The following is a 57011-nucleotide window of genomic DNA, read 5'->3' as shown; positions in this document are numbered from 1 at the left end:
TCCATTTCGTGAACGGCAAGATGGTGCGCAGCGGAGAGAAAACATGACTGTTATCGTGACCGATGGGGGCTTTGCCCCCGATGACTGGACCGACGGCTTCGTCTCGCTGGACGATGCCGCAAACGACGTGATCGCGTTGGACGTGACGTCGGACACCGACCCCGACGCGCTGTTCGAGCGGCTGGGCAATGCACAGATGGTGCGGGTGGATTTCCCCTCTTTCGCCGACGGGCGCGGTTTCACCATCGCGCGCGTCCTGCGCCTAAAGGGCTATACCGGCCGCCTGCGCGCCAAGGGGCACGTTCTGGCCGACCAATACGCAATGGCACGGCGCAGCGGCTTCGACGAGGTCGAGATCGACGCCGAGCTTGCCGCCCGCCAGCCCGAGGACCAATGGCTGGCCCGCGCCAACTGGCAGGGCCACGACTATCAGGCCCGCCTGCGCGGCTGACGCGACAAACGGGGCAATCTGCCCCCTTTTCCTGACATGGATCAAAGATTAAACGGAGATGCCGGTTTAGCAGACCGGCAGGTGAAACGATGACCGAGATGAAATCCGTGACCGAAGCAACCGCCGTGAAGGCCCCTACCCTGCCTGACGCTCAGACCGTCACCGAAGTGAAGCATTGGACCGACAGTCTGTTCTCGTTCAAGGTGACGCGCCCGCAATCGCTGCGGTTCCGCTCGGGCGAGTTCGTGATGATCGGCCTTCTGGGCGACAACGGCAAACCGCTGCTGCGCGCCTATTCCATCGCTTCGCCAGCCTGGGATGACGAGCTGGAATTCTACTCGATCAAGGTGCCGGACGGGCCGCTGACCTCGAAACTGCAGCACATCAAGCCGGGCGACCAGATCATCCTGCGCCCCAAGCCGGTGGGGACGCTGGTGCATGACGCGCTGCTGCCGGGCAAACGGATCTGGTTCTTTGCAACCGGCACCGGGTTTGCGCCCTTTGCATCGCTGCTGCGCGAGCCGCAGACCTACGAGGACTACGACGAGGTCATCATCACCCACACCTGCCGCGAGGTGGCCGATCTGGAATACGGCCGCCAACTGATCGAGAAGATCAAGCAGGACGAGTTGCTGGCCGAGCTGATCGGCGAAGGCTTTGCCGACAAGATCCGCTATTACCCGACGACCACCCGCGAACAGAGCCCCAAGATGGGCCGGATCACCGACCTGCTGAAGGACGGCACCGTGTTCAAGGATCTGGGCATCGAGGCTGGCATCAAACCCGAGACAGACCGCGCCATGGTCTGCGGCAGCCTGGCCTTCAACCATGACATCAAGGCCATTCTCGAAGAGTTCGGCCTGCGCGAAGGCGCCAATTCCGACCCGAAAGAGTTCGTGATCGAAAAGGCCTTTGTCGGCTGAAGTAGGAAATGGCCGGTGCCCCAGGCGCCGGCCGCCGCCCCGGGCGCGGTCGGGGCAAAGAATTTCGCGCGCCGCCTGCTTTATCCCGCTTGAAAGACGCGGGGTCTCAGTTTAAATTCCCGGCTCGAAATTCTGCAATTATCAAAGGAATGAACCCATAGCTCGCAGACCTCACAACGCGCCGCCGCAACGCGACACCGGCCCGCGCGTCAATGACAAGATCCGTGCCCCCGAAATCCGCCTGATCGGCGCCGATGGTGAAAATATCGGGGTGGTTCATCCCGCCAAAGCCATGCAACTCGCCGCCGACGCCGGCCTGGACCTGGTCGAGATTTCGCCAAACGCGAATCCGCCGGTCTGCAAGATCATGGACTTCGGCAAGTACAAGTACGAAACGCAGAAGCGCGAAGCCGAAGCCCGCAAGAAACAGAAAATCATCGAGGTGAAAGAGGTCAAGTTCCGGCCCAACACCGACACGCATGACTATGACGTGAAGATGCGGAACGTGGTCAAGTTTCTTGAGAAGGGCGACAAGGTCAAGGTGACCCTGCGCTTCCGCGGCCGCGAGATGGCGCACCAGAATCTGGGGCGCGAACTGCTTGAGCGCGTGGCCGAGGACGTCAAGGAAATCGGCAAGATCGAGAACATGCCGAAGATGGAAGGCCGCCAGATGATCATGATGATCGGGCCGCTGCCACAGAAGTAACCCAGCACCTGTTCAGGGCATCAAGGCTCCCTCGGATCGAGGGAGCCTTTTTCGTTGGCCGGCTCAGATCACCCGCGACATCGCGCGGCCCAGCTTTTCGACCAGTTCGTCCAGCTGCACTTCTTCGATGATGAATGGCGGCGCCAGCAGGATATGGTCGCCGTTCCGGCCATCGCGGGTGCCGGACATGGGATAGCAGATCAGCCCTTCGTCAAACGCTGCCTTCTTGATCTTCGCTGCCACGCCCAGGCCCGGATCGAACGGCGCGCGCGTGTCACGATCGGCCACCAGCTCGATCCCGCGGAACAGGCCGCGCCCACGCAGGTCGCCGACATTGGGGTGCTGGCCGAAAGCGGCCTGCAGCCTTTCGTGCAGCGCATCTCCCATCGCCCGCGCCCGCTCGGGCAGGCGGCGATCGGTCAGCTTCTGCACCACGGCCAGCGCCGCCGCGGTCGCGACCGGATGACCGACATAGGTATGCCCGTGCTGGAAGAACCCCGACCCGTCGCGGATCGCCTCGTAGATTGCCCCAGTACACAGGGTCGCACCGATGGGCTGGTACCCGGCCCCCAACCCTTTGGCGATGCACAGGATATCCGGCGCGACCCCATCGTGGTCGCACGCAAACAGGTGGCCGGTGCGGCCCATGCCGCACATGACCTCGTCCAAGATCAACAGAACGCCGTAGCGGTCACAGATTTCGCGGATCCGCTTGAAATAGCCCTCGACAGCCGGCACCGCCCCCAGCGTGGCCCCGACCACCGGCTCGGCGATGAAGGCCATCACGGTTTCCGGCCCCAGCCGCAGGATTTCGGCCTCAAGCTCATCCGCGACGCGCTGGCCATAGTCAAAGCTGGTCTCGCCGTCCCGCTTCTCGGCATATTCATAGCAGGGCGCGATATGGCTCATATCGATCAACATCGGCGCGAACTGCGCCCGGCGCCACGCATTGCCACCGGCCGACAGCGCCCCCAGCGTGTTGCCGTGATAGCTCTGGCGGCGCGCGATGACCCGCGAGCGCTCGGGCTGCCCGACTTCCAGGAAATACTGACGCGCCAGCTTGATCGCCGCTTCGGTCGCCTCGGACCCGCCCGAGACGAAATAGACCCGCTCCAGCTCGCCCGGCGCCTGTGCGATCAGCAGATCCGCCAGCGCCTCGGCCGGTTCCGACGTCATGAACCCGGTATGGGCAAAAGCGACCTTTTCAACCTGTTCCTGCACCGCGCGGATCACCTCAGGGTCGGAATGCCCCAGGCACGATACCGCCGCGTCGCCGCAATCCAGGTACCGTTTGCCCAGAGTATCGATCAGATAACACCCGTCGCCCTTGGCGGCTGTTGGCAACTGGGCCTTGGTGTGGCGGGGAAAAACATGGCTCATGTCAAAGTCCTTTCAAACGGGCCACAAGCGCCGCGACCGAGGCTGCGTTGTCCGGCCAGATATTTCCATCGGCGTCCGTCAGGCTGTTCTCGAACCCAACCCGCACATCAGCGCCACGACACGCAGCCGCAAGCAAACAGTCATGTTCGCGCCGGCCGAACGCACACACCATCCATGGCGCGTGGGTTTCGGGAAAGGCGTCCAAATCGGCGGGCAGGGATTCCTGGCCCGTCGCATAGCGCCCTAAAACAAGCAGGCGTTCTTCCTGCCCGGCCCGCACGACACCGCGCGCCTGCCAGTCCCGCAACAGCTCCGCATCGGCCGCATCATACAGGATATGCTGAACCCGCGTGCCCTGTTCGGCGCACAGCGCATAAACTCGCTCTGCCAGCTGGGGCGCGCGGGCCATCTCTCGCACCGCGATCGACGCCCATGTGGGCTGAACCAGACGCAGGCAGTCGTACTGCGCTGCAACATCAAAAATGCCTGCCGCCTCGGTGGTGATCTGGATGTCCAGCGCGGGAACGGTGCGGCGCAACTCGGCCAGTGTCTCGCGGTATTTCCCCGCATCCAGCGAGTGCGTCCCGTCACCTTCACGCACATGCAGGTGCAGACCATCGGCACCGGCCGCATGGCAGGCCCGTGCCGCCGCCACGATCTCGCCGATCGTCAATGGGATCGCCGGGTGGTCCAAATACTGACGGCGCGCCCCATTCGGAGCGACCAGCACATAGGGAAGCGTCTTTGGCCGTTGAGTTTCGCTCATGGTTTCATCCGTTCATTCTGCCCGAGATGTATACCTCAGCCCGCTGTTTTGTGATTGAAATTTTCATAACATATGTTTTTCTTCTCTCATGCAAAACTCGACCCCTCAACTGATCGACCAGCTGCGCCACGAGATCGACCGTATGCCGGCCCAGCTTCAGGCCGCCGCTAAGTATGTCATCGACCACCCAGCCGATTTCGCGTTGGATTCGATCCGCACCACGGCAGACAAGATCGGCGTCAGCACGAACGCGGTCATCCGTCTTGCACGGTACATGGGCTATGAGCGTTTCGAGGACTTTCGAAGACCGTTCCGCCACGACCTGACAACCGACCGGGAAGACCGGCTTAATCAAGGCTGGCTGTCGCGCATGGCCGAAGGCGGAGAGTTCGGCGCCGCCCAGGCGGGATTCGCCCGGAACGAGTTAAACGTGGTGGCGCGCTCTTTGCGCCTGCTGGATCCGGCCAAGGTGGAGCGCGCGGTGACACTCATGACTTCGGCGCGCAGGTGCTTCGTGACCGCCACGCGCGCCAGCTACGCGCTGGCCTATTATTTCCACTATGCGGGCCGAATGGCGCATCCCGGCCTGCACCTTATCCCGCGCCACATGGGATCAGCCATCGACGATCTTCTCGAGGCCGATCATGGTGACTGCCTGTTTGCCATGACGGTGCACCCCTATTCCGCCGATACGATCCAAGCCATGCGATTTGCCCGTAGCCGGGGGCTTCGGCTGATCCTGCTGGCCGACAGCGACGTGATCGCGCCGGGCATTGACGCGGACGTGACCCTGACGGTCAGCACACGGTCGAGACATCTGTTTTCAAGCTTTTCCGGGTCCATGGCCGCAATCGAAGTTCTGCTGGGTCACCTTTTCGCGCAGAGCGGTGACGCCGCCGCAGAACGGGTCCGCCGATACCAGCAAGCCCGCGAAGACGCAGGCGCATATTGGCAACCCGCCAAACTGCCGCGCCTGCGCTCCAAATAAAAAGCCCCTCGCCGGGGCTTTTCGCAGTCGTGATGTCAGATGCAGGCCTGCACGGCCCGTCGTGTCATCACCCCCACCAGGTGGGCGCGGTACTCCTTGCTGCCGTGCAGATCTCCGATCATGTTCATCGGGTTGACTCGCAGGTCCATCAGGGCATCGGGCCGGAACTCCTTGTTCAGCGCCTGCTCGGCCTCGGTCCAGCGGAACACACCATCCTCGCTGGCCCCGGTTACGGCCACCCTCACCCCATCGGCAAAGCGCGCGAGGAACACGCCAACCAATGCAAAGCGCGAGGCCGGCTGCAGGAATTTTTGATAGCTCGCAACCTGCGGCACCGGGAACCGAACCGAGGTGATGATCTCCCCCTCGTCCAGTGCAGTGGTGAACATGCCCTGAAAGAAGTCATCGGCAGCGATCTGACGGGAATTGGTCACGACCACGGCACCCGATCCCAACACCGCCGCCGGGTAACAGGCCGCGGGGTCGTTGTTGGCCAGCGAACCGCCGATCGTTCCCCGATTGCGCACGGCCGGGTCTCCGATATGTCCGGCAAGATCGGCCAGCGCCGGATACTTGTCGGCAACCTCTCGCGCCACGGTCGCATGGGTCGTCGCTGCACCGATGGCAATCGATCCGTCATCCTCGACACACACCCCCTTCAATTCGGGAATGCCGCCCAGGCTCACCAGTGTCGTGGGCGCAGCAAGGCGCTGTTTCATCGTCGGGATCAGGGTCTGCCCGCCCCCCAACGCCTGTGCATCCTCCCCTGCCAATGCCGCAACCGCGTCGGCAATGGTCGAGGGACTCTTGAACTCGAAATTGTACATTTCGCTCTTCCTTTCCGAAAGGCGAGGAACCGCCCTTCATCTGGCTGTAAATATCCCGGGGAGCGCGAGGGGCTGCCCCCTCGCACACCAACCTCTCCACTCAGCTGTTCATCGCCGCCCAAACACGCGACGGGCTGACCGGCATGTCGATGTGGTCCACCGCCTTGCCACCCGAGTTCAGCGCATCGATCACGGCATTGACCACCGCAGGCGGCGATCCAATCGCCCCGGCCTCGCCGCAGCCCTTCACACCCAACGGGTTGTGCGTGCACGGCGTCTGGCTCGAATGATCCACGGTATAGAACGGCACGTCGTCGGCCCGCGGCATGGCATAGTCCATGAAGGACGCGCTCAGCAGCTGACCGTTCTCGTCATAGACGCAGTTCTCGAGCAAGGCCTGACCGATCCCCTGTCCGATACCGCCATGCACCTGGCCATCAACGATCATCGGGTTGATGATGTTGCCGAAATCATCTGCTGCGGTGAACCGTTCGATGGTCACCTGCCCGGTCTCGGGGTCAACCTCGACCTCGCAGGCATAGGCGCCGGCCGGGAAGGTAAAGTTGGCCGGATCATAGAACGCGGTCTCCTCCAGCCCCGGCTCGACCTCCAGCGGAAAGTTGTGCGGAACATAGGCCGTCAGGGTCACATCGCCCCAGGCCACCGACTTATCGGTGCCGGCCACGGTGAACTGACCGTCTTTCAGCTCGATATCGGCCTCGGAGGCTTCCAGCAGATGCGCCGCGATCTTCTTGGCCTTTTCGATCACCTTCTCGGTCGCCTTGACCATGGCCGATCCACAAACCGCCAGCGAGCGCGAGCCATAGGTGCCCATACCGAACGGGATCTTCGAGGTATCGCCGTGCACGATCTCGACCATCGACTCGTCGATGCCGATCATGTCGGCCACGACCTGCGGAAAGGCCGTCTCGTGCCCCTGCCCGTGGCTGTGGGCCCCGACCATGACGCTGATCGAGCCGGTGGCGTTCACCCGCACGGTTGCCGCGTCATACAGGCCCGCACGCGCCCCCAGCATCCCCACGATGTTCGAGGGCGCGATGCCGCAGGCCTCGATATAGCAGTTCACGCCCAGGCCGCGCAGCTTGCCCCGCGCCTCGCTTTCGGCGCGTCGCGCCGGGAAGCCCGCGAAATCGGCGGCTTGCTCCAGCTTGTCCATGGTGCCGTTGTAGTCGCCGGTATCATAGGTCAGCGCCACCGGCGTGTCATAGGGGAACTGCGTGATGAAGTTCTGCCGGCGCAGCGCCACCGGATCAACGCCCAACTCGCGCGCAGCCTTGTCGATCACGCGCTCCAGCTGATAGGTCGCCTCGGGGCGGCCTGCGCCGCGATAGGCATCCACCGGCACGGTGTTGGTGAACATCGCCCGCACGTTCACCTGAATGACCGGCGTCTTGTAGTTGCCCGCCATCAGCGTCCCGTGCAGCCAGGTCGGCACCGAACTGGAAAACGTCGACAGATACGCCCCCAGATTGGCATAGGTATGGGTCCGCAGCCCGACGAAATTGTTGTCGGCATCCAGCGCCAGCTCGATCTTGCTGACATGGTCGCGGCCCTGCGCATCCGACATGAACGCCTCGGACCGGCTGGCCGTCCACTTGACCGGGCGGTTGCACGCCTTGGCCGCGAAGGTGCAGAACGCCTCTTCTGCGTAGTGGAAGATCTTGGTGCCGAAACCGCCACCCACGTCCGGCGCCACGACGCGGACCTTGTGCTCGGGCAGGCCCAGCACGAAGGCACACATCAGCAACCGGATCACATGCGGGTTCTGCGAGGTGGTATAGAGCGTGTATTCATCCGTGCCCCGGCTGTATTCCGCCACGGCCACGCGCGGCTCCATCGGGTTGGCGACCAGACGGTTGTTCACCAGTTCCAAGGTGGTGACATGCGCCGCATTGGCGAACACCTCGTTCACCTTGTCATCGTCGGCCTCGCCCAACTGCCAGTCATAACAGATATTGTTTTTCAGATCGTCATGGACCAGCGGCGCGCCCTCTTCAGCGGCGGCTTTCATGTCCAGAACGGCGGGCAATTCCTCGATATCCACGTCGATTGCTTCGGCCGCGTCACGGGCCTGTTCCAGGCTGTCGGCCACGACGGCCGCGATCGGGTCGCCCACATGGCGCACCTTGCCTTGCGCCAGGATCGGGTGCGGCGGTTCCTGCATGGGCGCGCCATGCTTGTCGGTCACCTCCCAGCCGCAGGGCATGCCGCCCACGCCTTCGAAATCTTTGCCGGTAAACACCCGAACCACGCCGGGCATGGCCTCGGCGGCGGACGTGTCGATGCTTTTGATCCGGCCATGTGCGATGTCAGATCGCAGAAAATACACATAGGCCTGACCGCGGATGTTGATGTCGTCGGTGTAATTGCCCGCTCCGGTCAAAAAGCGCACGTCCTCGCGGCGCTTGGAACTGGCTCCGATGCCACTGTCTTTGGGCATAGCTTGTTCTCCTCCCATAAACGGATGCTTGTGCGCATCCCTGTCATCCCACGGGCGCCTCCTCCTGCGCCCGCAGCGGCATCACTCGGCAGCGATGTGGCTGACGTCCTGGCCGGACGCGGCCATGATCGCCTTGACGATGTTGTGGTACCCGGTGCAGCGGCACAGGTTGCCTTCCAGGTATTTGCGGATTTCGGCCTCGGTCGGGCGTGGGTTTTCCTTCAGCAGGGCCGCGGCCGACATTACCATGCCGGGCGTGCAGAAACCGCATTGCAGGCCGTGATGATCCTGAAACGCCTGCTGGATCACGTTCAGCGATCCGTCCGGGTTGGCCTGCCCCTCGATGGTGCCGACCTCGGCCCCGTCCGCCTCGAGCGCCAGCATGTTGCAGGACTTCACCGCCGCGCCGTTCACATGAACCACGCAGGCGCCGCATTGGGCCGTGTCACAGCCCACATGGGTACCGGTCAGCGACAGGTGATCGCGCAGAAAGCTGGACAGCAGCGTCCGGCCCTCGACATCACCGCTCACGGTCTTTCCGTTCACGGTCATTGAGACCTGTGTCATAAGTTCCTCCCATTTTCGTATTTATCCTTGGCCCGAGTTAAACACGGGAAAAGTCGTTTGAGAACAAAAATCTTGGCCGTTTCGAACCCGTCCGTTGGGGGGCAATTGCCAACATGTATTGCAGGTCGCCAGCGGAGCGAAACTGCCGTTACGTCACTTTGCGTTTCGCGCGGGGTTGCGGACGGGTCGGGATTTCCTTGAGCAGACCGCCGACGCCCATCGCCGCGATATCGGCACCCGTCGTCGGGATCCCGCAGGCCACCCGCGAGAGCACCCAGTCGGCCCCGTTCAACGCGGGCGAGCGTGCGCATCCCGGCAAACCGATGACCGGCCGCTTGCCCAAAGCCCCGAGAAACAACAGGTTGCCCGGATCAACCGGCATGCCGAAGCGCTCCACCTGTCCGCCCGCGCGCCGAACAGCCTGCGGCGCGACGTCCTCGACATCGGATGTGGCCGAGCCGGTCAGGATCATCACGATATCGGTGTTCATCCGGGACAATGCCTGCGCCAGAGCGTCGATCGCGTGCGGAACGATCTGCACGTCGTCCAGGCTCAGACCCAGGGCCTCGACCCGGCCGCGCATCGCGGCGATACCCTTGTCGTTGGGCGGCCCGCCGGGGATGTCGGTCACCACCAGCCCGGCGCTGCCAAACTTCGGCGTGGCAAGGCGAATGGCTCCCTTGGCCAGCTTCGCCGCACGCTGAACGTCCGCCAGCGGCACCGCGTAGGAAATGACCTTGATCGTGGCGACCATGCCGCCCGCACCCATCTGCTGATGCTGAGGAACGGTGGCCACCGTGATCATCGGGTTGACCTGATTGAACGCAAGCAGAGCCTCAACGTCCAGAACGGCAACCCCAGCTTGATCCGCAATCAGGTTGACGCGGCCCGTAAACGGATCGGTCACGCGCAAGTTGGCACCCTTCGGATCCGGGGTCAGCGCCGCGGCCAATTGGCGCGCGGCCTCGTCCTCGTGACAGTCGCCGGGTTCCAGCCGCGCTACGACCACCTCGGACACGCCCGCCTCGGTCAACAAGGCAACATGCGCGTCGCCTAGCATCATTCCCTTGCGCAGCTTTTTCGTGCCAGCCATGACCGAATGCGCAAGGATCGCACCCTTCGCGTCCGCAACCGGTAAAGGGCCGAATTTCATGCCTTGCCCCGCAGCACGGCCGTCATCTGCGCGATGATCGCAACAGCAATCTCAGCCGGTCCTGCAGCACCGATATCCAGACCGATCGGCCCATGAATGCGCTGCAACTGCGTTGCCGAGAATCCCGCTTCGGTCATCCGCTGCACCCGTTTGGCATGGGTGCGCGACGACCCCAGCGCGCCGATATAGAACACGTCCGAGTTCAGCGCAGCCTGCAGAGCCGGATCATCCAGCTTGGGGTCGTGGGTCAGCAGAACCATCGCCGTGCGCGCATCCAGACCGATGCTGGCCACGGCCTCGTCCGGCCAGTCGGTCAGCAGCTTTTCACCGGGAAAACGGGATTTGGACGCAAACGCCTCGCGCGGGTCGATGATGATCGGGTCATAACCCGCGATCCGCACCATCGGCACCAGTGCCTGCGCGATATGGACCGCGCCCACCACGATCAGCCGCAAGGGCGGGTTGTGCACGGCCACGAAGGTCTGACCATCTTCTTCGAACCCCGAGCGATCCATGCGCAGCCGGTCCGCATAGGCGTTGCGCCGCAGCGCGCGGTGGCCGGTCTCGACATTGACCTCATAGGCCATGGGCTCGCGCCGCGCCCGCGCCGCCACCAGTTCGGCCAGCATCGGTTCTGGCAGGACCGAGCCCACCGGCTCGACCAGAACCCGGATCGTGCCTCCGCAGGCCAGCCCGACGGCAAAGGCATCCTCGTCGCTGACACCGAATTCCAACAGGCGCGCCTCGCCCTCCTGCATGGCCTCGAGCGCCTCGACGATCACCGCGCCTTCGACACATCCGCCCGAGACCGAGCCTTCGATCCGGCCGTCGCCGCCGATGACCAGCTGGGCACCCACCCGCCGGGGCGCGCTGCCCCAGGTTTCGACGACGGTGGCCAACGCGGCTCCACGCCCTTTGCGGAACCACGCCAGAGCCGTTTCCGGGCTGTTGTCAAATCTGTCCATCGGAGCCTCCCGCCTGATCCGCTTCAACATAAGCAGGTTTTGCGGGATGAAAAGCAACCCGGCACGTCACCGCGCGCCGGGCTTTCAAGGATATGCGCAGCGGGCCGTCACTCGGCCGGATGCGCTTGCTCTGAGGGTTGGCCCAACAGCCGTTCGGGCAGCGCAAAGGCAATGGCGATGAACGCCAGGCCCAGAACAATGCCCAGAATGTCGCCAGGCAGGCCTGTTACAGCATCATAGCCCGACCCCGGTACGATACCGAGTGTTACCTTTCCGCCCCAGATCGGGTCGAGCAGGCCGCTGGCCTTCCACATCGGATAGGTCATCATGTAGGCCGCAGCGCCCAGCAATCCGCCCGCCACGAAGAACAGCGCGTCCTTGCGCCCCGAGGCCGCGGCCACCAAGCCCGTTCCGGGGCAAAAGCCGGCCATCGCCCAGCCGGCCCCCAGCAGCAGCCCGCCCAGGAAGACGCCGGCATAGGCCGCCTTGATCGACATGTGGCCCACATCGACCAGCCCGATCATCTGACCGCCGAACATCAGAACCGAACCAAGTCCGATGGCCAGCATGATCGCCTTGGCCAACCGCAGATCCGTCAGGTTCAGCATCTTGTTGATGGTCGAAGGGTTCGACGCGCCGACCCGATCAAGGACCGCGCCAAATGCGACCCCGATGACAATTGCAAGTATGATCGACATCATGGCTCAGGCCTCCTTCTTGAACATCAGGATCGAAACGGTGATCGCGGCGGCAAAAGCTCCGGCGGCGAAAATGTACCCGCTGACGGCCGTCTGCATCATGCCCGACATCATGTGCCCGGACGTGCAGCCCCCGGCCAGCCGTGCCCCGTACAAAACGATGAAACCTCCCAGAAAGGCGACCAGATAGCGTTTCAACGGGTCGTCGCCGTAATTCGCCCGCCACAATGCGGGAACCTTGCGGTCCTGGCCCTCGATACCGCCCCGGGCCCTAGCCGACAGGAACCCGCCTAACATCATCGCAAGGACGAAGACAAAGGAATAGTTCAGCGGGTTCGCAACCGATTTCGCGTATTTGCCCCCGGATTTCGCCAGATAGGCGTTGGTCGAGGTATAGCCCTCATCGGTTGCGGTCACGAAATCCGGGTTGACGGCATCGGCGATGATGCCGTCCAGAATGACGAACTGCGTGGACACGCCGATCGGCTTGACCAGCAAGATCGCCAAAAAGAACACAAGGCCGAGCAGAACTCCACCCGCTTTCCAAGTCATTGGCATGGCATTTCCTCCTGAAGATTCTCACATTCCATTTCCCTTATATTTTAAGCATTCCGTTTCCTGCATGATTTGGATCAAATGGCCCGGGAGCCTCCGGTTGATTAACGCGAGCCGCCGCTCTACGCTCGCGGCGCCGGTCTGCGGTATCCCTGATTTTCGAGATTTGGAGACGAACATGTTGAAACACATTTCCGCATCTTTCTTGGCGGCGCTTGTCGCGGCAGCCCCCGCCTGGGCAGACACATTCGAAAAATACGGAGAGGTCGAGGGCTGGAAGGTCTTCATCGACAACGACAAGAAATCCTGCCTGATCGAGGCCGTGGACGACGTGGAAAACGTGGTTCAGATGGGCCTGACCGAAGATCGCGGCGTGGGATATGTCGGGGTTTTTACCAAGGCCGAAACCGACATAAAGCGTGGCGAGAAGGAAGGGGTAGCGATCCTTTTGGGCGACAACCTCTATGTCGGCGAGGCAACCGGCATGAAGGGCAACATCACCAAGGGCTATTCGGGCGGCTATGTCCTGTCGGACGATCCGCAATTCGCCGATGATCTGGCGCGCCAGAAGGTGATGATCGTCTTCCCCGAGAAGTCTTTTGGCTTCACCGTCGATCTGACCGGCACCTACAAGGCCATGGAAATGGCACGCGAATGCAATGAGAAACTGATGCAGTAACTACTATGACAAAGCCGCCATCAGGCGCGCTTTTTCTCCCTGGTCGTCGGGTCTTGAGATCACGGCGGCCAGATCCTCGAGCGATGCAATAGAGTGACCGGCGCGGAAGCTGTCCACATGCGGCAGCATGGCGGCGACGCCCTGCGCCTTGGGCGCGAACCCGTCCCAGCGCAGCAGCGGGTTAAGCCAGATCAGTCGACGGGCCGACAGGTGCAGGCGTTCGATCTCTTTTTCCAGCAGATCGGGGTCACCCCGTTCCAGCCCGTCTGTGATGAGCAGCACGACGGCCCCCTGCCCCATAACTCGGCGCGACCAGTCTCGGTTGAACTGGTGCAGGCATTCGCCGATGCGCGTGCCGCCCTCCCAATCCTGCGCCTCGGCCCCGGCGGCGGCCAGCGCCGCATCGACGTCGCGCTGATGCAGGTGCCGTGTGATGTTCGTCAGCCGCGTGCCGAAGGTGAACGCATGCACCTTGGCCCAGCCGGCCCCCTTGGCGTTCGAGACCGTGTGCAGGAAGTGCAGGATGATCCGGCTGTACTGGCTCATCGACCCCGAGATGTCACACAGCGCGATCAGGTTGGGCCAGCGCGGTTTCGGTTGGACCAGCGCGATCTCTCGCAGTTCGCCGCCCTGGCGCATGGCCGCGCGCAAGGTGCGCGCCCGGTCGATCCGCCGACCCAGATGGCTGGCTTGACCACGGCGCGAGGCGATCGGGTCCACAGGCAATTGCAACCGTGCCAGAATGCGCTTGGCCTGCGCGGTTTCCGCGGTGCTCATCTGTTCGAAATCCAGCGACCGCAGCCGTTCCTCGGACGAGGCGGTCTGAGTGGCGTCAATCTCGATTTCGCTTTCGCCTTCTTGCTCGACGTCCTTGGAATCGTCCCGTTCGACACCGTCCAGCAGGGCCTCGGCCGCGCGTTTTTCGCCGGCCTCGGCCATGCGTTCCTCCTGAACGCCACGAATGGCCGGCAGCATCATCGACATCATGTGCTCCAGGTATCGCGGGTCGCGCCAGTACAGGCGGAAGATCTGGGCGAATACCGTGCGATGCTCGGGTCGGTTCACGAAACAGGCGTGCAGGGTCCAGTAGAAATCCTGCTTGCGGGTGAAGCCCGCCGCCTGCACCGCGCGGATGGCGTCAACGACGCGGCCGGGGCCGATCGGCAGCCCGGCCTTGCGCAAAGCGCGCGCGAAATGGGTGATGTTCTGCGCCAGTTTCGGATCGGCCGGAATATCCAGTGGAAGCTGTTCGGCCATCGCTAGGCCCCCGGAGTGTTTTGGCGCAACGACGACATCAGACCGGTTCGAGCGTGGATTTGGCCTGATCCAGAATCCGCTTGGCCTCGGAGCCCTGCAATTTCTGGATGTCGTCCTGGTATTTCAGGATCGCGCCCAGCGTGTCGCCGATCACCTCGGGGCTGAGGTTGATCACGTCCAGCGCCAGCAGGCATTTCGCCCAGTCGATGGTCTCGGCCACACCAGGTTTCTTGAACAAGTCCTCGGTGCGCAGCTGCTGCACAAAGGCCACCACTTCGCGGCTCAGCGCCTCGGCGGCCTCGGGCGCGCGGGCGTGCAGGATCTCCAATTCGCGGTCGAAATCGGGGTAATCGACCCAGTGATACAGGCAGCGGCGCTTGAGCGCATCATGCACCTCGCGCGTGCGGTTCGAGGTGACGATGACGATGGGCGGTTCGGGCGCCTTGATCGTGCCGATCTCTGGGATGGTCACCTGGAAATCGCTCAGCGCCTCCAGCAGAAAGGCCTCGAACGGTTCGTCCGTGCGATCCAGCTCGTCGATCAGCAGCACCGGCGGGCCAGCCGGATCGGGCTCCATCGCCTCGAGCAGCGGTCGGCGGATCAGATAGTCGCCGCTGAAAAGTTCCTCCTGCAGACCCTTCCGGTCGGACCCTCCGACCGCCTCGGCGGTGCGGATGGCCACCATCTGCGCGGGAAAGTTCCATTCATAGACGGCCGATGACGCATCCAGCCCTTCATAGCATTGCAGCCGGATCAGGCGGCGGCCAAGTCCAGAGGCGAGGGCCTTGGCGATTTCGGTCTTGCCGACACCAGCCTCGCCCTCAAGAAACAGCGGCCGGCCCAGTTTCAGCGACAGGAACACCACGGTGGCCAGGGCGCGGCCACAGACATAGCCCTGTTCGCCCAGCATCTTCTGAACGGCGTCGATGGTATCTGGCTGGCTCATGTGTCTCTATCTCCCTTGGCACAACAGGTCATGGCTGCCGCTGCGCGTCAAGACCGTGATCTTTCCGGGACTTGCGGCAATCTGGTCGTCTGGCAAGGTTTGTTGTCACTTTCCCGTGCGGCCTACCTGTGCTAGCCCGGCGCCATGACCGATACTCTGACGCTCCGCCGCCCCGATGACTGGCACCTGCATCTGCGCGATGGCGCCATGCTGCAGGCCGTCCTGCCCGAAACCGCCCGCCATTTCGCGCGGGCCATCATCATGCCCAATCTTGTGCCCCCTGTGGTGACCGGCGCTCAGGCCGCGTCGTATCGCGACCGTATCCTGGCTGCCCTGCCCGAAGGCATGAGCTTTGAGCCGTTGATGACCCTGTACCTGACCGAGGATACCGACCCCGACGACATGGCCGCGGCCCATGCAAGCGGTCTGGTCAAGGCGGTCAAGCTGTACCCGGCAGGGGCCACGACCAACTCGGCCTCGGGCGTGCGGGATTTCGACAAGGTGCGCCCCGTGCTGGAACGGATGGCCGAGATCGGCCTGCCGCTCTGCGTGCATGGCGAGGTCACCGATGCCGAGATCGACATCTTCGACCGCGAGGCGGTGTTCATCGACCGCGTTCTGGACCCGATCCGCAAGGCCACGCCGGGCCTGCGCGTGGTGATGGAGCATATCACCACCCGCGACGGAGTGGAGTATGTGCGCGCGAACGAAACCGACCTTGGCGCAACGATCACCGCGCATCACCTGATCATCAACCGCAACCACATTCTTGTGGGCGGGATCAAGCCGCACTACTACTGCCTGCCCGTCGCCAAGCGCGAAGAGCACCGCAAAGCGCTGGTCGATGCCGCGACCTCGGGCGACGAACGGTTCTTTCTGGGGACTGACAGCGCCCCGCATACGGACGCCAACAAAGAGACGTCCTGCGGCTGCGCGGGATGTTTCACCGCCACGAACACCATGTCGCTGGTGGCCGAGGTCTTTGACCGCGCGGGTGCTCTGGACAAGCTGGAAGGGTTTACCTCGGTCAACGGGCCCAGGTTCTACCGGCTGCCCGTCAACGATCAGACCATCACCCTGCAGAAGGGCGAACCGGTCACCTACCCCAACAAGATCGAAACGCGCGATGGCCCGGTCACCGTGTTCGACCCCGGCTTCCCGCTGCACTGGCGCGTGGTCTAAACGACCAGTCGCTTTGCCAGATCCGCTGCGCGCCCTCCGGTGCGCAGCAGCGACCAGATCGCATCCGCTTCGCCCGCGCCGATCAGTTTGGCGGCTTTGCCGCGCACGCGATCCTCGCGGTCGGACAAGGCCATCGGCGCAGCCAGATCGTGGGTCGCCTCGCGCCGCACCCCGTCCCGCCGCAACAGCGCCAAGCGGGCCTCGGTCTCGGACAGCGTTTCATCCGCTTCGACCGTGATCCGGTCGCGCAGGGATTGCAGGCGCGGATCGGCGCAGACTTTTTCCGTGTAACTTTCAGGCAGGGCCGTATCGTATCCCAGCGCCTGCATCGCGATCACCGTCCGATAGGAGAATTTGGCGCCCAGCCCGGTCGTCGGCGCGGTCTGATTGCAGACGCTCATCCAACGGGGATGGGTGCAGATCTTGATCTCGGCCACCTCGGGTTCGGCGATGTCTAGATCGCGCGCCGCCTCGAGCGCGGCGTGCAGCCCGTGGCAGCAGGCGTGGAACTTGTGGCTGACACTTTCGATCAGCCACTCATCCCCAAGTCCCGACAGAGCTGCAGCGGTGTCATCGGCACCGTGATGGGTCGCGCCAAACCCGAACGGGCCGGTCAGGGCGTCGGGATTGGGAACGAACCCCCGCTGCACCAGCAGCGCGGCCTCGACCCCGACCGAAGCCGCCTGCCCCGCATTGTAAGGCTTGCCCATGGTGCCAAACTGCGCCTTGAGGCCCGCCGCCCGGGTCGCGGTCAGCCCCAGAATCCGGCGCATGGCCGCCGGATCGCATCCCAGCAGGCGGGCAGCTGCCACGGCCGCTCCGAACACCCCCGCCGTCGCGGTCTGGTGGAACCCGACCTGATAATGCCCGCGCCCCAGCCAAAGGCCGACACGGATGGACAGCTCCATCCCCACCAAGGCCGATTCCAGCAGATCGACGATGGGTTGGTCCTGCCATTCGGCCACGGCCAGTGCGGCGGGAAACACCGCCACCGAGGGGTGGCCGATGTGGGCGAAATGCGTGTCGTCATAGTCCAGCGCGTGCGAAACCGTGCCATTGACCAAAGCCGCCGCGCGCACCGGCGCGGCCCCGCCGCCGAACAGGGTGGCCTGTCCGGACCCGCCTTCGTCCAGCACCATCCCTCGCAGGATGCGCGAGACCGATTCGTTGACGCCTGCGCGCCCGACCGCCAACCAATCGAGCGCGGACAAAGACGTGACGATCCGAGCCTGCGCAGTCGTGGACACGGGACCCGCGGCGAATTCGGAAAGAGCGCTTGTGAAATCAGTCATGCGGCGCAGTCTAACGTACGCCCGCGCCGGGTAAACCCTCAGCCGTAGAGGCTGGCCGCGCGTTGTTCGAAGGCACGCACGATCCGGTGCATTGCCTCGTTGAAGACCACGCCGATGATGCCTTGCAACACGGCGTTCTTGAACTCGAAATCCACGTGAAAGGACACGTTGCAGCCGCCCTTGGGAGCGTCCTCGAAATGCCAGTCGGATTTCATGTATTTGAACGGGCCGTCCAGGTATTCGGTGTCGATTTTCCTTTGGTCGGGGTATAGCGTCACCCGGCTGCCGAACCGTTCGCGGAACACCTTGAACGAGATCACCAGATCGGCCTCCATCACCTGCGCCTCGCCCGCCGCATAGGTCCTCCGGATCCGCGCGGCTGCACACCAAGGCAGAAACTCGGGGTATTTCGCCACATCCGCGACCAGATCATACACCTGCTGCGCGCTGTATGGGAGGTGGCGAGTTTCCGAATGAGTGGGCATGGCAACCTGGGCATTTGAAACGTGACAATGGCGCGTCATGTCGTATGTTGCGCGCCAAAGATCAAGGGGGCAGCCATGAGCCAGCGCGCATATGTGATAGATGAGATGATCTCGGCCAAGGCCATCGCGGCACGGATCGAGGAATTGTGCCGCGAAATCACTCGCGAATTCGGCGATACCGACAAGCTGGTGGTCGTAGGCCTGCTACGCGGCAGCTTCGTGTTCATCGCCGACCTGGTACGCGAACTGGACCTGCCGATCGAGGTCGATTTTCTTGAGGCGTCCTCCTATGGCGATTCAATGGAAAGCAGCCGGGAAGTGCGCATTCTCAAAGACTTGCGCGGCGCAATTGAAGGACGCGACGTGCTGGTGGTCGAAGATATCGTCGACACGGGGCACACGCTGAACCACGTCACCAACCTGTTGCGCAGCCGCCAGCCAAAACGGCTCAAGTCGATTGCCCTGCTGGACAAACCCAGCCGCCGCGAGGTTGATTTCCGCGCCGATTGGATCGGCTTTGAGATCCCGGACGAATTCGTCGTGGGCTATGGCATCGACTATGCGCAACGCAACCGCAACCTGCCCTTCATCGGCAAGGTCCGCTTTACCCAAGACTGATCCCGCCGCGGATTCGAGGCCCCATGATCCTGCGCCACCTTCTGCGAATGTCCCGCTGGGCGCGCAATCCGCCCTCGGACCAGCGGGTCAAGCTGGTACTGGGTCTAATCGTGTTGTGTCTGCTAATTGCGGTTATCGAATACATGGGCTGGTGGCCCGAATGGGCAACCAGCCAGCCGCGCAAGCTCAGCCCGTGACCGGCGCGTCCAGCACCTGACGGATTGCCGCCAGAAAGATGCCCGCGCCGACAGGTATCAGCGCGTCAGGGAAGTCATAGTCGGGGTTGTGCAGTTGCGGATGGTCAACCCCGGCCCCCAGCCAGAACATGGCGGTTTTCGACCCTTTGGCGAACTGCCCGAAATCCTCCGAAAACCTTTGCGGCAAGGTGGTCAGACGCGGTTGCACCCCGGCCTGTACGCAGGCTTGAGCCAGGATCTGCACGGCCTCCGGGTGGTTGACGCAGGCCTCGAACACGTCGTCATAGGTGATCTCAACACCCAGCCCCTCGTCGGCGGCGGCTTTGCGGACCAGTGCCTCGGCGTGATCGACCAGTTGCGCCATGCGCGCGTCCGAAACGGTGCGCAGCGTCACCCATATCTCGGCCTCGCCGGGCGCCACGCCGAATGTCGGGGCCCCTAGTTGGGCGTGGGTGACGGTGGTCAGCGTGTAATCCTCGGTCAGCTCTCCGCCCGGCCCCAAGGCAGCCAAGGCCGGCATCAACTCGGCCATGGCCGAGGCCGGCGACAGGCCGTCCTGCGGAGCCGCGGCGTGCGAGGTCTTGCCCGTCAGCCGCACCCGCATCCCGCGTGAAGCGCAATTGGCCGGGCCAGAGCACAGTTCGACCGCGCCCAGGTCCAGCCCCGGCAGGTTATGCAGGGAAAACAGGAAATCGGGCTGTATTTCAGCGTATTGCGGGTCGTTCCGAAAATCGCGTGCGCCCTGACCGGTCTCTTCGGCAGGCTGGAAGATCAGCACGACCCGACCGCGCGACACCGGCGTTTGCGCCAGGTCCTGCGCGACGCCCAGAACCATGGCCATATGGCCGTCATGCCCGCACAGATGACCCTTGCCCGGAACCTGCGAGCACCAGGGTTTACCCGGCATCTCCAATATCGGCAGCGCGTCCAGTTCGCAGCGGATGCCCACGGTGGGCCCCGGCTGGCCCGAGTCGAACACGGCCGCGACCCCGTGCCCACCGATCCCGGTCAGAACCCGGCCGCCCACACCACGCAATTGCTCGGCGATGAAGGCGGCCGTTTCAGACTCTTCACCCGAGACCTCGGGCCGTTGGTGCAACGCGTGGCGCAGCGCAGTCAGTTGCGCCAGCGCTTGCGGCGTCACGCCTGCCCCAGCTTTTTCTGTCGCGCTGCTCGCAGGCGCGCGAAATCATCGCCCGCATGGTACGACGAGCGGGTCAGCGGCGTGGCCGAAACCATCAGGAACCCTTTGCCATAGGCGGCTTTTTCATAGGCCGCGAACTCTTCGGGCGTGACAAAGCGGTCCACGCGGTGGTGTTTCGGCGTGGGCTGCAGATACTGGCCGATGGTCAGGAAATCGATGTCGGCGGCGCGCATGTCGTCCATGACCTGGCGCACCTGCTGTTCGTTCTCGCCCAGACCAACCATGATCCCCGACTTGGTGAAGATCGACGGGTCCAATTCCTTGACTCTCTGCAGCAGCCGCAGTGAGTGGAAATAGCGCGCGCCTGGGCGTACCTCGGGGTACAGGCCCGGCACGGTTTCAAGGTTGTGGTTGAACACGTCCGGCTTGGCCGCGACCACGGTTTCCAGAACCGAGGGATCGCATTTCAGGAAATCCGGTGTCAGGATTTCGATCGTTGTTTTGGGGGAGCGGTGACGTACCGCGCGGATGGTCTGAGCGAAATGCTCGGCCCCACCATCGGCCAGATCGTCGCGGTCAACCGAGGTGATGACGACATGGTTCAGGCCCAGCTTTTCCACCGCATGTGCCACCCGGCCCGGTTCGAACGCGTCCAACGCATCGGGGCGACCGGTGGCGATGTTGCAGAAGGTGCAGCCACGGGTGCAGATCTCGCCCATGATCATCATGGTCGCATGGCCCTGGCTCCAGCATTCGCCCACGTTCGGGCATCCGGCCTCTTCGCAGACGGTGACCAGGTTGTTGTCGCGCATAATCCGGCGCGTGTCGGCATAGCCCTTGCCGCCGGGCGCTTTCACCCGAATCCAGCTGGGCTTTTTCGGCTGCGCATTGTCGGGCTTATGCGCCTTTTCCGGGTGACGTTGTTCAGGGATTTTCAGATCGCGCACGGGCCGGTTTCCTGACTTTGGGTCAATTTGGATGGTGCATAACATAAACCGGTCGGATGTATTACGCCAGCCATGCATAGCTGCCATGCGTCAACGTTTTGCAGATGCAGAATGAAAGCGCGATTTTCTAGGAGATCGACGCTGATTTCGACATGTTTTCAGCATACAAGAGGATTTTCGCAAACGCAGCACATCCCGTGTTGAAGCCGGTTTGGAATCGTTTTAACCCACGGGCCGAATTAATGTGAATCACAGGAGATGCCCATGAAAACCGGTGCCAAGCTACCCGACGTGACGTTCCACACCCGCGTGCGCGACGACTCGATCGAAGGGCCCAACCCGTTCCGCTGGGAAGACAAGACCACGGCCGATTACTTCGCAGGCAAGCGGGTCATCCTGTTCTCGCTGCCCGGTGCGTTCACCCCCACCTGCTCGACCTACCAACTGCCTGGGTTCGAGAACAACTACGAGGCGTTCAAGGCCAAGGGCATCGACGAGATCTACTGCATGTCAGTCAATGACAGCTTTGTCATGAACAAATGGGCACAGGATCAGGGGCTGAAGAACGTCAAGGTCATCCCCGACGGGTCGGGCGAGTTCACTCGCAAGATGGGTATGCTGGTCGACAAGGCCAATCTGGGCTTTGGCATGCGGTCGTGGCGCTATGCCGCCATCATCAACGATGGCGTGGTCGAGGCGTGGTTCGAAGAGCCCGGCCTGATGGACAACTGCCCCGAGGACCCCTATGGCGTTTCGTCGCCCGAAAACCTGATGAAGCACCTGGAAAAAGCCCAGCAGCCCGAAATGGCCTGAGGCGTCAACCACCCTCCATGCAAAGGGCTCGCCAAGTGCGGGCCCTTTTTAGTTCCGGGTTTCTGACACGATGCTTTCGCCTACCTGCCGGATCACCTGGGCCAGTTGATCGAACCACACCGCCCCATCCGACGAGTCGCGCCGCACAAGGCCGATCTGCCGAGCGGGCTCCGGGGCGCCGAACCGCAGCAGTTTCAGCCCCGGAACGGCTTTGGTCTCGGAACGCGCCGCTAACTCAGGGATCAGGGTCAGGCCAAACCCCTCGGCCACCAACCGCGACAGCGTGGCCAATGACGATGCGCCCATGTTGATATGGGCGCTGGTCCGGTCCTGACCGCACACCTCAAGCGCCTGATCCGTAAGGCAGTGCCCGTCTTCCAGCAGCATCAGCTGGGCTGCATTCAGGTCGATCGGGCGCAGATCGTCGGGGCTGACGGTCAGGCTGTTCAGGCGTGTCTCGCTGCCAGCCAGCAGAAAGCGATCCTCGAACAGAGGCACCTCGTCCATGCCGCGCGAACCCACCGGCAGGGCCAGCACGGCGGCGTCGATCTCTCCCGCTTTCAGCATCGACAGCAGCCGCTCGGTGCGCGCCTCTCGCACCTGCACGCGCAGGGACACATCCGCTGACCGCAGACCAGCAAGGACACCCGGCAACAGATACGGTGCGACGGTCGGGATCAAACCGACCGACAGACTGCGATGTCCGGTGGAGTTGTCACGCGCAAACCGATCCAACCGTTCGGCCGCGCCCAAAATGCGCCGTGCGTGCTCAAGCGCATCGCGCCCCAACGGCGTCAGCAGAACATCACGGGCGCGCCTTTCAAATAGCGGCCCGCCCATGATGTCTTCCAACGCCCGGATCTGCACCGATAGTGCCGGTTGAGAAACGTGACACACCTGAGCAGCCCGGCCAAAGTTGCGCTGCTCGGCCACAGCGCGGAAGTATTGCAACTGTCTGAGGGTGAAATTCATAACCCCTGACTATCACCTACGACGGCTATCGCAAGCAAAACCAATGAAGTTCGCGGCAGATCACCCGATCCGCCGGTCGCTCTCCGCCTGCATTTCGTAATGCCGCTTAAGCCGCTGGAGCGCGATCCGCAGCACGATCTTGCCCGAGCGCGCCGACCAGCCCATGCGTTTCTCGGCCAGTTCCAACCCTTCCAGATAGCAGCAGCAGCGCAAGGCCACATCGCTTAGCCCCGGCCCCAGATCCGACAACGCGCGGGCCACGCGGTCGCGTGCCTCGGAGGACCCCCGCGCAACCGGCGCATCGCCCTCGAACCCGACGCGCCCGCCGCCGGTCAGGAACCTGTCCCAGTTCTGCGTGACCTGTGGCCCCAACTGAGCCAACTCAAAATCTTCCCGCAGCCGTTCGCCGGCGCGCACCAGACTTTCATCCAGAAACGGCTTTCCATCCCGGTCCCGCCGACGCGCCAAAGCGACCAGAGGGCTTTCGGCGGCAGTGTAGCGGATCCGACGAGCGCGCGGGGCGTGGCTCGGCCGTGCCGCGTTGCGATGCTGAAACGCTGCCGGAGCCTCAGCCATGCCGAATTCCGCCCTTGCCCTAGCTCGGTTTTCCGCATCCGCGATCAACTGACCCAGCGCCGTTCGCCCTGTCGGGGTGATCCGATAGCGGCTGATCCGTCCGGGATTGTCGCACGAGATCCAGTCTTTCAACGCCAGGGCCTGCGCGATCTTGCAATCGACAACGGCGGTCCGGGTCGCGCCGGCCGCTCCGCTGTCGCGCACCACGACGGCTTTGTCCATGTCCTCGGCAACGGCCAGAACAGCGCCGGTTTCACACAGGCGGCGCAGCACACGCAGGGCCTCGCGGTCGAACTCTTCGTCTTCGGCCGCCAATTCGCACGGCGTGGGCTCTTCGTCTGCCTCTTGCCGCCGGCTCTGGTCGGCGAAATGGGTTTGCGCAAGCGATTGCAATGCTGCATCGACCAGCGGATCGTCGCGCCGCATTTCGATGCGTCGGATCTGCCTGAGTATGGTTGACGCGTGGCATCCGGCCGATCGTGCAAGATCCCGGATCGACCGCCCCGCTTCGGTATGGGCCAGATAGCGCTGCGCGCCCTCGGGGACCCAAGTTGGAACGGTGGAAGCCATGATGTTGTCCATTGTTGTACGCCCTCGTCGACAAACCAAACTGCCAGTATCCGCCGTTGGTTAAAGTGTTAACCAAATCTAACTAGGGTTGGTTTCGTTACTCGTTCGTTAACCACCAACGGCGCGAACCAGAATTGATTCAGAATCATAAACAGTGGTGAAACCATCGTTCGGAGAGAGCCCCAGCAAGGCAACACCCGCCTAGGTTGTGCAACAGTGAGGCATCCAACACAGAACAAAGGATTGCCTGATGCAGGACCTGACCTCGATGATCACATCCCTTCGCCGTCCCCGCCTGTTGGCTCGGGCGGCCAAACTGGGGGCACGGGATTACGACCGAAACAGGCATTTGCAGCGTGTGCTGGGTTTTGACGCTCTGCCCGGTTCGGGGGCGGCGCTGATACGGCTGATGGAGTTGGAACGGGAGATGGAGGACCGGCGGCGCATCAACGATCCGGCCTATTCTCTGGTCCGACACCTGGACATCTTGATCGCACTGGCGGGCGAGGCGCAGCTGTATCAGGTCAGCCGCGCCCCGGCCTGTCACTAATCAGGAGAAGGCGTCGGGCATCGACGCTTTCTTTTCTTCGACATAGGCGGTCAGCGCGGCCAGTTTCTCGGGGTCGAGATGCGGTTGCTGGTAATGGGCCAGCAGATGTTCGACCCGGACCGAGGCCAGAGTGCGCGTGTCGCGCGCGCCCTCTTCTTCCCAGGTTTCAAAGGGCTTGTAGTCCAGAAGCTCAGTCTTCCAGAACGCGTCCTTGAAGTTGGCCTGGGTATGGGCACAGCCCAGGTAGTGACCGCCCGGCCCCACCTCGCGGATTGCGTCCATGGCCTGCGCGTTCTCATCATATGCAACGCCCTTGGCCATTGCGTGCAGAACGCCAAGCTGGTCGGCATCCATCACGAATTTCTCGAAATCCGCCACCAGGCCGCCCTCCAGCCAGCCGCAGGCATGCAACATGAAGTTGACGCCCGACAGCAAGCCTGTATTCAGCGAGTTCGCGGTTTCGTATGCGGCCTGCGCGTCCGGCAGTTTCGAGCCGCAGAACGACCCGGCCGAGCGGTAAGGCAGGTTCAAACGACGCGCCAGTTGGCCCGCACCATAAGTGATGAGCGACGCTTCGGGAGTACCGAAGGTTGGCGCGCCCGAGTTCATGTCGATCGACGACACGAAAGCGCCAAAGATGGCAGGCGCGCCGGGACGGATGATCTGGCTGTAGGCCACACCGGCCAGCACCTCGGCCAGCACCTGGGTCAGCGTCCCCGCGACCGAGACCGGCGCCATCGCGCCGCCCACGATGAAGGGCGAGATGATGCAGGCTTGGTTGTTGCGCGCATAGACTTCCAGCGACCCCATCATCACGTCGTCGAAGGTCATCGGCGAGTTGATGTTGGTGAGCGAGGTCATCACGGTGTTTTCCTGCACGAACTCCTTGCCGAACAGAATCTCGCACATCTCAACCGAATCCTGCGCCCGGCTGGGATCGGTCACCGAACCCATGAAGGGTTTGTCGGACAGCGTCATATGCGCCATCAGCATGTCGAGATGCCGCTTGTTCACCGGAATGTCGGTGGGTTCGCAGACGGTGCCACCCGAGTGGTGCAGCCACTTGGACATGTAGGCCAGTTTCACGAACTTGTTGAAATCGTCCATCGTGGCATAGCGGCGCCCGCCTTTGGCATCGCGCACGAAGGGCGGTCCATAGACCGGAGCCAACACCAGGTTGCGCCCGCCGATCACCACCGATTTCTCGGGGTTGCGGGCGTGCTGCGTGAACTGGCTGGGCGCGGTCTTGATCAACTCGCGCGCAAGGCCCCGCGGGATGCGTACCCGTTCCCCGTCCACATCGGCCCCGGCGTCCCGCCAGCGTTCCAGTGCCGCCGGGTTGTCGACGAAATTGACGCCGACTTCTTCCAGCACGGTCTCCGCGTTGGTTTCGATGATCTCCAACGCCTCGTCGTTCAGAACCTCAAAGTTCGGAATGTTGCGCTCGATGTATTTCGCCGTTTCGATCCGAACCGCCGTGCGTTCGGCCCGGCGGGCGGCGCCGCCGCCACCGCGCGCTCTGCGTCGGGTGTTTGCCTCTGCCATCAGATGACCCCGTGTGACTGTTTAGGTTGGTATGTGTGTTACTGGAATCTAGCGCGCCATCAGATGTGATTTCCGGCGCATTGGGGGAAAAAGCGACATGGTGCGTCAGGTCAACCCCTCAAATCTGGCGCATTCGGGGATCACAGGGGTTTCCCAAAGTAGACCTTGTTGCCCTGCGCGGCGACCTCGTTCCAGCCCAGATGCCGGTACATCGCGCAGGTATTCTTCATCATGCGGTGGGTCGTCAGCTTCAAACGGTTGCACCCTGACCTGATGGCCTGGGCTTCCGCCTGGGCCAGCAACTTGCGGGCCACCCCCTGCCCCTGTGCAACCGGCGAAACCGCCAGGTTGAACACCATCATCGCCTGCCCCACGGGCCCGAAGACGATCACACCCAAAATCTCGCCCTGCACCACCGCTAAGATGACCGAATGCCGCGCAATGTCGTCCTCGAGTCCGGCCGCGACATCTGGCAGATCGGGAATCCGCGCCGCCTGGTCCGCATAGGCGGCCCGGATACATGCGCGAATGGAGTCCGTGTCCCCCACAACAGCAGGTCTAAGCGTGATTTCGGTCATTCGGTGCGCTCCGCGTCACTCTTTCCCGCCAAATGACGTCAAGGCGCTTGCACATGCAAGGCTTCCGACCTAAAGGCCGGGTATGACCGAGACATCCCATGACCGCCTTCTGATCATCGACTTCGGCAGCCAGGTGACGCAGCTGATCGCGCGCCGCCTGCGCGAGTTGAACGTCTATTGCGAAATCCACCCCTACCAGAACGTCACGATGGATTTCGTGCGGGACATGGCCCCGCGCGCCATCATCTTTTCGGGCGGACCGGACAGCGTAACCCGCGAAGGTTCGCCGCGTGTTCCGCAAGAGATCTTCGACTATGGCGTTCCGATCCTTGGCATCTGCTATGGCCAGCAGGTCATGATGCACCAGCTGGGCGGCAAGGTCGAAAGCGGCCACGGCACCGCCGAGTTCGGGCGGGCCTTCGTGACGCCGCGCGGCAAGCTCGACCTGCTCGAGAGCTGGTTCACCGATGGCAAAGAACAGGTCTGGATGAGCCACGGCGACCATGTCAGCCAAATCGCACCGGGGTTCGAGGTGTTCGGCACCTCGCCCAACGCGCCCTTTGCGATCACCGCCGATACCAACCGCCATTTCTATGCCGTTCAGTTCCACCCCGAGGTGCACCACACCCCCAAGGGCGCAAAACTGTACGAGAATTTCGTGAAACTGGCCGGTTTCAAGGGCGACTGGACCATGGGCGCCTATCGCGACGAGATGATCCGCAAGATCCGCGAACAGGTCGGCGACAAGAAGGTGATCTGCGGTCTGTCGGGCGGTGTCGACAGCTCGGTCGCGGCGATTCTGATCCACGAAGCGATCGGCGACCAGCTGACCTGCGTTTTCGTCGATCACGGCCTGCTGCGCAAGAACGAGGCGCAGGAAGTCGTCTCGATGTTCCGCGACAACTACAACATCCAACTGATCCACGCGGATGAAAGCGAGCTGTTCCTGGGCGAGCTCGAGGGCGTCTCGGACCCCGAGACGAAGCGCAAGATCATCGGCAAGCTGTTCATCGACGTGTTCCAGAAACACGCCGACACGATCGAGGGCGCCGAGTTTCTGGCCCAGGGCACGCTCTACCCCGATGTCATTGAATCGGTGTCGTTTTCCGGTGGCCCGTCAGTCACGATCAAATCGCATCACAACGTCGGCGGCCTGCCCGAAAAGATGGGCCTGAAGCTGGTCGAGCCGCTGCGCGAGCTGTTCAAGGACGAGGTGCGCGCGCTGGGCCGTGAACTGGGCCTGCCGCCCAGCTTCATCGGCCGCCACCCCTTCCCCGGACCGGGCCTGGCCATCCGTTGCCCGGGCGAGATCACCCGCGAAAAGCTGCAAATCCTGCGCGAGGCCGACGCGATCTATATCGACCAGATCCGCAAACATGGCCTGTATGACGAGATCTGGCAGGCCTTCGTCGCGATCCTTCCGGTGCGCACGGTCGGCGTGATGGGCGACGGGCGCACCTATGACTATGCCTGCGCCTTGCGGGCGGTGACATCTGTCGATGGAATGACGGCCGATTACTACCCGTTCAGCCACGAATTCCTGAGCGAAACCGCCACCCGGATCATCAACGAGGTCAAGGGCATCAACCGCTGCACCTATGACATCACATCCAAGCCTCCTGGCACGATCGAATGGGAATGACACGAAGAGCCGGGCCCTGACCCGGCTTTTTTGTTGTTGTTCCAACCGCCTGTGTCTGGTTCGCTTCTCCGGCGATAGCGCAGGGATTCGGAATGAATGAGAACGCAAGGACGATGGTCAAAACGGCACTGTGGATGACCGGCGCCATCGCGTCGTTTTCCTCTATGGCCGTTGCGGGGCGCGAACTGAGCGCCGTCCACGATACGTTCGAGATCATGATGTACCGCAGCGTCGTCGGTGTGATCGTGGTCGCCACCATTCTGACGCTGACCCAAAAATGGCATCAAGTTTCGACCCGGCGGTTCGGGCTGCATCTTGTTCGTAACACGGTGCATTTCGCGGGCCAGAACCTGTGGTTCTACGCGGTCAGTGTCATTCCTCTAGCGCAGGTTTTCGCGCTGGAATTCACGCAGCCGATCTGGGTCATTCTGCTGTCGCCCCTGTTGCTAGGCGAGCGCCTGACCCCGACACGCGCGCTGTCGGCGGTGATCGGGTTTGTCGGAGTACTGATCGTGACCCGCCCCGGCGCCACCTCGATTTCGCCGGGAGTGATGGCCGCGACAGCCTCGGCTGTTTTCTTTGCGTTGACAACGATTTCGACCAAAAAGCTGACACAGTTTGCCAGCATTGGCTGCATCGTCTTCTGGTTGACCAGCATGCAGGCGGTCATGGGGCTTGCTGCATCGGGTATCGACGGGCAGATCGCGGCGCCGACCCTGCAAACAGCGCCCTTCCTGCTGCTGGTCGGGCTGGCGGGGCTGTTGGCGCATTTCTGCATCACCAACGCGCTGGCCATCGCACCCGCCACCGTAGTGATCCCGTTTGACTTTGCGCGGCTACCGACGATCGCGGTCGTGGGGATGCTGTTGTATCGCGAACCGCTCAACCATTGGACACTGCTGGGAGCTGCCGTGATTTTCGGCGGTATTTTCCTAAACGTCCGAGCCGAAGGCCGTAGCAATTCTGCAACACAACATCAGGGTACACAAAACAACTAACGTTCGGTCATAGGTTGACGTTTTTTTAAACTCCGCGTGAATAGGGTTCATCGAATTTATCGCCACAAACACTCACCACAAAAGTGACGTGGCACCGGATAGTGAAAAGGGAGGAACACATGAAAAAAGCGCTGCTACAAGCGTGCGCGCTTTGCGTCGGAGCGACAGCCGTACATGCAGGCGGTATCGACCGGAGTGGTCAAGGCATCAACGTCATCTTCGAAGAAGGATCGGTGGTCCAGTTCCGCTTGGGTTACACGTCGCCCAGCGTGACCGGAACGATGCTCGGGGTGGACTCGGGAGAGGTGGCCAACAACTTCTTCACGCCCCATCTTGCATATAAGCGTGCGGTCAACGAAAGGTTGGACTTCGCGTTGATCTACGACGAACCGTTTGCCGCGGATGTCTCGTATGGCGCTAGTTATCCGTTGTCGCAGAACCCGATCCCGGGTGGCCGGACCGACGTTCTACGGGCGAAGGCGGATACCGATGCGATCACCGCTCTGTTGCGCTACAAGTTCGACGGCGGATTCAGTGCAATCGGTGGCCTGCGGATTCAACGCCTTAGTGCCAATGTCGCGGTTCCGGCCGCAGCCGGATACGAAGTTGACGCAGATGCCGATACCGCATTGGGTTACGTGGTCGGCGTGGCGTGGGAGAAACCCGAAATCGCCGCGCGTGTCGCACTGACCTACAACTCGAAGATCTCGCATGATCTGTCGCAAACGGAGTCGTTGAACCCGATCCCGGTTCCGCCGATCCCGCCCGGCACGGTCGCAAGCCTAAACAGCACCAGCGAAGTGGTTTCGCCACAGTCGGTCAACCTGGACTTCCAGACCGGTGTTGCACCAAAGACCCTGCTGTTTGGTTCTGTCCGCTGGGCGGACTGGCCGCAGACGGTGTATGACCCGCCGAACTACCCGCCGGCGAACCCACTGGTCGACTATGACGACCCGACCTGGACCTATTCGCTTGGCTTGGGCTACCAGTTCAACGAGCAGTTCTCGGGCGCCGTGACGCTTGGGTATGAATCGTCCACTGACGAGCCTGTATCCAACCTCGGCCCGACCGACGGGTTCTGGAGCATCGGCTTGGGCGGCACCTACTCGATAGAGAAGGCCAAGATATCGGCCGGGGTCCGCTATACGGATCTGGGTGATGCGATCGCCGACGGCGCGGGCCCCGGTGCGCGCGCCACATTCGAAGGCAACAGCGCCTGGAGTGTCGGCTTCCAGATCACCTATGCGCTGAACTGAAGACCGCCAAATGGTTGAAAACATGAACCCCGCCCAAGTGGCGGGGTTTTTCGCATGATCCGGGTCGTTTGCCCGGCTCTGGTGTGGAAAATGCCGGTATGACACGACAAAAAACACTCTCACCCAGCTCCGGGGCCGAACTCTTGCTGCTGGGCCTGATCTGGGGCGGGTCCTTCCTTGCGATTCGAATCGCTCTGGATTCGGTTCCGGTGATCACCGCCGTGTTTCACCGGGTTTTCTGGGCGGCGCTGGCTCTTTGGGCCGTAGTCCTGATCCAGCGGCTGCCCGTGCCGACCAGCTGGCGGGTCTGGCGCGCATTCCTGGTCATGGGGCTGCTGAATAATGCCCTACCCTTCACCCTGATGGCCTGGGGCCAGCTTCATGTGGATACCGGCCTGACCTCAATTCTGAACGCCGCCACGGCCATCTTCGGAGTTCTGGCCGCCGCGATGTTCTTTCCCGACGAGAGGCTTTCGGCGACCCGCCTGATCGGGGTGATCCTCGGATTCGCCGGCGTCTCCATCACGATTGGCATCGGCAGTCTGCTTCGCTTTGACCTGCAGAGCATGGGGCAACTGGCGATTCTGGCCGGCGCGGTATCCTATGCGATGGCAGCGGTCTGGGCGCGGCTTCACCTGTCCGGGTTGCCGCCGCAAGTCTCGGCTGCTGGTATGTTGACCGCCTCTACGGTTTTCATGCTGCCAGTCATGATGGTCGTTGACGGCCCGCCCGTCCTGTTCCTGCCCGCCGAAACGTGGCTGGCCATCGGCTATTTCGCCGTAGTGGCAACGGCCGGCGCCTATTTGCTGTATTACCGCATCCTCGCGGCGGCGGGCAGCGGCAATCTGTTGCTGGTGACGCTCATCATCCCTCCGGTGGCGATCACGCTTGGCGCCCTGGTCCGAAACGAGGCCCTTCCGCCCAACGCCTATCTGGGGTTCGGCGTTCTTGCCTTAGGCTTGACGATCCTCAGTCGATCCGGGCGGCGCGATTGACGCCGCGCGCCCTGCGTTCTAGCTAGGGCAAAACAAGGGACGGCGGAACATGATATACGGCTCGGCACGGGAATGGCGCGAGGCTGCACGAAAGAAGGTGCTGTTTTTCGGGATGTCGGGGCTGGGCAAGACCTATGTCTCGAATATCCTGCGCGAATCCGGCGATTGGTTTCATTACTCGATCGATTACCGGATCGGTACACGCTATATGGGAGAATACATCACCGACAACGCCAAGGCCGAGGCGATGAAGGTGCCGTTTCTGCGCGATCTGCTGCTGACCGATTCCATCTATATCGGCTCGAATATCTCGTTCGAGAATCTGACCCCCGTGTCCGCCTATCTGGGCAAGCCCGGAAACCCGGACCTGGGCGGCCTGCCCATGCCCGAATACCGGCGCCGGCAGGAACAGTTCCGGCTGGCCGAGATCCACGCCCTGCTGGACACCGAATATTTCATCGACCGCGCGCAGCGGTTGTACGGTTATCCGCATTTCATCTGCGATACGGGCGGGTCGATCTGTGAATGGGTCGATCCCGATGACCCGGCGGATCGCGTGCTATCGGAACTGTCGCACCATACGCTGATGATCTGGATCAAGGGCGACGACGCGCACACCGCCGAATTGATCCGTCGCTTTGACAAGGCCCCCAAGCCCATGTCCTACCAGGCCGAATTCCTAACGCGCGTCTGGCGGGACTACCTGGATCGGCACGGCTGCGCCGAGGCTGACGTGAACCCCGATGACTTCATCCGCTGGACCTATGCCCAGGCGCTTGCGCATCGCCAACCGCGGTATCGGGCGATGGCGGAAAACTGGGGCGTGACCGTCACTGCCGACCAGATCGGACAGGTACGCGATGCCGGTGATTTCGACGAGTTGATCGAACGCACCCTTGAGGCCCGCCGGGCCGCATCCTAACTAGAGCCTCTCACCGGACCAACCAGAAGTTTGAGCCATGCCCATCAAGATCCCCTCTGACCTGCCCGCCTTTGACGTCCTGACCAACGAAGGCGTCATGGTCATGGCCGAGGATCAGGCCATGCGGCAGGACATCCGGCCGCTGAAGATCGGGCTGCTGAACCTGATGCCGAAGAAGATCCAGACGGAAAACCAGTTCGCGCGGCTGATCGGGGCAACCCCGCTTCAGATCGAACTGTCGCTGATCCGGATGACCGAACATCAGACCAAGAACACCGCCGCCGAGCACATGGAAGAGTTCTATCGCCCTTTCCAGGAGGTCAAGGACCAGAAATTCGACGGGCTGATCATCACCGGCGCCCCGATCGAACATCTGGATTTCTCCGACGTGACCTATTGGGATGAACTGACTGAGGTGTTCGACTGGACCCAGACCAACGTGCATTCCACATTTGGCGTCTGCTGGGGCGGGATGGCGATGATCTACCACTTCCACGGGGTCCGAAAGCATATGCTTCCAGCCAAGGCTTTCGGCTGTTTCCGGCATCGCAACCTTGCGCCTGCCTCGCCGTTTCTGCGCGGCTTCTCGGATGACTGCGTGATCCCCGTCAGCCGCTGGACCGAGGTGCGACAGGGCGAGATCGACGCCGCCCCCGGCCTGACCACCCTGTTGGGCAGTGACGAGGTCGGCCCCTGCCTGGTCGAGGACCCCGCACACAGGGCTCTGTATATCTTCAACCATTTCGAATACGACAGCGACACACTGAAACAGGAATATGACCGCGACGTCGCCAACGGCACGCCGATCAACGTTCCGATCAACTATTACCCCGACGACGATCCCAGCCGGACTCCGCAGAACCGCTGGCGCAGCCACGCGCATCTTCTGTACGGGAACTGGATCAACGAGATCTACCAGACCACCCCGTTCGACATGAACGAAATTGGCCGTTAAGGCGCTGATACTGTTCACCGCGGCCGCGGCAACGCTGGCGGCCGTGACCCTCTGGCTTGCGGCCCAGCGGGAATCCCGAGCCCTGGCGGACTTCCCGCCCGAGGGGCAAATCCTGGACATCGACGGTATCGCCGTCCATGCGGTGGTCATGGGTCAGGGGCCTGACGTCGTGCTGATACATGGCTCCAGCGGCAACACCCGCGACATGACCTTTGCGCTGGCACCGATACTGGCCAGGTCTTTTCGTGTCATCGTGTTCGACCGACCCGGCCTTGGATATTCGCAAAGCTTCAATCCTGCCGGCGAAACCATCGTCGAACAGGCGGACATCCTGCAAAGGGCCGCGGCCCGGTTGGGGGCTGACAAACCCATCGTCGCGGGGCAAAGCTATGGCGGTTCGGTCGCCCTTGCCTGGGCGGTGACGCGACCGGAAGATATTTTGGCTCTGGTCCTGATCGCCCCGGCAGCGGTGCCATGGGAAACCCCGCTGGATTCGTTCAATGGCGTCTCATCGACGGCCTGGGGCAGCGCAGTGCTCCTGCCTTTGATTACCGCTTTCGTGCCGGAGTGGTATGTCGAAAAAGCGCTGGGTACCGTGTTTGCCCCACAAAAAACGCCTGCAGGCTATGCCCAGCATTTCGGTCCCGGTCTGACATTGCGCCGCGCATCCATGCACGCCAATGCCAAACAGCGCGCCAACTTGCTGGATGAAGTCACGAGACTCGAACCGCGCTATCCTGAAATTTCGGCCCCGACCGAGATCGTCCACGGCACTGCCGATACCACCGTGGGGCTGGACTGGCACTCGCGGCGCCTGCGCGATCGGATACCGGGCGCCGAGTTGATCGAACTGCAGGGCATCGGCCACATGCCACAGGTCGTCGCCGCGTCCGAGGTGGCCGCAGCCATCGAGCGGGCAGCGCACCGTGCCGGTTTGCGTTAGCCCGGCCAGCAAGCCATAGTGACCTGTGAACAGTGTTACGAGGCGCTTCATGACCGGAACCCAAAAAGGGGCAATCAACGACTATTACCGCAAGTCCGCACCCAAAGATGTCCGCGACGCGATCGAGAATGCTGGCCGCGGCGACATCCTGTCTCCAACCTACCCCTACCGACAGAAGATGAAGCGTAAGGACTATGACCGGCAGATGGACGCGCTGCAGATTGAACTGGTCAAGCTGCAGGCCTGGGTCAAGGAAACCGGTCAACGTGTCGCCATCATCTTCGAAGGGCGCGACGCCGCGGGCAAAGGAGGAACCATCAAACGGTTCCGCGAAAATCTCAATCCGCGCGGCGCAAGGGTCGTGGCGCTCAGCAAACCGTCGGATGCCGAACGCAGCCAGTGGTATTTCCAGCGCTACATTCCGCACCTGCCCTCGGCCGGAGAGCTCGTTTTTTTTGACCGCAGCTGGTACAACCGCGGCGTGGTCGAAAACGTCTTTGGCTTTTGCACCCCGGACGATCGAGAGCGCTTCTTTAGACAGCTTCCGGGGTTGGAGGAAGGTCTGGTCAACGACGGCATCCGCCTATTCAAGTTCTGGCTGAACGTTGGTCGGGCCGAACAACTCAGGCGCTTTCTGGACCGCGAAAACGACCCGCTGAAATACTGGAAGCTCAGCCCCATCGACATCGCCGGCCTTGGCAAGTGGGAGGACTACACCCAATCCATCCACGAAACTCTGACCCGATCGCATTTCAACCACTGCCCCTGGACCATCATCCGCGCGGACGACAAAAAGCGCGCCCGGCTGGCCGCGATCCGAACGGTTCTGGCGGGGTTGGACCATGACGAAAAAGATCTCGACACCGTCGGCACCCCAGACCCCCTGATCTGCGGGGGGCCGGAAATCTGGGATGCATGACGACCCGCGCGGCCATGCCGCAGCGGTGGATTCCTGCCGATCGACACCATATACCCATTAGGCAAAAGACAAAAGAAACACAGGCATTCGAGGCCGGTATGACCAAGCGCGGCTATCACCACGGGAACCTCAAGCAGGCGCTGATCGAGGCGGCCCTGTCCCTGATCGAGGAAAAGGGCCCGACCGGCTTTACCCTGTCCGAGGCCGCCAAGACCGCCGGGGTGACGCCGGCCGCTGTCTATCGCCACTATCACGGGCGCGAAGACCTGATCGCCGAGGCCGCGCGCCAGGGCTTCGAGATGTTCGCCGACCTGATGCAACACGCCTATGACAAGGGGCAGCCGTCGGCGCTTGCCGCGTTCGAGGCGACCGGCCGGGCCTATCTGGCCTTTGCCCGCAAGCATCCCGGTCACTACATCGCGATGTTCGAAAGCGGCATATCCCTGAACCGCACGCCCGAGCTGTCGATGGCCGCAAACCGTGCGAAATCCGTGCTTGAACAGGCAGCCGCCGACCTGTCACAACACATCCCACCCGAGAAACGCCCACCCGCCTCGATGTTCAGCGCGCATATCTGGGCCATGAGCCATGGCGTGGTCGAACTCTATGCCCGCAACACGGGCGCGTCCTCGCCCTTCCCGCCCGAGGACCTTCTGGAAAGCGGCATTGGCATCTATCTGCGCGGTCTAGGGCTGGTGCCGCCGGACGAATGATCACGGCATCCGGCTGCACCGGGATACGTTCAGCCGCGAACTGACATTGATCAGATCCATCCGCCCCATGCCCTTGATTTCGACCGCCCCGAGATCGGCGATCTGGAATTCGTCGATCAGGGCGTATTTCATCTCTTCCGGCGCGACGATGTTCATGGGGTTGGCAAAAACCTGAAGCCGCGATGCGATGTTCACCGCCGGCCCGAAGACATCTTAGACGTATTTCTGCACTCCCACGACCGACCCGACCGGCGGACCGATGCCCAGGCCTATGCGCGCCTGACATTTGTGCGGATGGCTTTCATTTCGTCGGTCGAAGAAACGCAGAAACCGCACCGCGCAATGCGCCACCGCCGTTGCGTGATCGGGCGTTGCGTCCGGCATTCCCGACACCGCCAGGTAGGCATCGCCGATCGTCTTGATCCGCTCGCAGCCGAATTGCTCGACGATCCGGTCAAAGGCGGTGAAGATGTCGTTCAGCTCGCTCAACGTGACCGTGGGGTCGGTCCGGGCCGCAAAATCGGTGAACCCGACGAAGTCCAGCATCACCACCGACACCTGATCGAACAGCTGCGGTGTCACCACGCCGAAGGTCTTGAACTCCTCGTAGACGGATCGCGGCATCAGGTTCAGCAGCAACCGCTCGACCCGCTCCTTTGCGCGCTCCAACTCGCGCGTGTTGCGCTCGACCATAGTCGAATAGCTGTCGATCATACTTTCCAGCCCGCGGATGCGGGTGATGTTCTGGCATTCGACCACCAGAATCTGCTCGTCCATCCCGTTGGCCAGCGACACCGAGACGGCGAAAACCGGCGTCCGGCGGTTGCGCTTGATTTTCAGCTCGGCCGAATAGCGCAGTCCTGATTGCTTGACATTATCCAGTTCGCGCCTGTCCAGATCGGGCAGCAGGTCCGGCAAGGTCTGGCCGACGGCCGGCGTTCCGAACCGTTCGGCAAAAGCCCCGTTGTGGAAGATGAGGGTCAGATCCGACCCCCGCAATACGGCAACGCCGACTCCGATGGCCCGCGACAGATGCTCGTTGATGGCCTGGATACTCATGCCGCATTGCGGGCGACGATGATCCCCCCGCTTGCTCTCAATGGCGGCAAGGGCAGCATCCAAATCTTCATCCGACATGCCATGCATCGACAGGGCCTGCCCGAACAATGCCGCCATCGCGCCGAAATCCGAATGACTGATTCCCAGGTGGAGGTGGACCACCTCGATCCGGTCATCGCTGAACGAGGCCGGGCCGCCAACCAACGAGAACACGAACTTAGTCTGGTGGTCGATCAGGCGCGGCATGTCGATGTCTTCGAACTAGTCGCCGATCTCGTCGGACTTCAATGCCATTTCATAAAACGACATCACGATCCAGCTTATCGTTTTGAACACGCCGTATTTTTCAAAAATCGTCTGAGCCACGGCGAGACCTCATACCACCTCGAGCATCCTCGCAGTGCAATCTCATTCCGAGAGTTTTGCAAACTAAATTGAGCACACAGCCGTTTATGCGCACGCAAAACAAGCGAATTTTCAGAGGCACGACCCGGACCGGCCTTAAGAGTTCAGACATCAAGATCGTCCGCGCACGGAACCAGACCGACATAGCCGCCCCGTTTCAAAAGCCGGGACTGTCCGCCTGCCCGCCAGTACAGCTTGCGGCCCGCAGCCTTCAGCTCGCGCGCCACCCGGAACCAGGTCGGCCCCTTGTCCAGCCCGCTGTTGATGCGAACGTCCTGCTCGCGTTCGCTAGTCTTGATGACGGTCTGAGTGTCCAACTGCGACTGAACCGCCTGGACACACACGGCTGGAAAACATTGATACATGGCCCAATCCGGGCGCGGAATGGTCAGAAAGTCATCCAGATGGTCCGAGTATTCTTCGGACCATTCCAGCAGTTTGCGGCATCCTTGCTGCGACACGACATATGCCGCCGCACTGGCAACCATCTCCAATATCTCGCGCACCGCCACGCCACCAATTTCTCTGCTGGGGCCGAAACGGCGCACGCGCGGCCAATAGTCGAGCTTGACGTAGTCGAATTTGTCGGCGTTCTGGACCAGAGATTGAAGGACATCGGCCGTCACATCGGACAGTTGGACATCATCCTCAAATGCGACCACGGCCGGCAGCCCTCTGTCGGCTCCGATTTGCCATATCCTTCGGTGGCTTTCGAAGCACCCGATCTCACTCAGCTTGAGCCCCCACCGGCTGCCGCTGCCGGGCACATAGCGCGCGGAATTCAGCGCCCCCGGCTGGCTGGCATCAGTCGCGCTGAGACGGTGCGCCCCGGCCAACCCGGCTCGCGCGAACTCGGCCTCCATGAAGGCACGGCGTTCCGGTACGCGATCAAGGTTGATGTAATAGATGCTGTCGGCCACCGAGTGGTCAGGCGTATGCACTGGGGTTCCCTTCCTGCTGGACGTACGACCTAGCCCTTAACGTCAATACCTGCCGCTCGTCCAGCGTTCAGGGGTTTGCTTGCAGAAGGCAATATCGCTCCGTTTTCTGCCCAGCACCTTGGCAAAAGCTTGGAATTCAGGAGTTTGCATACTTACAATGGAAGTAGTTCAGCTACACCTCAACAGGGGCTAACCATTGTCCGCAACTCACGAAAATCGTCCGGGATGGGGTATACGCGAAACGGATGGTCGTTTGGTTCATGTCAGCGACGTTCGGAACGGCTCGGATTGCGGATGTCTATGCCCTGCTTGCAAGTCACCCCTGATCGCGCGTCAGGGCAAGCATCGGGTATGGCACTTCGCCCATGCATCAAACGTGAACTGCGAGAGTGCCGGCGCAACTGCACTACATTTAGCCGCAAAACAAGCCCTAAAAGACCTGAAGGGGAAAATTCTCATTCCGGAAGAAATCATTCGCAAGGCAGGCTGGCCCGCCCCAAACGAGTTGGCAAACGGGCCCATCGCGAAACTGAACGAACTAATGACGCATTCCTTTCCTGAACGTATTGCATCGGAGTCCAATGTCCGCGTCGAGCCACAAGACTGGGTACACCAGGGGTTTCGGCCTGATGCGGTTCTGGAGTTGAACGGCGTCCAGTTGTTCATTGAAATTCGTGTCACGCATGAGGTCGATCAACCGAAACGGGAACGAATGCGAAGAATGGGAATTGGCGCCATAGAGATTGACCTCTCGGACGCAGATCGCCACGTCTCACCAAATGTACTAACACGGCTAATAAAGTTACTGGCACCACGCAAGTAGCTGGTCACTGGGCGGACGGAGACTCGGGAGAGATGGGAAAAAGAATTCACGAAGAGATTGAGAGCTGAAGCCTCACGGCTCAACGACATGGTTCCGCGTAAATTGACTCCTAAATTCTACGTCAATGCCTGTCCGCGGAGAAACGAACCAGACTTTGAATCTGTTTATGTCTACAAGTGTTTAGATTGCAAATATTGTGGAGGGCAAATTCCCGACTTCGTGGATACACCACTTTGGAACATGCTTGATGACCGGCTACGGCATTCGGCATAAGCCTCAGTTCTATGTTCTCACAGAGGCAACTCCAGCAATATTCCAACAGAGATGCAAAAGGAATACGTTCGCCAACTCGCACACAACGATTTGGAGCGGGGAGGAGGCCTGACCAAATGTCTTCCCAATGGTTCGGAAAAAGACAAGAAGTTTTGCTCAGATTTCATTTCCGCGCATCCTGACTGCAAAAAGTGTGGTAGGAAGATGGCTCTACGGAAGAACAAAAAAGAACAACTCTTCTGGGGGTGCAGTTTATATCCGCAGTGCAGGGGAATATTCCCATTCGATTCGAACACACCATTGGCGTCGATCGTAAAGTCGCACGAGCAAAAACGACGCGCTGCACTCCGGGAACATGAGAAAATCTGTGCTGAGAAGCCGATTCTGCGAAGACCTCCAGCTGACGATACTTCGCTATCGCATAGAGCGATGCCTTCTTCTCCCCGGCCCGTGAAACGGTAGCAAAATGGATTTCTCAAATTTACAACAGCGGCCTGCGACGCAATCTGACATTCAAGCGTCACGCAAAAACCTCTAGGTTCGGCTCAGAACAGGCATTCCGTGCCAACGCCCCCTTGGGTATCAACGCTATTGACCGAGTTTGCCAAATGTTGCTTTGTCCGCAGACTATTAGTTAGGCGGGTCTTGTCGCAGCATCGAGACCCCACTTCGGGGGTCGGCTCAGGGCCGGAAAATCTAGAGTCGTACTGTCCGGCAAGGGAATGTATTGGCAGCCAAGCTTTGTCTTTACACAACTTGGCATGGCCTGCTTTCGGGGGTGGGGGAATTGGGGGACGAATAGAAATTAGCCCGCCAATATCACAATAATATCAGATGGATGAAGAGAAATAGTGGCGGAGAGACAGGGATTCGAACCCTGGAGACGGTTTCCCGCCTACACACTTTCCAGGCGTGCGCCTTCGACCACTCGGCCACCTCTCCGTGCCGAGGATATTTGGACCAATGAATCAGGATTTGCAAGGCCCGATTGAACGCAAATCACATGCATCTCAGCCGGACGTAAATTTCCGACGTTGTTGATGAACAACCCAACCCATTCTTTGGGCCCGGACACCGAGCCTTCAGGTTTTGACGTCTCCCTCGGACTTGTGGGCACCGTCTGACAATCCATCCGGCGAAGCCTTTCCTTGACTCGGCTCGCACTCGACTTCGGGCGCATTGACACCAGCCCCAGGCGCTCCGACCAATGTCTCGGGATTGCGCAACCAGACATCCCGTTGGGCAAAGGGAATTTCGATCCCCTCCTCGGCGAATCTGCGATTGATTTCGTGGTTCATTTCGGACTTGACCGCCACCACCCAATTCACATCGCGGATGATCGCGCGGATCTCGAAATCAAGCGAGTCTGCCCCGAACCCAACAAAGTAGATGTTGGGCGTCGGGTGCGACAGGACCATCGGATGCTGGTTTGCCACCTCGCGCAGGATCTTCTCCACCTTGGCGGTATCCGTGCCATAGGCCACTCCGACCGGAACGATGACCCGCCCGATGGTGTTGCCGCGGGTATAGTTCGTGACCACCCCGCTGATCAGGTCCGAGTTGGGGATGATGACATCGGTCCGATCAAAGGTCTCGATCCGGGTCGAGCGGACCGAAATATCGCGGACGTATCCGGTCATGCCGTTCACGTCGATCCAGTCGCCCTGCGAGATCGGGCGCTCGATCAACAGAATGATCCCGGAAACGAAGTTCGACACGATGGTCTGCAGGCCGAAACCGATACCGACCGACAACGCCCCGGCCACGATCGCCAACGAAGACATGTCAAAGCCTGCGACCACAATGGCGACCAACGCCGCCACGAAGATACCGACATAGCCCGTTCCGGCCACGACAGCGGCCTGCCCTCCAGCGTCGAGCCCGGTCTTCGGCAGAAGCGATCCGCGCAACGTGCCTTGCAAGAGGCGGGTCAGCATGTAGCCGATCACGAAGACGGCCACGAAAGTCAGGAAATTGGACGGCGAGATTGTCACGCCACCAATGTCGAAGCCCAGCATGATCCGCGACCAGACCTCGATCAGGTCGGTCTCCCGCGCGCCCCAGTACAGCGCAAGGACTGGCAGCGCCAGAACAGCAAGAACGAACCCGACTAGAACCGAGAACAGCGAGTCGCTCGCCCCGTCCTGCTGGCCGGTCAGCCAGCCATATAGCGATGTCACGAAACGCTGGAAGATCACCAGGGCCGCAATCAGAATAAGCGTCTTGACCGCCGGGAAGACAACCGCAACGGCCGCGTTGGTATAACCCAGCGCAGCAAGCAATGGTCCGGTGGCCCCCAACAAAAACATGAGACGCCGAAGAAGCTCGACGATCTGCGCAAATCCCCGGCCCCGCTCCGAAGTCTGTTCTTCGGAATCTCGACCATCACCGCCACCACGGATATGCCGAGCTCGCAATAATAGCAGACCGGTAATCAGAATGATGGGAAAGTTAACCACCGCGCGGGTCGCGTCGGAGATGTTTTCGATCCTACCGAACAACTGCGCCAGTTCGTGCAAAATCAGCATCACGGCTAACAGGTCGATGTAAAGCCGCAGTTTAGCAACCTTGCCTTCCGGCAGGGCCAAGGCACCATCGGCCTCGCTCATCGAAAGTATCTGACGTCCGATCCAGTCGTAGAACAGAATGATCGCGGCCCAATAGGGAACTTCCTGGATCAGCAAAGCGCCGCGAAACCCCGGAACGCCGGTCATCGACACGGCCTGAATGAGAAAAACGACCCCCATCCACGGGAAGATGATCCGAAACAGCGAAACGATGAAGGTCCACACGCCACGCCCCGCACCGCCAAAGCGCCGCAGATAATCGCCGGCCCTCTCTGACCAGCGACGCCCAAACAGCAGCAGTACCAGCGCCAAAATGACCAGCGTCAGGATGGCCGGAGCATCATTGCGCATTCTTTCACGAACGACTGCTGACCGAAGGTTCGCCTTGGTTTCGTTGACCAGGCTGTGCCCGGCCTCGCTGACCGCCTCCCAGGCAGGTACCCAGTACGCGGGATTGAGCGGCGACGGCCCACGCGTCAAAAGCTGCGTACGCTGCCGCTCTCGAATGATCGCGTCAATTTCGCTGATCAATCCATTGGCGCGACTGAAAGCTTCCTCGCTGATGATCCGCGGGATCTTCAGCTTGTTGATCTGACTTTCCAAGTGGGACCGCAGCTGTGCTATCTGCTCTGGTTCCTCCGAGCCATCCTCGGGCGCCGGCCCAAGCGCATTAAGCTGTGCTTCGAGTGTTTTCAAACGATCGGTGTTTGCCGTCCGTGCCTTATTGAAGTCCTCCCTGTAAGCATTTATTTCTGCTCTCAAATTTTCGAATGCGGCATTCGAAGCACGGCGCGCCTCAATGACGTTTTCAGCGCGCTCGGCTGTGCTAAGCCATTTCTTGTAATACTCGCTCTGCGTGTCACTCAGCTGGGCAGATGCACCGCCGACCAGACTCAGCACAAGCACAAAGGCAAGTGCCAGCAGATGTTGCAGGTGCCTGACCATCAGACGTCTTCGAACACGCCGGGGATGCTGCGGGGCGCCTCGGTCATCCACTCGGGGACGGGCAGCTCTTTTTCCCGCAGGAATTCGGGGTTGAACAGTTTGGACTGATAGCGCGTGCCATAGTCGCACAAGACCGTGACGATCGTGTGCCCAGGCCCCATTTCGCGGGCCAGCCGGACCGCGCCGGCGATGTTGATCGCAGTCGAGCCGCCCATCACCAACCCCTCTTCGCGAAGCAGGTTGAACACATAGGGCAGCGCCTCGGTATCGCTGATCTGGTAGGCATGGTCCGGCTTGAACCCTTCCAGATTCTTGGTGATGCGCACCTGCCCGATCCCTTCCGCGATCGAACTGCCCTCCATCGCGATTTCGCCGGTCGTGTAATAGGAATACAGCCCCGCGCCCAGCGGATCGGCCAACCCGATGGTCACGCCCTTGGGCTGCAGCGCCTCGGCCACGCCGGCCAGCGTTCCGCCCGAGCCCACAGCACAGATGAACCCGTCGACCTTGCCTTCGGTCTGCTCCCAGATCTCGGGGCCGGTGGTTTCCACATGGGCCTGACGGTTGGCTACGTTGTCGAACTGGTTGGCCCAGATCGCGCCATTGGGTTCGGTCTTGGCCAGTTTCTCTGCCAGGCGGCGCGAATAGTGGACAAAGTTGTTGGGGTTCCGGTACGGAGCAGCCGGCACCTGAACCAGTTGCGCGCCGGCAAGGCGCAACATGTCCTTTTTTTCTTCCGACTGTGTTTCGGGGATCACGATCACCGTCTTGAACCCCATCGACGCCCCCACCAACGCCAGCCCGATCCCGGTGTTTCCGGCCGTGCCTTCGACGATGGTTCCCCCCGGTTTCAGCTCGCCACGGGCGATGGCATCGCGAATGATGTACAGCGCGGCCCGGTCCTTGACCGACTGACCGGGATTCATGAACTCGGCCTTGCCCAGAATTTCACATCCGGTTTCCTCGCTGACCCGGCGGAGGCGGATCAACGGGGTTTTTCCAACTGCGTCGGCAAGATCTCGTGCTATGCGCATGTCGCCCTCATGTCATTTGGCATCATTGCAGGCATACAGGTGCCCGGCTCCGACGACAAGCGGCGATACTCAGTCGCGCAACCGATCCCGATGGCGCGCCAGCCAATGCGCCACCACCAACAACGGCATGTCCTTGAAGCCGTGGCGGTCGACCTGGCCGATGAACGCGTCATATGGCAGGATCCGGCTGCGGATGTCCTCGCCCTCGGCCGTCACACCGCCATTGGCCGCCGGATCGGTCAGATCGCACAGGCCGACATACAGATGGACGAATTCGGTCGACGACCCGGTCGAGGAATAGGCCCCGCCGGCGTATTCCAGCCGATACGGCGACACCCCCGCCTCCTCCACCGTTTCCCGCAGCGCCGTCTGTTCAGGCGTCTCACCGGGGTCGATCATGCCGGCCACCGGTTCCCAGACCCATGGCTCGGGGTCGTCGATCAGATAGACGGGCGGGCGGAACTGTTCGACCAGCAGAACGCAGTCGCGGACCGGATCATATGGCAGGACGACCACGGCACCGCCCTGCATCAAGGCGCTGCGGTTCAGAACCGGCCCCATCGTGCCGTCATGGCGGCGATGCTGAAGGTCGATCTCGTCGACACCGAAATAGTTGACGTAGGCCCGGTGGTGCCGGTGAACGATCACGTCCTTGCGAATGTCGCGCGGATCTCCGGTACGGCGTTTTCGGGCCGCAAGCCGGGCCCAGGCCCGGGTTCGGATGGCCGGAAAGCTTTCGGCGATGTCGACGGCATCGATCCGGCCGTACCAGCTCATGACCTCGTCAGCGGCCAGCAGGGTCATGGGTCCCCATCGGGCAATCCACTGGTCCAGCGACCATGGCGCACCCGGTGTCCACCGGCCGGCGTCAGGAAAGAACACCTGGGCCGGCACCAGCGTGCCATCGTCGCACTGCACCTTGCAATCGCGCAGATCGAACTCAAACCCGCCCTCGTAGAAGGCCAGCCGGTCCAAGTCCAACGCCTGCAGACCTTGCACAAGCAGCCCCTCGGACGCTTGTCCAGCTTCGGGCACGATCATCGGAAAGGGCTGCCCTTCTGCGCAACGCACGGCGTGGTCGCTCAGGCGGGCCGGCCGAACCGCCAGCGCATCCCCGGACCGGCCCAGCACACGTTCGAGCAGCGGCAAGTGGCGCAGCGTGCCGTAGAAAAACAGATCTGTCATGTTGTCAGGACCTTCAACCAGAGCTCAGTTCCACCGACGCGACGCTTCTTCGGTGAACAGCCCCGACAGGATGGCCCCGAAGGCCAGGGTTGCAATGATTTCCGGATAGATCAGCTCTTGCCCGAACTCGACACCCAGCTGGAAAATCGCAAGCAGCGCTTCGAACGGGCCGTCATACCGGTGGCGCATCGCCAGACGAAACATCTCGTAGGTGCCTTGCACGAAAAGCCCCCAGAAAACCAGCGAAACCACCCCGGTCAGCCCGTTGTTGATCGCGGCCGTCCACCCGTGACCGGCGCGCTTGCCCATGATCACCCAGCCGCACAGAAACCCGAGTATGACGTTGACATAGGTGAAATAGCCATAATCCTTGCCCTCCTCTCCGTTGTCCATGATCATTCCGGATACCAGAAAGGCCACGACCACAAGGCAGATCGCGGCAACCAGGCGTGAGGCGGTGGGCATGTGTCTTTTCCGTGCTTTAGTTCGGTTTTGCTATGGTGATCTGTGTCACATCGCAATTGCCGGTGTCAAAGGCCGCGCCGCAGGCCGTCAAATAATAATTCCACATGCGGCGGAAACGCTCATCAAAGCCCATGGCCGCGATCTGGTCCCATTTTTCGTTGAACGTGTCGTACCAACGGCGCAGCGTCAGGTCATAGCTCGGCCCGAATTCCTTCGATCGCACAACCTGCAGGCCCGCCTGAGCGATCTGCGCGCGCAGAACCGTCGGCGACGGCAGCATGCCGCCCGGAAAGATATATTTCTGGATGAAATCCACACCGTTCTTGTAAACCTCCCAGCGCCGGTCGGCGACAGTGATGATCTGCAAGGTCGCCTGAGCTCCCGGCTTCAGCCGCTCGCGCACGGTTTCAAAATAGACGGGCCAATATTTCTGCCCGACGGCCTCGAACATCTCGATCGAGGCAATGCCGTCGTATTGCCCACGTTCGTCGCGATAGTCCTGCAGCTTGAGCTCGACCCGGTCTGACAACCCCGCTTTTTCAATCCGTTGACGTGCGTACTTTAACTGCTCCTGACTGATCGTTAACCCCGTCACGCGCAGGCCGCGCTGCTTTGCGGCGTATTCAGCGAACCCGCCCCAGCCGCATCCGATCTCAAGCACATGGTCCCCTGGCTTTACACCCATCTCATCGACCATGCTGGCATATTTCGCGATCTGCGCCTTTTCTAGGCTTTCCTGCCCGGTCTCGAACAGGGCGCTGGAATAGGTCATCGTTTCGTCCAGCCAAGCGGCATAGAAATCATTGCCCAGATCATAATGGTACGAAATATTCTTGCGGGCCTGTTTCCGGTGATTGCGCTGCAGCCAGAACCGCAGCTTCTCATAGGCCTGCACCAGAAACTTACCGGTGAAATCGTCGTAGACCGTCTCGGTGCCCAAATGCACCAGATCCATGAAGGAGCGCAGATCGGGCGTGCTCCACCCGCCTTCCAAGTAGGCGTCGGAAAAGCCAAGCTCGCCTTCTCGGATCAGGCGCGCGAACACGTCGGGGTCATGAATGTCCACTCGCGCAACCGGTCCGGGTTTGGCGCCTTCGCTGCGAAACACGCGCCCGTCGGGCAAGCTGATATCCAGCCGGCCGGACTCCATCTTTCCGAGCATCTTGAAGACTTGGGCAAAATATCTGGGCAGGTTTTTCTGCCCCTCGGTGGTGGTCAAGATCATCCGCGCTCCCCTTTGCGGTATTCGGGTCAGGCTAGGTCGCGAAAGCGTTTCTGGCAAGTTTTCAGTTCCTTACTGGTTTTTTTGGCCTTCATACGCGGCCAACGCGCGTTCGCGGCCGACCTTCAGATCGACGACCGGCCGCGGATAGGCGTCGTTGGGACTCAGGTTCCACGACCGGGGAATGGCTTCGAAATATGACAGGGCGGTCTCCGGCGGGGCGCTCTGACCCTCGGCCACCCAACGCCGCACATAGGCGCCTTTTGGGTCGAACTTCTCGGCCTGGGACTGCGGGTTGAAAATACGGAAGAAGGGCGCGGCGTCCGGCCCTGAACCCGCCACCCATTGCCAGCCCATCGCGTTCGAGGCGGCATCCCAATCGACCAGGCAGTCGGCAAACCAGTCCATCCCGATTTTCCAATGCGTCATCAGGTGCTTGGTCAGATAACTTGCCACAATCATCCGCGCCCGGTTGTGCATCCGCCCTGTCACATACATCTCGCGCAGCCCGGCATCGACGATCGGTATGCCCGTGCGCGCAGTCATCCAGGCCCGAACCTCGGGCGTCTCGATGTCCTCGTTCCAGGGAAAGCCGTCCCATTCCGGTCTCCAGTTCCGCGTCAGCAGATGCGGCGTGTGGTACATCAGGTGATAGGCGAACTCGCGCCAGACCAGTTGCCGCAGAAAGGCGTCAGCGCCGGTCGAGCCGATCAGGGCCGCGCCCTTCACCCTGTGCCAGACCGTTCGGGGGCCGATTTCGCCCAGCGCAAGGTATTCGGACAGGTGCGATGTTCCGTCATCCGCCAAAGCGTCGCGCTGCGCCGGATAAGCGTCCAGCCGCTCCATGAAGGCGTCAAGCCGCGCCTCGGCGGCTGTCTCTCCGGCCTGTACATGCTGCCCGACGATCCCGGCGCCCCGCCGCATGGCGTGCCCGAGGCCCCAATCGTCCAGCTGTTCGGACGCGGGCCAGTCTGACGGCGCAGCCAGCCGCTCGGGGGCCGGATCCGGCGAGGGGACGTCCCGCTGCGCCACCCCGCGCCACATCGGTGTGAATACCCGAAAGGGCTTCCCGGTCTTGGTGGCCACTGTCCACGGCTCGAACAGAAGGTGCCCCGGAAAGGATTTTGCGGTCAGGCCCAATTCCGTCAGCGCCGATTTGATACCCGTGTCCCGCGCGATCGCGTCCGGGTCATAGGCCCGAGACCAATAGACCTCGCGCGCGCCCGTCTCGCCAATGAGAGCCTTCAGCGCGTCCAGTGGGGCCCCGCTGCGCAGGACAAGCTTGCTGCCCTTGTGTTCAAGGTTTCGCGCCAAGGCCGCCAGCCCCTGACCCAGCCGCCATTTGGGCGCCGCCCCTAGGCCCGCCACCAGTGAATCGCGAATGAACACCGGTATGATCGGCCGCCCAGACCGTACCGCGGCGCTTAGCGCCGGATGGTCCGACAGGCGCAGATCCTGCCGGAACCAGATGAGAATAGGTGACTGTTTGCTGTCCATGCTCGCCCTGTTTTTCCTTGTCTACGCTGCAACGAGCGTAGCGGATCACAAAACGCGATCAAACGCTTGAAGCAATTGGTCAATCTCGTCGCGCGAGGTGTAGTGGGTGAAGCTGACGCGCAGAACGCCCTGCCCCAGATCGACCCCCAGCGCGGTCAGAGGCCGCACCGCGTAGAAATCTCCGCCGCCCGCCATGATGCCGTGTTGCGCCAGTTCGGCGGCGACCTCCTCGGCGTTGCGGTTCAGCGCCAGCGCCACGGTCGGCGCGCGCTGTTCCGCCTTGTCCGGGCCGATCAGGCGCACCGCGTTTCGGTCCTTGACCGCATCCAGCACCGGTTGCAATAGCGCAATTTCATGCGCACGCATCAGGTCATGCACGAACTGGCCGCGTTCGCCCGCGCCCGAAGCCGGGCCACCATGATGGTCGCACAGCAGATCGACATAATCCGCCATGCCTGCGCTGGCGGCCACCTGCGCATGATCCGGCCCAGCCGGGGTGAACCGCTTGTACAAAACGTCACCATTGAAGTAGTGGGCCTGGTTGGGCAGCAGCTCGCCCAGCGCGCGCCGGATCACCATGCAACCCTGGTGCGGTCCATAGGTCTTGTAGGCCGAGAACAGATAGATATCCGGCCCCAACTCGCCCACGTTGGGGAACCCGTGCGGGGCATAGGAAACGCCGTCGACACACACGAAGGCCCCGGCGGCGTGGGCGATGGCGGTGATCTCGGTCACCGGGTTGATCTCGGCCACCACGTTCGAGCAATGCGGAAAACAGACCAGCCGCACCTTGTCGTCCAGCAGGTTTTCCAGATCGGCCGGGTTCAGCGCGCCGGTCTCGGGGTCGATCTGCCATTCACGGATCTCGATCCCGTCCTCGGCCAGACGCCGCCAGGGGCCGGAATTGGCCTCGTGATCCTGGTTGGTGACCACGATTGCCTCGCCCGGCTTCATCCATTGCCGAAACGCCTGCGCCAGCACATAAGTGTTTTGCGTGGTCGAAGGACCAAAGCTGAGCTCGTCAGTGTCAACGCCCAACAGGGCCGCCATGCGCATACGCGCCTCGTCCATCTCCTCGCCCGCCAGACGGCTGGCCTCATACGGGGCATAGGGCTGCACCTTGCGCTGGGTGTAGAACCGCGTCAGCCGGTCCAGCACCGGCTTGCAGGTATAGGACCCGCCCGCATTCTCGAAAAAAGCCTGTCCCTGCAGGCTCGGCTCGGCAAAGGCCGGAAACTGCGCCCGCACGAAATCGATATCCAGAGTGCCCATCACACTGTCCTTCCCTTGTCATGCACGATGGTTCCAGAGGTCTGCCCGCGCATGACACCGGACATCTCCGACAACATGGCAGGTCTTCCAGCCAGCCACGGGCGGCCGCGGCAGTTCGAATGCGCACACCGAACGGCGACAGTTAGCCTTGGCCAGTCACACGGGTCAAGGTGTGTGTCCCCGTGGCGGCCACACGCGACCGACACTAAAAAAGGGCCCCGGATCGCCCGAGACCCTATCAGCTCAGACCATGAACCGCGTCACTTGCGGCGGCGTTCGTTCACCAGTCCGATGAAGATCGACACGCACATCAGAACCAGCACGATCGCAAAGGGGAACCCGGTTGCGATGGCCGCGGCCTGCAGGGCGCCCAATCCGCCGCCCAGCAGCAGAACGATTGCGATGGCGCCTTCCAGAACGCACCAGAACACGCGCTGCGCGGTCGGAGCGTCGGTCTTGCCGCCGGCGGTGATCGTGTCGATCACCAGCGAGCCGGAATCCGAACTGGTCACGAAGAACACGACCACCAGAACGATACCGACGAAAGACAGAAGGCCGGCCATCGGGAAGGCTTCGAACATCTTGAACATCTTCAGCTCCAGCGCCGCATCCGTCAGGGCCTGACCGCTGCCCGACATCACCTGATCCAGTGCCGCGCCGCCGAACACGCTCATCCACAGCGCACCGACAAGGGTCGGGATCAGGATCACGCAGGTCACGAATTCGCGGATGGTGCGCCCGCGCGAGATGCGTGCGATGAACATGCCCACGAAGGGCGACCACGAGATCCACCAGGCCCAATAGAAAGCCGTCCAGCCTTGCATGAAATTGGTGTCCTCACGCCCGATCCAGTTCGACAGCGCCGGCAGCGCTTCGACATAGGCAATCATGCTGTCGAAGAATCCCGTCAGGATGACCATCGTGGGACCCACGACCAAAACCAGCAACAGCAGAAGGGCGGCCAGGATCATGTTGGCCTCGGACAGGCGCTTGACCCCCTTGTCCAGACCCGCGACGACGGAAACCAGCGCAAAGGCGGTGATCAAGACGATCAGAAACACCTTCATCCCGTCGCTCACCGGAACGCCGAAAAGATAGTTCAGCCCCGCCAGCGCCTGCGTCGCCCCCAACCCCAGCGACGTCGCTAGCCCGAAAATCGTGGCAAACACCGCCAGAACGTCGATGACATGGCCCAGCGGACCCCAGGTCGCCTCGCCGAACAGCGGGTAGAAGACCGACCGCATTGTCAGGGGCAGCCCGCGGTTGAAGCTAAAGAAGGCCAGCGCCAGCGCGACGATCGCATATACGGCCCAGGGGTGCATCCCCCAGTGAAAGATCGTGGCGGCCATAGCCAGTTCACGCGATGCCTCAGGGTCGTTCAACGCGGCGCCCAGCGGCGCCCAGTCGGTGCGCGCGCCGTCCTCTCCCACGGCCATACCGCCCAGCGACGACCCGTAATGCGAGATCGGCTCGGCCACGCCCCAGAACACCAGCCCGATGCCCATGCCTGCGGCGAACAGCATCGAAAACCAGCCGGCATAGCTGTAATCGGGCCGTGCGTCCTGGCCACCCAGTCGGATCGACCCATAGGGCGTAACGATCAGCAGCAGCGAAAACACCACGAAGATGTTGGCCGCAACCATGAACACCCAGTCGAACCGGTTGGTCAGCGCGGGGCGCAACCAGCCGAAGAAATCGGCAGCCTGCTCGCGGAAAACCAACGAAAAGAAGACGAAGGCGATGATGGTCAGGCCAGACACGGCAAAAACCGGATTGTGAATATCCAGCCCCATGACCTGGATATTGTCCTGGCCGACCTCGTAGTCGGCATCTGAATTGTCGGACATTCTCTCTCCTCTCACTGTAATGCGCTTTTGATCAGGGAAAGATCGCTTTTTCGGTCAGCCGCCAGAGACTTTCCGGCGGGCAAAAGCGACACGCATACCGGTCACACCGAGCATTTTCAGCGGACCGGAAGGCGTTGGGTTACCTAACGTCCGAACCGAGTCGGGCGCCAGGCAAACTAATGTGGGCTGTTCGGTCGGACCTTTGGCTAGCCTTGAACCTTGGTATAGGTCCCCTCGCCTGCCAGAATTCCGCGGAACCCGCCGGGCTCGTCCAACCCGAATACGATCAGCGGCAGATTGTTGTCGCGCGCCAGAGCGATGGCCGAAGCATCCATGACCTTCAACCGCTTGGCCAGCACGTCGTCATAGGTGACCGAGTCATAGCGCACCGCGTCGGGATGCGCCTTGGGGTCCTTGTCATAGACGCCGTCGACGCCGTTCTTGCCCATGAAGATCGCCTCGCAGGCCATTTCGTTGGCGCGCAGCGTCGCTGCGGTATCGGTGGTGAAATACGGGTTGCCGGTGCCGGCGGCAAAGATGCAGACCCGTTTCTTTTCCAGGTGCCGCACCGCGCGGCGTCGGATGTAGGGTTCGCACACCTCGTCCATCCGAATGGCCGAGATCACCCGCGTGAACACACCCAGCCCCTCGAGCGCGGACTGCATCGCCAGCGCGTTCATCACAGTGGCCAGCATGCCCATGTAATCGGCCGTCGTCCGTTCCATCCCCTGGGCCGAGCCCGACAGGCCGCGAAAGATGTTGCCGCCGCCGATAACCATGCAGATCTCGACGCCCAGGTCATGAACCGACTTCACCTCTTGCGCGATCCGCTGCACGGTGGGCGGATGCAGGCCAAAGCCCTGGTCGCCCATCAACGCCTCGCCCGAGATCTTCAGCATCACGCGATTGTAGGTTGTCTTTGGGGTTTCTTCGGTTGTGGTGGCGGGAGAAAGGGTCATGTTGCGCTCCGGGGTGGCACGGGTTTGTTTTCCGGCGCAAAATGAAGCAAAACCCCCGCGGGTTCAATGCGGATGGTCGGACAATGGCGCAATCGGACAGGACAGGAAACGCAACGACCGCGATCGCGGACCGGCTCCCCCCCGTTCCCGAGGGTAAACCGGTTCTGATCGCGGGCCCCACGGCGTCGGGGAAATCGGCGCTGGCGCTGGCCGTGGCCGAAAGGTTCGGAGGGGTCATCGTCAATGCCGATGCCAGCCAGGTCTATGACTGCTGGCGGGTCATCTCGGCCCGCCCGTCGGCCGAAGAGGAAGCCCGGGCGCCGCACGCCCTTTATGGGCATGTGCCCTACGATGAAACCTATTCGGCCGGGCAATGGCTGCGCGAGGTTACCCCGTTGTTGTCGGGCGACCTGCGTCCGATCATCGTCGGCGGAACGGGGCTGTACTTCAAGACGCTGACCGAAGGCATGGCCGAAATTCCGCCGACCCCTGCCGCGATCCGCACGCAGGCTGACGCGATGCCCCTGCCCGACTTGCTGGCCGAGGTGGACCCGCGCACGCGCGCACGCCTCGACACCCACAATCGCGCGCGCGTGCAAAGGGCTTGGGAAGTCGAACGCGCCACCGGTCGCAGCCTGGCCGATTGGCAGGCCGAAACGCCGCCGCCGGTGCTTCGGCTGAATCAGGCCGTACCGATCGTGGTCGATGTCGATAAAGCCTGGCTGCTGGATCGGATCAACCGGCGGTTCGACCAGATGCTGGCCACCGGCGCCCTAGACGAGGTGGCGGCGATGCGGGACCGGTACGACCCGTCGCTTCCATCCTGCAAAGCAATCGGTGTTCCCGAACTGATGGCCTACGTGACGGGCGACCTCACACTGGACCAGGCCCGCGAGAAAGCGACGATTGCGACACGGCAATACGCTAAACGTCAGCGGACCTGGTGCCGGTCGCGCATGAAGGACTGGCATAAAGTCGACCTGAGCGACTGAGACAACCCGGCGCCGGCCCCTATCACCAGTCTATTTTCATTTCTTTTCATTGCCTTAAGCCGAATTATCACCCTTTGGCCCGCACTAAACAGAATCACCCGGGTGATTTTGGGTGTCACTCTTGGACTTGCCCGGCAGAGTGTGGCGGGGCAACCGGTGTCTTTGCTCTGAAATGTCGTTTTTGAACATCTGATGACGATTTCGAACATTGACCTTGATCGGATTCTGGTGCCGAATGTTCGCATGGGGATGATCTGCGCTCAGAAAAATTCACGGAAACGCCGCAAACGGCTCAGTACGAATGCGACGGTTTCCAGAAACGAAAAAACAAATCTCACAGGGAGACTTTCATGGAAATCAAGACATTGACCGGCGCACCGGTACACTGGGCGGCGGACATGCACGCCCGGGAATACCAGGAAGGCAAGCTGAGCCGCCGCGAGTTTCTGACGCGCACGACCAGCCTCGGCGTCACTGCTGCTGCAGCCTACGGCATGATCGGGCTGTCCGCCCCGGCCAAGGCGGCCGGTGAGGACGCCAAGCAGATGGGCGGCACGCTGCGCGTTCAGATGGAGGTGCGCGCCCTCAAGGATCCGCGCACCTATGACTGGTCGCAGATCGCGAATGTCACCCGCGGCACGTTGGAATACCTGGTCGAGTACAACTCGGACGGCACTTTCCGCGGCATGTTGCTGGAGGGCTGGGAAGTCAACGACGACGCCACCGAGTACACGCTGAAGGTCCGCAAGGGCGTCAAGTGGAACAACGGTGACGATTTCACTGCCGACGACGTCGCCCGCAACATCGCGCGCTGGTGTGACAAGAGCTCGGAAACCAACTCGATGGCCGGCCGTTTCGCCACGCTGATCGACGCAGATACCGGTCAGGCGATCGAAGGTGCGATCGAGGTGGTGGATTCGCACACCGTCAAGCTGAACTTGCCGAATTCGGACATCTCGCTGATCCCGGGCATGGCGGACTACCCGGCCGCAATCATCCACAGCTCGTTCAGCGAGACGGACCTGACCAACAACGTGGGCACCGGCCCCTACCTGATCGAGAGCCTCGAAGTCGGCGTAAAGGCCGTGCTGGTGCGCAACGAAAACCACACTTGGTGGGGCGAGGACGTGTTCGGCCGCCCAGCGCTGGACCGTATCGAGTATATCGACTACGGCACCGATCCGTCGGCCTGGCTGGCGGCGCTGGAATCCGACGAAGTCGACATGCTGTACGAATCGGTCGGTGAATTCATCGATGTGATGGACGGCCTCGGCTATGTCAAATCCGAGGTTGTCACGATGAACACCATCGTGATCCGCCCGAACCAGCTTGCGGAAGTGGACGGCAAGAAGGTCTATGCCGACAAACGTGTGCGTCAGGCGTTGCAGATGGCCGTGGACAACTCGGTCTGCCTCGAGCTTGGCTACGGTGGTCGCGGCTCGCCCGCGGAAAACCACCACGTTGGTCCGATCCACCCGGATTACTACGAACTGCCGCCGCAAAAAGTTGACCCGGAAGGCGCGCGCAAGCTGATGGAAGAGGCCGGCATGGCCGATTTCGAGCACGAGTTGATCTCGATCGACGACGACTGGCGCCGCAACACCACCGATGCGGTCGCAGCCCAGCTGCGCGACGCCGGCATCAAGGTCAAGCGGACTGTTCTGCCCGGCAACACCTTCTGGAACGACTGGGCGAAATACCCGTTCAGCTCGACCAACTGGAACCACCGTCCGCTTGGCGTGCAGATCTGGGCGCTGGCCTATCGCAGCGGAGAGGCCTGGAACGAATTCGGCTGGGCGAACCCCGAGTTCGACGCCCTGCTGACCGAGGCCCTGGCCATTGCCGATGCCGACAAGCGCCGCGAAATCGTGGCCAAGGGCGAAGCGATGATCCAGGAGGAAGGCGTTACCATCCAACCCTACTGGCGGTCGCTGTATCGCCACATGAAGGAAGGTCTGGTGGGTACCGACATGCATGTGTCGTTCGAACACCATCACTACAAATGGGGTTGGGCGGCCTGAGCCCGACCTGAACCCTGCTGGGGCGCCCGAATGCGGGCGCCCCTTTCCAGCCGCAGACACACCGACACGGGGTCGGAACGTCCGAGGCCAGGCAATGGTCCACTGATCTGCGGAAAACCCGAACAACAGGGGCCAACATGGGACTCTTCATCCTCCGACGATTGGGCGTGATGCTGCTGACGGCGCTGTGCCTGACCTTCGTGGTCTTCTTCCTCACGAACCTCTATCCGAACCTGGAAAAACTGGCCAAGACCCAGGGTAACCAGCGCATGTCGGACGAACAGGTCGTCTCATGGCTGGAAAATCGTGGCTATATGCAACCCACGCTGGTCAAGTACGGCCAGTGGCTTGGGGTGATCCCGGGATTCACGAACACTTTGGATGACGGGCAATTCGTGGGCACCTGCGCCCGCCCCGGATCGACCCCGGACACGACCCCCCGCTATTGCGGCGTTCTTCAGGGCGACTGGGGGTATTCGACCGTGTTCAAGGAAGAGGTGGGGACGATTGTCGCCAAACGCCTGGGCAACACCGGGTACCTGATGTTCTGGGTGCTGCTGCTGATGGTGCCAACCGCGCTGCTGGTGGGCGTTCTGGCCGGCATGCGCGAAGGGTCAGCGCTGGACCGGTCGCTGTCCACCTTCTCGATCATCACCACGGCCACGCCGGAATATGTTTCGGGCGTGATCTTCATCGCCATCTTCACCTCGTCCACCGTGGGTCTGAAATGGTTCAAGGGCACGGCCACGCAGGCCATGGACAACCCGACATTCGAGAATTTCTTTCTGCCGGTGCTGACCATCGCCCTGTACGGAATGGGGTATATCGCGCGGATGACCCGCGCCTCGATGACCGAGGTGATGACGGCGCAGTACATCCGCACCGCGCGGCTCAAGGGTGTATCCTTTTCCAACATCGTCCTGAAACACGCGCTGCGCAACGCGCTGATCGCGCCCTTCACGGTCATCATGCTGCAGTTCCCGTGGTTGCTGAACGGCGTCGTGATCGTCGAGACCCTGTTCAACTACAAGGGCTTTGGCTGGGCGCTGGTGCAGGCCGCGGGCAACAACGACATCCAGCTGCTGCTGGCGATCTCGGTCGTGTCGGTCTTCGTGGTTCTGGTGACGCAGCTGATCTCGGATATCGGCTATGTCTACCTCAACCCACGCATCCGCATTTCATAAAGGAGGATAGACCATGGAACCTCTGAGCTGGACTGGCTCTATCGCCTTTCTGAACCCGATCCTGACAATCGCTCTGGTTGCACTGGCCGTCTCGGTCCTGGCCTGGATCCTGGCCAGTATCGTGCTGCCTGAACCCCAGGTGACCGTGAACGCGGATGGCACCGTCAGTTCTGGTGGCGGGCTGCG

At 61.8% G+C, this 57011-nt stretch carries 55 protein-coding genes, 1 tRNA gene and 1 pseudogene (2 of these 57 cut by a window edge); 26 read left to right on the top strand and 31 right to left on the bottom strand.

The genetic code is table 11. The features are described from left to right. The 4 genes from AC2FNS_RS04530 to infC form a co-directional block, all read left to right on the top strand. Positions 1-47 carry the final stretch of a phosphoadenylyl-sulfate reductase gene (locus AC2FNS_RS04530; RefSeq protein WP_496803782.1) on the top strand. Its footprint begins 715 nt before the window's first position, so the window shows 47 of its 762 coding nt (coding positions 716-762); its start codon lies beyond the left edge, outside the window; it ends in the stop codon at positions 45-47. Continuing rightward, the gene (locus tag AC2FNS_RS04525) at positions 44-451 is read left to right on the top strand and encodes a DUF934 domain-containing protein (protein ID WP_496679776.1); all 408 of its coding nucleotides are present in this window, start codon (positions 44-46) and stop codon (positions 449-451) included. The genes AC2FNS_RS04530 and AC2FNS_RS04525 overlap by 4 nt, the downstream gene beginning before the upstream one ends. An 89-nt stretch (positions 452-540) precedes the next feature. Further along, positions 541-1374, top strand: coding sequence for a ferredoxin--NADP reductase (locus tag AC2FNS_RS04520; protein ID WP_496713142.1), 834 nt, complete (start codon positions 541-543; stop codon positions 1372-1374). Positions 1375-1489: 115 nt separating this feature from the next. Continuing rightward, positions 1490-2080 carry a translation initiation factor IF-3 gene (infC, locus tag AC2FNS_RS04515; protein WP_490360621.1) on the top strand — a complete coding sequence of 197 codons (591 nt, stop codon included), beginning with the start codon at positions 1490-1492 and terminating at the stop codon, positions 2078-2080. Positions 2081-2143: 63 nt separating this feature from the next. Here infC and AC2FNS_RS04510 read toward each other — a convergent pair whose 3' ends face one another. Both AC2FNS_RS04510 and AC2FNS_RS04505 read right to left on the bottom strand, forming a co-directional pair. Then, the gene (locus AC2FNS_RS04510) at positions 2144-3460 is read right to left on the bottom strand and encodes an aspartate aminotransferase family protein (RefSeq protein WP_496803781.1); all 1317 of its coding nucleotides are present in this window, start codon (positions 3458-3460) and stop codon (positions 2144-2146) included. 1 nt (position 3461) lies between these two features. Then, a complete protein-coding gene (locus AC2FNS_RS04505) occupies positions 3462-4226 on the bottom strand; it encodes a beta-keto acid cleavage family enzyme (protein ID WP_496797421.1) in 765 nt (254 codons plus the stop codon). Between the two features lie 88 nt (positions 4227-4314). Here AC2FNS_RS04505 and AC2FNS_RS04500 point away from each other — a divergent pair, with 88 nt between their 5' ends. Then, positions 4315-5214: a MurR/RpiR family transcriptional regulator gene (locus AC2FNS_RS04500; protein ID WP_496797422.1), complete on the top strand. Its 900-nt coding sequence runs from the start codon at positions 4315-4317 to the stop codon at positions 5212-5214. 35 nt (positions 5215-5249) lie between these two features. Here the strand turns inward: AC2FNS_RS04500 and AC2FNS_RS04495 are convergent, their stop codons facing one another. The 7 genes from AC2FNS_RS04495 to AC2FNS_RS04465 all read right to left on the bottom strand — a co-directional run bounded on the left by AC2FNS_RS04495 (position 5250) and on the right by AC2FNS_RS04465 (position 12443). After that, positions 5250-6041 (bottom strand): FAD binding domain-containing protein, encoded by a 792-nt coding sequence (locus AC2FNS_RS04495; protein WP_496797423.1) that lies wholly within the window; start codon positions 6039-6041, stop codon positions 5250-5252. A 100-nt stretch (positions 6042-6141) separates the two neighbouring features. Beyond that, positions 6142-8502, bottom strand: coding sequence for a xanthine dehydrogenase family protein molybdopterin-binding subunit (locus AC2FNS_RS04490; RefSeq protein ID WP_496713134.1), 2361 nt, complete (start codon positions 8500-8502; stop codon positions 6142-6144). Positions 8503-8583: 81 nt separating this feature from the next. Further along, entirely contained in the window at positions 8584-9069 is a 486-nt protein-coding gene (locus AC2FNS_RS04485) for a (2Fe-2S)-binding protein (protein WP_073279505.1), read from the bottom strand. Between the two features lie 148 nt (positions 9070-9217). Further along, on the bottom strand, positions 9218-10222 hold the full coding sequence (locus tag AC2FNS_RS04480; protein WP_496688238.1) for a molybdopterin-binding protein: 1005 nt from the start codon (positions 10220-10222) through the stop codon (positions 9218-9220). Further along, entirely contained in the window at positions 10219-11187 is a 969-nt protein-coding gene (locus tag AC2FNS_RS04475) for an XdhC family protein (protein ID WP_496679761.1), read from the bottom strand. The genes AC2FNS_RS04480 and AC2FNS_RS04475 overlap by 4 nt, the downstream gene beginning before the upstream one ends. A 107-nt stretch (positions 11188-11294) precedes the next feature. Next, positions 11295-11888: a DUF6691 family protein gene (locus tag AC2FNS_RS04470; protein ID WP_496713132.1), complete on the bottom strand. Its 594-nt coding sequence runs from the start codon at positions 11886-11888 to the stop codon at positions 11295-11297. Positions 11889-11891: 3 nt separating this feature from the next. Continuing rightward, the gene (locus tag AC2FNS_RS04465) at positions 11892-12443 is read right to left on the bottom strand and encodes a YeeE/YedE thiosulfate transporter family protein (RefSeq protein WP_496679757.1); all 552 of its coding nucleotides are present in this window, start codon (positions 12441-12443) and stop codon (positions 11892-11894) included. Positions 12444-12618: 175 nt separating this feature from the next. On the opposite strand from AC2FNS_RS04465, the gene AC2FNS_RS04460 reads away from it, so the two are divergent. Further along, entirely contained in the window at positions 12619-13119 is a 501-nt protein-coding gene (locus AC2FNS_RS04460) for a hypothetical protein (protein ID WP_496679754.1), read from the top strand. A gap of 3 nt (positions 13120-13122) precedes the next feature. Here the strand turns inward: AC2FNS_RS04460 and AC2FNS_RS04455 are convergent, their stop codons facing one another. Continuing rightward, positions 13123-14376, bottom strand: coding sequence for a vWA domain-containing protein (locus AC2FNS_RS04455; protein WP_496713130.1), 1254 nt, complete (start codon positions 14374-14376; stop codon positions 13123-13125). Positions 14377-14413: 37 nt separating this feature from the next. Then, entirely contained in the window at positions 14414-15322 is a 909-nt protein-coding gene (locus AC2FNS_RS04450; protein WP_496680776.1) for an AAA family ATPase, read from the bottom strand. 144 nt (positions 15323-15466) lie between these two features. Between AC2FNS_RS04450 and pyrC the strand changes: the two genes are divergently transcribed. Further along, the gene (gene pyrC / locus AC2FNS_RS04445; RefSeq protein WP_496713128.1) at positions 15467-16504 is read left to right on the top strand and encodes a dihydroorotase; all 1038 of its coding nucleotides are present in this window, start codon (positions 15467-15469) and stop codon (positions 16502-16504) included. Here pyrC and AC2FNS_RS04440 read toward each other — a convergent pair. Continuing rightward, entirely contained in the window at positions 16501-17796 is a 1296-nt protein-coding gene (locus AC2FNS_RS04440) for an MmgE/PrpD family protein (protein ID WP_496713126.1), read from the bottom strand. The genes pyrC and AC2FNS_RS04440 overlap by 4 nt on opposite strands. Positions 17797-17834: 38 nt before the next feature. Continuing rightward, positions 17835-18281 (bottom strand): type II toxin-antitoxin system RatA family toxin, encoded by a 447-nt coding sequence (locus tag AC2FNS_RS04435; RefSeq protein WP_496713124.1) that lies wholly within the window; start codon positions 18279-18281, stop codon positions 17835-17837. 75 nt (positions 18282-18356) lie between these two features. On the opposite strand from AC2FNS_RS04435, the gene hpt reads away from it, so the two are divergent. Both hpt and AC2FNS_RS04425 read left to right on the top strand, forming a co-directional pair. Beyond that, the gene (gene hpt / locus AC2FNS_RS04430; protein ID WP_149775254.1) at positions 18357-18899 is read left to right on the top strand and encodes a hypoxanthine phosphoribosyltransferase; all 543 of its coding nucleotides are present in this window, start codon (positions 18357-18359) and stop codon (positions 18897-18899) included. Positions 18900-18922: 23 nt separating this feature from the next. Further along, positions 18923-19096, top strand: coding sequence for a hypothetical protein (locus tag AC2FNS_RS04425; protein ID WP_170389909.1), 174 nt, complete (start codon positions 18923-18925; stop codon positions 19094-19096). Here AC2FNS_RS04425 and AC2FNS_RS04420 read toward each other — a convergent pair. Together AC2FNS_RS04420 and lipA are read right to left on the bottom strand one after the other, a co-directional pair. Beyond that, complete coding sequence (locus tag AC2FNS_RS04420; RefSeq protein WP_496713122.1) at positions 19086-20240, bottom strand: amidohydrolase; 1155 nt, start codon at positions 20238-20240, stop codon at positions 19086-19088. The two genes, AC2FNS_RS04425 and AC2FNS_RS04420, sit on opposite strands and share 11 nt — an antisense overlap. After that, positions 20237-21187 carry a lipoyl synthase gene (gene lipA, locus AC2FNS_RS04415; protein ID WP_170419103.1) on the bottom strand — a complete coding sequence of 317 codons (951 nt, stop codon included), beginning with the start codon at positions 21185-21187 and terminating at the stop codon, positions 20237-20239. The genes AC2FNS_RS04420 and lipA overlap by 4 nt, the downstream gene beginning before the upstream one ends. 264 nt (positions 21188-21451) lie before the next feature. Between lipA and AC2FNS_RS04410 the strand changes: the two genes are divergently transcribed. Beyond that, entirely contained in the window at positions 21452-22000 is a 549-nt protein-coding gene (locus AC2FNS_RS04410) for a peroxiredoxin (RefSeq protein WP_496727570.1), read from the top strand. A gap of 48 nt (positions 22001-22048) precedes the next feature. On the opposite strand, the gene AC2FNS_RS04405 is transcribed toward AC2FNS_RS04410, so the two are convergent. Both AC2FNS_RS04405 and AC2FNS_RS04400 read right to left on the bottom strand, forming a co-directional pair. Next, positions 22049-22972 carry a LysR substrate-binding domain-containing protein gene (locus AC2FNS_RS04405; protein ID WP_496712300.1) on the bottom strand — a complete coding sequence of 308 codons (924 nt, stop codon included), beginning with the start codon at positions 22970-22972 and terminating at the stop codon, positions 22049-22051. A gap of 60 nt (positions 22973-23032) precedes the next feature. Further along, entirely contained in the window at positions 23033-24130 is a 1098-nt protein-coding gene (locus AC2FNS_RS04400; protein WP_496688222.1) for a DUF6456 domain-containing protein, read from the bottom strand. A gap of 238 nt (positions 24131-24368) precedes the next feature. Between AC2FNS_RS04400 and AC2FNS_RS04395 the strand changes: the two genes are divergently transcribed. Further along, positions 24369-24668 (top strand): DUF6477 family protein, encoded by a 300-nt coding sequence (locus AC2FNS_RS04395; RefSeq protein WP_496712302.1) that lies wholly within the window; start codon positions 24369-24371, stop codon positions 24666-24668. Here AC2FNS_RS04395 and AC2FNS_RS04390 read toward each other — a convergent pair whose 3' ends face one another. Both AC2FNS_RS04390 and AC2FNS_RS04385 read right to left on the bottom strand, forming a co-directional pair. Next, complete coding sequence (locus AC2FNS_RS04390; protein ID WP_496680803.1) at positions 24669-26213, bottom strand: trimethylamine methyltransferase family protein; 1545 nt, start codon at positions 26211-26213, stop codon at positions 24669-24671. A 140-nt stretch (positions 26214-26353) separates the two neighbouring features. Next, on the bottom strand, positions 26354-26791 hold the full coding sequence (locus AC2FNS_RS04385) for a GNAT family N-acetyltransferase (RefSeq protein WP_496712304.1): 438 nt from the start codon (positions 26789-26791) through the stop codon (positions 26354-26356). An 82-nt stretch (positions 26792-26873) separates the two neighbouring features. Between AC2FNS_RS04385 and guaA the strand changes: the two genes are divergently transcribed. The 9 genes from guaA to AC2FNS_RS04340 all read left to right on the top strand — a co-directional run bounded on the left by guaA (position 26874) and on the right by AC2FNS_RS04340 (position 36134). Then, a complete protein-coding gene (gene guaA / locus AC2FNS_RS04380; RefSeq protein ID WP_496712305.1) occupies positions 26874-28433 on the top strand; it encodes a glutamine-hydrolyzing GMP synthase in 1560 nt (519 codons plus the stop codon). A gap of 113 nt (positions 28434-28546) precedes the next feature. After that, entirely contained in the window at positions 28547-29431 is an 885-nt protein-coding gene (locus AC2FNS_RS04375) for a DMT family transporter (protein ID WP_496712306.1), read from the top strand. 119 nt (positions 29432-29550) lie between these two features. Further along, a complete protein-coding gene (locus tag AC2FNS_RS04370; protein WP_496680811.1) occupies positions 29551-30687 on the top strand; it encodes an OmpP1/FadL family transporter in 1137 nt (378 codons plus the stop codon). A gap of 98 nt (positions 30688-30785) precedes the next feature. Next, positions 30786-31682: a DMT family transporter gene (locus tag AC2FNS_RS04365; protein WP_496712308.1), complete on the top strand. Its 897-nt coding sequence runs from the start codon at positions 30786-30788 to the stop codon at positions 31680-31682. 49 nt (positions 31683-31731) lie between these two features. Next, positions 31732-32604: an ATPase gene (locus AC2FNS_RS04360; protein WP_496712309.1), complete on the top strand. Its 873-nt coding sequence runs from the start codon at positions 31732-31734 to the stop codon at positions 32602-32604. Positions 32605-32641: 37 nt separating this feature from the next. Beyond that, entirely contained in the window at positions 32642-33559 is a 918-nt protein-coding gene (gene metA, locus AC2FNS_RS04355; RefSeq protein WP_496680818.1) for a homoserine O-acetyltransferase MetA, read from the top strand. Beyond that, positions 33549-34502 carry an alpha/beta fold hydrolase gene (locus tag AC2FNS_RS04350; RefSeq protein ID WP_496712311.1) on the top strand — a complete coding sequence of 318 codons (954 nt, stop codon included), beginning with the start codon at positions 33549-33551 and terminating at the stop codon, positions 34500-34502. The genes metA and AC2FNS_RS04350 overlap by 11 nt, the downstream gene beginning before the upstream one ends. A gap of 49 nt (positions 34503-34551) precedes the next feature. Beyond that, positions 34552-35421, top strand: coding sequence for a polyphosphate kinase 2 (ppk2, locus tag AC2FNS_RS04345; RefSeq protein ID WP_496712313.1), 870 nt, complete (start codon positions 34552-34554; stop codon positions 35419-35421). Positions 35422-35519: 98 nt separating this feature from the next. Next, complete coding sequence (locus tag AC2FNS_RS04340) at positions 35520-36134, top strand: TetR/AcrR family transcriptional regulator (protein WP_496712315.1); 615 nt, start codon at positions 35520-35522, stop codon at positions 36132-36134. Here the strand turns inward: AC2FNS_RS04340 and AC2FNS_RS04335 are convergent. Next, positions 36135-37439, bottom strand: a pseudogene (locus AC2FNS_RS04335) (adenylate/guanylate cyclase domain-containing protein). A gap of 263 nt (positions 37440-37702) precedes the next feature. After that, positions 37703-38539, bottom strand: coding sequence for a glycosyltransferase family 25 protein (locus AC2FNS_RS04330; RefSeq protein WP_496712316.1), 837 nt, complete (start codon positions 38537-38539; stop codon positions 37703-37705). 196 nt (positions 38540-38735) lie between these two features. On the opposite strand from AC2FNS_RS04330, the gene AC2FNS_RS04325 reads away from it, so the two are divergent. Continuing rightward, positions 38736-39362 carry a competence protein CoiA family protein gene (locus AC2FNS_RS04325; protein WP_496727568.1) on the top strand — a complete coding sequence of 209 codons (627 nt, stop codon included), beginning with the start codon at positions 38736-38738 and terminating at the stop codon, positions 39360-39362. Positions 39363-39686: 324 nt separating this feature from the next. Further along, positions 39687-40097: a topoisomerase DNA-binding C4 zinc finger domain-containing protein gene (locus AC2FNS_RS04320; RefSeq protein WP_496712318.1), complete on the top strand. Its 411-nt coding sequence runs from the start codon at positions 39687-39689 to the stop codon at positions 40095-40097. Positions 40098-40487: 390 nt separating this feature from the next. Here the strand turns inward: AC2FNS_RS04320 and AC2FNS_RS04315 are convergent. The 10 genes from AC2FNS_RS04315 to pyrH form a co-directional block, all read right to left on the bottom strand. Continuing rightward, positions 40488-40577, bottom strand: a tRNA-Ser gene (locus AC2FNS_RS04315). 140 nt (positions 40578-40717) lie between these two features. Continuing rightward, positions 40718-43147, bottom strand: coding sequence for a DUF3772 domain-containing protein (locus AC2FNS_RS04310; protein ID WP_496797425.1), 2430 nt, complete (start codon positions 43145-43147; stop codon positions 40718-40720). After that, complete coding sequence (locus tag AC2FNS_RS04305) at positions 43147-44181, bottom strand: cysteine synthase A (RefSeq protein ID WP_496687167.1); 1035 nt, start codon at positions 44179-44181, stop codon at positions 43147-43149. Before AC2FNS_RS04305 ends, AC2FNS_RS04310 begins: the two co-directional genes overlap by 1 nt. Before the next feature lie 69 nt (positions 44182-44250). Next, the gene (locus AC2FNS_RS04300; RefSeq protein WP_496712319.1) at positions 44251-45366 is read right to left on the bottom strand and encodes an NUDIX domain-containing protein; all 1116 of its coding nucleotides are present in this window, start codon (positions 45364-45366) and stop codon (positions 44251-44253) included. Between the two features lie 24 nt (positions 45367-45390). Next, a complete protein-coding gene (locus AC2FNS_RS04295) occupies positions 45391-45777 on the bottom strand; it encodes a TrgA family protein (protein WP_496680919.1) in 387 nt (128 codons plus the stop codon). A gap of 70 nt (positions 45778-45847) precedes the next feature. Beyond that, positions 45848-47056 (bottom strand): class I SAM-dependent methyltransferase, encoded by a 1209-nt coding sequence (locus tag AC2FNS_RS04290; protein WP_496712321.1) that lies wholly within the window; start codon positions 47054-47056, stop codon positions 45848-45850. 69 nt (positions 47057-47125) lie between these two features. Continuing rightward, the gene (locus AC2FNS_RS04285) at positions 47126-48550 is read right to left on the bottom strand and encodes a cryptochrome/photolyase family protein (protein WP_496797426.1); all 1425 of its coding nucleotides are present in this window, start codon (positions 48548-48550) and stop codon (positions 47126-47128) included. Between the two features lie 45 nt (positions 48551-48595). After that, positions 48596-49822 carry an aminotransferase class V-fold PLP-dependent enzyme gene (locus tag AC2FNS_RS04280; RefSeq protein WP_496712324.1) on the bottom strand — a complete coding sequence of 409 codons (1227 nt, stop codon included), beginning with the start codon at positions 49820-49822 and terminating at the stop codon, positions 48596-48598. A gap of 260 nt (positions 49823-50082) precedes the next feature. Then, positions 50083-51669 carry a BCCT family transporter gene (locus AC2FNS_RS04275; RefSeq protein WP_496712326.1) on the bottom strand — a complete coding sequence of 529 codons (1587 nt, stop codon included), beginning with the start codon at positions 51667-51669 and terminating at the stop codon, positions 50083-50085. Positions 51670-51875: 206 nt separating this feature from the next. Then, on the bottom strand, positions 51876-52628 hold the full coding sequence (gene pyrH / locus AC2FNS_RS04270) for a UMP kinase (protein ID WP_496712328.1): 753 nt from the start codon (positions 52626-52628) through the stop codon (positions 51876-51878). Between the two features lie 83 nt (positions 52629-52711). Between pyrH and miaA the strand changes: the two genes are divergently transcribed. From miaA to AC2FNS_RS04250, 4 genes are all read left to right on the top strand, one after another. After that, positions 52712-53620 carry a tRNA (adenosine(37)-N6)-dimethylallyltransferase MiaA gene (gene miaA / locus AC2FNS_RS04265; RefSeq protein ID WP_496712329.1) on the top strand — a complete coding sequence of 303 codons (909 nt, stop codon included), beginning with the start codon at positions 52712-52714 and terminating at the stop codon, positions 53618-53620. A 350-nt stretch (positions 53621-53970) separates the two neighbouring features. Next, positions 53971-55641, top strand: a complete 1671-nt coding sequence (locus AC2FNS_RS04260) for an ABC transporter substrate-binding protein (protein ID WP_496680849.1) — start codon at positions 53971-53973, stop codon at positions 55639-55641. A 137-nt stretch (positions 55642-55778) separates the two neighbouring features. Next, the gene (locus tag AC2FNS_RS04255; RefSeq protein ID WP_496680852.1) at positions 55779-56825 is read left to right on the top strand and encodes an ABC transporter permease; all 1047 of its coding nucleotides are present in this window, start codon (positions 55779-55781) and stop codon (positions 56823-56825) included. Between the two features lie 13 nt (positions 56826-56838). After that, positions 56839-57011: the beginning of an ABC transporter permease gene (locus AC2FNS_RS04250; protein ID WP_496680855.1), read on the top strand. The gene runs 1291 nt beyond the window's last position; the window shows 173 of its 1464 coding nt (coding positions 1-173); it begins with the start codon at positions 56839-56841; the stop codon falls past the right edge of the window.

It is taken from the genome of Ruegeria sp. BHSA191 (genome assembly GCF_059613325.1).
The sequence above is the reverse complement of the archived record's forward strand: the minus strand, read 5'-3'. Positions and strand labels throughout refer to the sequence as shown.

What these genes read in the sequence shown, in the direction of transcription:
- AC2FNS_RS04525 (WP_496679776.1), top strand. Translation starts at nt 44, where the DNA reads ATGACTGTTATCGTGACCGATGGGGGCTTTGCCCCCGATGACTGGACC.
- AC2FNS_RS04520 (WP_496713142.1), top strand. Translation starts at nt 541, where the DNA reads ATGACCGAGATGAAATCCGTGACCGAAGCAACCGCCGTGAAGGCCCCT.
- AC2FNS_RS04510 (WP_496803781.1), bottom strand. Translation starts at nt 3,460, where the DNA reads ATGAGCCATGTTTTTCCCCGCCACACCAAGGCCCAGTTGCCAACAGCC.
- AC2FNS_RS04505 (WP_496797421.1), bottom strand. Translation starts at nt 4,226, where the DNA reads ATGAGCGAAACTCAACGGCCAAAGACGCTTCCCTATGTGCTGGTCGCT.
- AC2FNS_RS04500 (WP_496797422.1), top strand. Translation starts at nt 4,315, where the DNA reads ATGCAAAACTCGACCCCTCAACTGATCGACCAGCTGCGCCACGAGATC.
- AC2FNS_RS04495 (WP_496797423.1), bottom strand. Translation starts at nt 6,041, where the DNA reads ATGTACAATTTCGAGTTCAAGAGTCCCTCGACCATTGCCGACGCGGTT.
- AC2FNS_RS04490 (WP_496713134.1), bottom strand. Translation starts at nt 8,502, where the DNA reads ATGCCCAAAGACAGTGGCATCGGAGCCAGTTCCAAGCGCCGCGAGGAC.
- AC2FNS_RS04485 (WP_073279505.1), bottom strand. Translation starts at nt 9,069, where the DNA reads ATGACACAGGTCTCAATGACCGTGAACGGAAAGACCGTGAGCGGTGAT.
- AC2FNS_RS04480 (WP_496688238.1), bottom strand. Translation starts at nt 10,222, where the DNA reads ATGAAATTCGGCCCTTTACCGGTTGCGGACGCGAAGGGTGCGATCCTT.
- AC2FNS_RS04475 (WP_496679761.1), bottom strand. Translation starts at nt 11,187, where the DNA reads ATGGACAGATTTGACAACAGCCCGGAAACGGCTCTGGCGTGGTTCCGC.
- AC2FNS_RS04470 (WP_496713132.1), bottom strand. Translation starts at nt 11,888, where the DNA reads ATGATGTCGATCATACTTGCAATTGTCATCGGGGTCGCATTTGGCGCG.
- AC2FNS_RS04465 (WP_496679757.1), bottom strand. Translation starts at nt 12,443, where the DNA reads ATGCCAATGACTTGGAAAGCGGGTGGAGTTCTGCTCGGCCTTGTGTTC.
- AC2FNS_RS04460 (WP_496679754.1), top strand. Translation starts at nt 12,619, where the DNA reads ATGTTGAAACACATTTCCGCATCTTTCTTGGCGGCGCTTGTCGCGGCA.
- AC2FNS_RS04455 (WP_496713130.1), bottom strand. Translation starts at nt 14,376, where the DNA reads ATGGCCGAACAGCTTCCACTGGATATTCCGGCCGATCCGAAACTGGCG.
- AC2FNS_RS04450 (WP_496680776.1), bottom strand. Translation starts at nt 15,322, where the DNA reads ATGAGCCAGCCAGATACCATCGACGCCGTTCAGAAGATGCTGGGCGAA.
- pyrC (WP_496713128.1), top strand. Translation starts at nt 15,467, where the DNA reads ATGACCGATACTCTGACGCTCCGCCGCCCCGATGACTGGCACCTGCAT.
- AC2FNS_RS04440 (WP_496713126.1), bottom strand. Translation starts at nt 17,796, where the DNA reads ATGACTGATTTCACAAGCGCTCTTTCCGAATTCGCCGCGGGTCCCGTG.
- AC2FNS_RS04435 (WP_496713124.1), bottom strand. Translation starts at nt 18,281, where the DNA reads ATGCCCACTCATTCGGAAACTCGCCACCTCCCATACAGCGCGCAGCAG.
- hpt (WP_149775254.1), top strand. Translation starts at nt 18,357, where the DNA reads ATGAGCCAGCGCGCATATGTGATAGATGAGATGATCTCGGCCAAGGCC.
- AC2FNS_RS04425 (WP_170389909.1), top strand. Translation starts at nt 18,923, where the DNA reads ATGATCCTGCGCCACCTTCTGCGAATGTCCCGCTGGGCGCGCAATCCG.
- AC2FNS_RS04410 (WP_496727570.1), top strand. Translation starts at nt 21,452, where the DNA reads ATGAAAACCGGTGCCAAGCTACCCGACGTGACGTTCCACACCCGCGTG.
- AC2FNS_RS04405 (WP_496712300.1), bottom strand. Translation starts at nt 22,972, where the DNA reads ATGAATTTCACCCTCAGACAGTTGCAATACTTCCGCGCTGTGGCCGAG.
- AC2FNS_RS04400 (WP_496688222.1), bottom strand. Translation starts at nt 24,130, where the DNA reads ATGGACAACATCATGGCTTCCACCGTTCCAACTTGGGTCCCCGAGGGC.
- AC2FNS_RS04395 (WP_496712302.1), top strand. Translation starts at nt 24,369, where the DNA reads ATGCAGGACCTGACCTCGATGATCACATCCCTTCGCCGTCCCCGCCTG.
- AC2FNS_RS04390 (WP_496680803.1), bottom strand. Translation starts at nt 26,213, where the DNA reads ATGGCAGAGGCAAACACCCGACGCAGAGCGCGCGGTGGCGGCGGCGCC.
- AC2FNS_RS04385 (WP_496712304.1), bottom strand. Translation starts at nt 26,791, where the DNA reads ATGACCGAAATCACGCTTAGACCTGCTGTTGTGGGGGACACGGACTCC.
- guaA (WP_496712305.1), top strand. Translation starts at nt 26,874, where the DNA reads ATGACCGAGACATCCCATGACCGCCTTCTGATCATCGACTTCGGCAGC.
- AC2FNS_RS04375 (WP_496712306.1), top strand. Translation starts at nt 28,547, where the DNA reads ATGGTCAAAACGGCACTGTGGATGACCGGCGCCATCGCGTCGTTTTCC.
- AC2FNS_RS04370 (WP_496680811.1), top strand. Translation starts at nt 29,551, where the DNA reads ATGAAAAAAGCGCTGCTACAAGCGTGCGCGCTTTGCGTCGGAGCGACA.
- AC2FNS_RS04365 (WP_496712308.1), top strand. Translation starts at nt 30,786, where the DNA reads ATGACACGACAAAAAACACTCTCACCCAGCTCCGGGGCCGAACTCTTG.
- AC2FNS_RS04360 (WP_496712309.1), top strand. Translation starts at nt 31,732, where the DNA reads ATGATATACGGCTCGGCACGGGAATGGCGCGAGGCTGCACGAAAGAAG.
- metA (WP_496680818.1), top strand. Translation starts at nt 32,642, where the DNA reads ATGCCCATCAAGATCCCCTCTGACCTGCCCGCCTTTGACGTCCTGACC.
- ppk2 (WP_496712313.1), top strand. Translation starts at nt 34,552, where the DNA reads ATGACCGGAACCCAAAAAGGGGCAATCAACGACTATTACCGCAAGTCC.
- AC2FNS_RS04340 (WP_496712315.1), top strand. Translation starts at nt 35,520, where the DNA reads ATGACCAAGCGCGGCTATCACCACGGGAACCTCAAGCAGGCGCTGATC.
- AC2FNS_RS04320 (WP_496712318.1), top strand. Translation starts at nt 39,687, where the DNA reads ATGCAAAAGGAATACGTTCGCCAACTCGCACACAACGATTTGGAGCGG.
- AC2FNS_RS04310 (WP_496797425.1), bottom strand. Translation starts at nt 43,147, where the DNA reads ATGGTCAGGCACCTGCAACATCTGCTGGCACTTGCCTTTGTGCTTGTG.
- AC2FNS_RS04305 (WP_496687167.1), bottom strand. Translation starts at nt 44,181, where the DNA reads ATGCGCATAGCACGAGATCTTGCCGACGCAGTTGGAAAAACCCCGTTG.
- AC2FNS_RS04300 (WP_496712319.1), bottom strand. Translation starts at nt 45,366, where the DNA reads ATGACAGATCTGTTTTTCTACGGCACGCTGCGCCACTTGCCGCTGCTC.
- AC2FNS_RS04290 (WP_496712321.1), bottom strand. Translation starts at nt 47,056, where the DNA reads ATGATCTTGACCACCACCGAGGGGCAGAAAAACCTGCCCAGATATTTT.
- AC2FNS_RS04285 (WP_496797426.1), bottom strand. Translation starts at nt 48,550, where the DNA reads ATGGACAGCAAACAGTCACCTATTCTCATCTGGTTCCGGCAGGATCTG.
- AC2FNS_RS04280 (WP_496712324.1), bottom strand. Translation starts at nt 49,822, where the DNA reads ATGGGCACTCTGGATATCGATTTCGTGCGGGCGCAGTTTCCGGCCTTT.
- AC2FNS_RS04275 (WP_496712326.1), bottom strand. Translation starts at nt 51,669, where the DNA reads ATGTCCGACAATTCAGATGCCGACTACGAGGTCGGCCAGGACAATATC.
- pyrH (WP_496712328.1), bottom strand. Translation starts at nt 52,628, where the DNA reads ATGACCCTTTCTCCCGCCACCACAACCGAAGAAACCCCAAAGACAACC.
- miaA (WP_496712329.1), top strand. Translation starts at nt 52,712, where the DNA reads ATGGCGCAATCGGACAGGACAGGAAACGCAACGACCGCGATCGCGGAC.
- AC2FNS_RS04260 (WP_496680849.1), top strand. Translation starts at nt 53,971, where the DNA reads ATGGAAATCAAGACATTGACCGGCGCACCGGTACACTGGGCGGCGGAC.
- AC2FNS_RS04255 (WP_496680852.1), top strand. Translation starts at nt 55,779, where the DNA reads ATGGGACTCTTCATCCTCCGACGATTGGGCGTGATGCTGCTGACGGCG.